The organism is Rhodothermus profundi, from assembly GCF_900142415.1.
Taxonomy (GTDB): Bacteria; Bacteroidota; Rhodothermia; order Rhodothermales; family Rhodothermaceae; genus Rhodothermus; species Rhodothermus profundi.
In genome coordinates this window covers 277,501-332,907 of the sequence record NZ_FRAU01000004.1, presented here as the reverse complement: position 1 = coordinate 332,907, position 55,407 = coordinate 277,501, and the positions used below count along the sequence as shown (strand labels likewise).

The 55,407-nt window shown below is 59.1% G+C and carries 55 protein-coding genes (1 of these 55 only partly in view); 22 read left to right on the top strand and 33 right to left on the bottom strand.

Annotation, left to right across the window (positions count from 1 at the left end; translation table 11 throughout):
- Positions 1-533: hypothetical protein (locus BUA15_RS13725; RefSeq protein ID WP_178139395.1), on the top strand; the 533-nt coding region annotated here is incomplete at its 5' end.
- A gap of 171 nt (positions 534-704) precedes the next feature.
- Complete coding sequence (locus BUA15_RS08030; protein ID WP_072715458.1) at positions 705-1,829, top strand: NHL repeat-containing protein; 1,125 nt, start codon at positions 705-707, stop codon at positions 1,827-1,829.
- A gap of 269 nt (positions 1,830-2,098) precedes the next feature.
- Here the strand turns inward: BUA15_RS08030 and BUA15_RS08020 are convergent, their stop codons facing one another.
- The 8 genes from BUA15_RS08020 to BUA15_RS07980 all read right to left on the bottom strand — a co-directional run bounded on the left by BUA15_RS08020 (position 2,099) and on the right by BUA15_RS07980 (position 9,924).
- Positions 2,099-2,977, bottom strand: a complete 879-nt coding sequence (locus tag BUA15_RS08020) for an ROK family protein (RefSeq protein ID WP_072715457.1) — start codon at positions 2,975-2,977, stop codon at positions 2,099-2,101.
- Between the two features lie 4 nt (positions 2,978-2,981).
- Positions 2,982-4,127 carry an acetoin utilization protein AcuC gene (locus tag BUA15_RS08015; protein WP_072715456.1) on the bottom strand — a complete coding sequence of 382 codons (1,146 nt, stop codon included), beginning with the start codon at positions 4,125-4,127 and terminating at the stop codon, positions 2,982-2,984.
- A 434-nt stretch (positions 4,128-4,561) separates the two neighbouring features.
- Positions 4,562-5,017 carry a DsbA family protein gene (locus tag BUA15_RS13520; protein ID WP_245771979.1) on the bottom strand — a complete coding sequence of 152 codons (456 nt, stop codon included), beginning with the start codon at positions 5,015-5,017 and terminating at the stop codon, positions 4,562-4,564.
- Between the two features lie 165 nt (positions 5,018-5,182).
- Positions 5,183-6,238 carry a hypothetical protein gene (locus BUA15_RS08000; RefSeq protein ID WP_072715453.1) on the bottom strand — a complete coding sequence of 352 codons (1,056 nt, stop codon included), beginning with the start codon at positions 6,236-6,238 and terminating at the stop codon, positions 5,183-5,185.
- 511 nt (positions 6,239-6,749) lie between these two features.
- Positions 6,750-7,175: a hypothetical protein gene (locus tag BUA15_RS07995; RefSeq protein WP_245771975.1), complete on the bottom strand. Its 426-nt coding sequence runs from the start codon at positions 7,173-7,175 to the stop codon at positions 6,750-6,752.
- Between the two features lie 107 nt (positions 7,176-7,282).
- Positions 7,283-7,969 (bottom strand): type 1 glutamine amidotransferase domain-containing protein, encoded by a 687-nt coding sequence (locus tag BUA15_RS07990; protein ID WP_072715480.1) that lies wholly within the window; start codon positions 7,967-7,969, stop codon positions 7,283-7,285.
- A 168-nt stretch (positions 7,970-8,137) separates the two neighbouring features.
- On the bottom strand, positions 8,138-8,368 hold the full coding sequence (locus BUA15_RS07985) for a cold-shock protein (RefSeq protein WP_072715451.1): 231 nt from the start codon (positions 8,366-8,368) through the stop codon (positions 8,138-8,140).
- A gap of 167 nt (positions 8,369-8,535) precedes the next feature.
- Positions 8,536-9,924, bottom strand: a complete 1,389-nt coding sequence (locus tag BUA15_RS07980; RefSeq protein WP_072715450.1) for a TlpA family protein disulfide reductase — start codon at positions 9,922-9,924, stop codon at positions 8,536-8,538.
- A 144-nt stretch (positions 9,925-10,068) separates the two neighbouring features.
- Here BUA15_RS07980 and BUA15_RS07975 point away from each other — a divergent pair, with 144 nt between their 5' ends.
- Genes BUA15_RS07975 through BUA15_RS07960 form a run of 4 tightly spaced genes read left to right on the top strand, consistent with a single transcriptional unit; the run spans position 10,069 to position 14,809 of the window.
- Entirely contained in the window at positions 10,069-11,544 is a 1,476-nt protein-coding gene (locus BUA15_RS07975; RefSeq protein ID WP_423815756.1) for a S10 family peptidase, read from the top strand.
- A gap of 19 nt (positions 11,545-11,563) precedes the next feature.
- Positions 11,564-13,159 carry a trehalase family glycosidase gene (locus BUA15_RS07970; RefSeq protein WP_072715449.1) on the top strand — a complete coding sequence of 532 codons (1,596 nt, stop codon included), beginning with the start codon at positions 11,564-11,566 and terminating at the stop codon, positions 13,157-13,159.
- The gene (locus tag BUA15_RS07965) at positions 13,156-13,773 is read left to right on the top strand and encodes a class I SAM-dependent methyltransferase (protein ID WP_072715448.1); all 618 of its coding nucleotides are present in this window, start codon (positions 13,156-13,158) and stop codon (positions 13,771-13,773) included. Before BUA15_RS07970 ends, BUA15_RS07965 begins: the two co-directional genes overlap by 4 nt.
- 37 nt (positions 13,774-13,810) lie before the next feature.
- Positions 13,811-14,809, top strand: a complete 999-nt coding sequence (locus BUA15_RS07960; protein ID WP_072715447.1) for a zinc-dependent alcohol dehydrogenase family protein — start codon at positions 13,811-13,813, stop codon at positions 14,807-14,809.
- Here the strand turns inward: BUA15_RS07960 and BUA15_RS07955 are convergent.
- The 7 genes from BUA15_RS07955 to BUA15_RS07925 all read right to left on the bottom strand — a co-directional run bounded on the left by BUA15_RS07955 (position 14,806) and on the right by BUA15_RS07925 (position 21,324).
- Positions 14,806-15,636 carry a sulfite exporter TauE/SafE family protein gene (locus BUA15_RS07955; protein WP_072715446.1) on the bottom strand — a complete coding sequence of 277 codons (831 nt, stop codon included), beginning with the start codon at positions 15,634-15,636 and terminating at the stop codon, positions 14,806-14,808. The genes BUA15_RS07960 and BUA15_RS07955 overlap by 4 nt on opposite strands.
- On the bottom strand, positions 15,636-17,297 hold the full coding sequence (locus BUA15_RS07950; RefSeq protein ID WP_072715445.1) for a S41 family peptidase: 1,662 nt from the start codon (positions 17,295-17,297) through the stop codon (positions 15,636-15,638). The genes BUA15_RS07955 and BUA15_RS07950 overlap by 1 nt, the downstream gene beginning before the upstream one ends.
- A 12-nt stretch (positions 17,298-17,309) precedes the next feature.
- Positions 17,310-18,185, bottom strand: a complete 876-nt coding sequence (gene tatC, locus BUA15_RS07945) for a twin-arginine translocase subunit TatC (protein WP_245771974.1) — start codon at positions 18,183-18,185, stop codon at positions 17,310-17,312.
- Between the two features lie 30 nt (positions 18,186-18,215).
- Positions 18,216-18,824 (bottom strand): orotate phosphoribosyltransferase, encoded by a 609-nt coding sequence (locus BUA15_RS07940; protein ID WP_072715443.1) that lies wholly within the window; start codon positions 18,822-18,824, stop codon positions 18,216-18,218.
- A gap of 83 nt (positions 18,825-18,907) precedes the next feature.
- Complete coding sequence (locus BUA15_RS07935) at positions 18,908-20,215, bottom strand: serine hydroxymethyltransferase (protein WP_072715442.1); 1,308 nt, start codon at positions 20,213-20,215, stop codon at positions 18,908-18,910.
- Between the two features lie 94 nt (positions 20,216-20,309).
- On the bottom strand, positions 20,310-20,636 hold the full coding sequence (locus BUA15_RS07930; protein WP_072715441.1) for a DUF4359 domain-containing protein: 327 nt from the start codon (positions 20,634-20,636) through the stop codon (positions 20,310-20,312).
- A gap of 10 nt (positions 20,637-20,646) precedes the next feature.
- Positions 20,647-21,324, bottom strand: a complete 678-nt coding sequence (locus BUA15_RS07925; protein ID WP_072715440.1) for a DUF4159 domain-containing protein — start codon at positions 21,322-21,324, stop codon at positions 20,647-20,649.
- A 139-nt stretch (positions 21,325-21,463) separates the two neighbouring features.
- Here BUA15_RS07925 and BUA15_RS07920 point away from each other — a divergent pair, with 139 nt between their 5' ends.
- Positions 21,464-22,528 (top strand): DUF1028 domain-containing protein, encoded by a 1,065-nt coding sequence (locus BUA15_RS07920; RefSeq protein WP_143149585.1) that lies wholly within the window; start codon positions 21,464-21,466, stop codon positions 22,526-22,528.
- A 7-nt stretch (positions 22,529-22,535) separates the two neighbouring features.
- Here BUA15_RS07920 and BUA15_RS07915 read toward each other — a convergent pair whose 3' ends face one another.
- From BUA15_RS07915 to BUA15_RS07905, 3 genes are all read right to left on the bottom strand, one after another.
- Entirely contained in the window at positions 22,536-23,477 is a 942-nt protein-coding gene (locus BUA15_RS07915) for an L-lactate dehydrogenase (protein ID WP_072715439.1), read from the bottom strand.
- A gap of 135 nt (positions 23,478-23,612) precedes the next feature.
- Positions 23,613-24,833, bottom strand: a complete 1,221-nt coding sequence (locus BUA15_RS07910) for an SGNH/GDSL hydrolase family protein (RefSeq protein WP_072715438.1) — start codon at positions 24,831-24,833, stop codon at positions 23,613-23,615.
- Between the two features lie 23 nt (positions 24,834-24,856).
- On the bottom strand, positions 24,857-26,263 hold the full coding sequence (locus BUA15_RS07905) for an OmpP1/FadL family transporter (protein WP_245771973.1): 1,407 nt from the start codon (positions 26,261-26,263) through the stop codon (positions 24,857-24,859).
- 189 nt (positions 26,264-26,452) lie between these two features.
- On the opposite strand from BUA15_RS07905, the gene BUA15_RS07900 reads away from it, so the two are divergent.
- The 6 genes from BUA15_RS07900 (at position 26,453) to BUA15_RS07875 (ending at position 35,113) form a co-directional block, all read left to right on the top strand.
- Positions 26,453-27,445: a D-alanine--D-alanine ligase family protein gene (locus BUA15_RS07900; RefSeq protein ID WP_245771972.1), complete on the top strand. Its 993-nt coding sequence runs from the start codon at positions 26,453-26,455 to the stop codon at positions 27,443-27,445.
- A gap of 35 nt (positions 27,446-27,480) precedes the next feature.
- Complete coding sequence (locus tag BUA15_RS07895) at positions 27,481-28,668, top strand: KamA family radical SAM protein (RefSeq protein ID WP_072715435.1); 1,188 nt, start codon at positions 27,481-27,483, stop codon at positions 28,666-28,668.
- Between the two features lie 82 nt (positions 28,669-28,750).
- The gene (locus BUA15_RS07890; RefSeq protein WP_072715434.1) at positions 28,751-30,034 is read left to right on the top strand and encodes a hypothetical protein; all 1,284 of its coding nucleotides are present in this window, start codon (positions 28,751-28,753) and stop codon (positions 30,032-30,034) included.
- 85 nt (positions 30,035-30,119) lie between these two features.
- Complete coding sequence (locus BUA15_RS07885) at positions 30,120-31,544, top strand: TrkH family potassium uptake protein (RefSeq protein ID WP_072715433.1); 1,425 nt, start codon at positions 30,120-30,122, stop codon at positions 31,542-31,544.
- Positions 31,541-32,197, top strand: a complete 657-nt coding sequence (locus BUA15_RS07880; protein ID WP_072715432.1) for a potassium channel family protein — start codon at positions 31,541-31,543, stop codon at positions 32,195-32,197. The genes BUA15_RS07885 and BUA15_RS07880 overlap by 4 nt, the downstream gene beginning before the upstream one ends.
- A gap of 39 nt (positions 32,198-32,236) precedes the next feature.
- A complete protein-coding gene (locus BUA15_RS07875; protein ID WP_245771971.1) occupies positions 32,237-35,113 on the top strand; it encodes a hypothetical protein in 2,877 nt (958 codons plus the stop codon).
- Positions 35,114-35,176: 63 nt separating this feature from the next.
- Here BUA15_RS07875 and BUA15_RS07870 read toward each other — a convergent pair whose 3' ends face one another.
- Positions 35,177-36,016 (bottom strand): sigma-70 family RNA polymerase sigma factor, encoded by an 840-nt coding sequence (locus BUA15_RS07870; protein ID WP_014065864.1) that lies wholly within the window; start codon positions 36,014-36,016, stop codon positions 35,177-35,179.
- A gap of 177 nt (positions 36,017-36,193) precedes the next feature.
- On the bottom strand, positions 36,194-37,762 hold the full coding sequence (locus BUA15_RS07865) for a GH3 auxin-responsive promoter family protein (RefSeq protein WP_072715430.1): 1,569 nt from the start codon (positions 37,760-37,762) through the stop codon (positions 36,194-36,196).
- Between the two features lie 104 nt (positions 37,763-37,866).
- Between BUA15_RS07865 and folP the strand changes: the two genes are divergently transcribed.
- Genes folP through BUA15_RS07850 form a run of 3 tightly spaced genes read left to right on the top strand, consistent with a single transcriptional unit; the run spans position 37,867 to position 40,301 of the window.
- The gene (gene folP / locus BUA15_RS07860; RefSeq protein ID WP_084660545.1) at positions 37,867-38,805 is read left to right on the top strand and encodes a dihydropteroate synthase; all 939 of its coding nucleotides are present in this window, start codon (positions 37,867-37,869) and stop codon (positions 38,803-38,805) included.
- A gap of 15 nt (positions 38,806-38,820) precedes the next feature.
- A complete protein-coding gene (gene cdaA, locus BUA15_RS07855) occupies positions 38,821-39,630 on the top strand; it encodes a diadenylate cyclase CdaA (RefSeq protein ID WP_072715429.1) in 810 nt (269 codons plus the stop codon).
- Positions 39,627-40,301, top strand: a complete 675-nt coding sequence (locus tag BUA15_RS07850) for a protein-L-isoaspartate(D-aspartate) O-methyltransferase (RefSeq protein WP_084660544.1) — start codon at positions 39,627-39,629, stop codon at positions 40,299-40,301. Before cdaA ends, BUA15_RS07850 begins: the two co-directional genes overlap by 4 nt.
- Here the strand turns inward: BUA15_RS07850 and BUA15_RS07845 are convergent.
- The 4 genes from BUA15_RS07845 to tenA all read right to left on the bottom strand — a co-directional run bounded on the left by BUA15_RS07845 (position 40,298) and on the right by tenA (position 42,988).
- Positions 40,298-41,191 (bottom strand): shikimate dehydrogenase, encoded by an 894-nt coding sequence (locus BUA15_RS07845; protein WP_072715428.1) that lies wholly within the window; start codon positions 41,189-41,191, stop codon positions 40,298-40,300. The two genes, BUA15_RS07850 and BUA15_RS07845, sit on opposite strands and share 4 nt — an antisense overlap.
- Positions 41,191-41,952 carry a transporter gene (locus BUA15_RS07840; protein ID WP_072715427.1) on the bottom strand — a complete coding sequence of 254 codons (762 nt, stop codon included), beginning with the start codon at positions 41,950-41,952 and terminating at the stop codon, positions 41,191-41,193. The genes BUA15_RS07845 and BUA15_RS07840 overlap by 1 nt, the downstream gene beginning before the upstream one ends.
- A gap of 44 nt (positions 41,953-41,996) precedes the next feature.
- Positions 41,997-42,209, bottom strand: a complete 213-nt coding sequence (locus tag BUA15_RS07835) for a hypothetical protein (RefSeq protein WP_072715426.1) — start codon at positions 42,207-42,209, stop codon at positions 41,997-41,999.
- Between the two features lie 68 nt (positions 42,210-42,277).
- Positions 42,278-42,988, bottom strand: coding sequence for a thiaminase II (gene tenA, locus BUA15_RS07830; RefSeq protein ID WP_072715425.1), 711 nt, complete (start codon positions 42,986-42,988; stop codon positions 42,278-42,280).
- Between the two features lie 92 nt (positions 42,989-43,080).
- Between tenA and pgeF the strand changes: the two genes are divergently transcribed.
- On the top strand, positions 43,081-43,863 hold the full coding sequence (gene pgeF / locus BUA15_RS07825; RefSeq protein WP_072715424.1) for a peptidoglycan editing factor PgeF: 783 nt from the start codon (positions 43,081-43,083) through the stop codon (positions 43,861-43,863).
- Here the strand turns inward: pgeF and BUA15_RS07820 are convergent.
- Together BUA15_RS07820 and BUA15_RS07815 are read right to left on the bottom strand one after the other, a co-directional pair.
- Positions 43,860-44,495, bottom strand: coding sequence for an OmpA/MotB family protein (locus BUA15_RS07820; protein ID WP_072715423.1), 636 nt, complete (start codon positions 44,493-44,495; stop codon positions 43,860-43,862). The two genes, pgeF and BUA15_RS07820, sit on opposite strands and share 4 nt — an antisense overlap.
- Positions 44,482-45,267: an SDR family oxidoreductase gene (locus BUA15_RS07815; protein WP_072715422.1), complete on the bottom strand. Its 786-nt coding sequence runs from the start codon at positions 45,265-45,267 to the stop codon at positions 44,482-44,484. The genes BUA15_RS07820 and BUA15_RS07815 overlap by 14 nt, the downstream gene beginning before the upstream one ends.
- A 93-nt stretch (positions 45,268-45,360) precedes the next feature.
- Between BUA15_RS07815 and BUA15_RS07810 the strand changes: the two genes are divergently transcribed.
- Positions 45,361-47,001, top strand: coding sequence for a choice-of-anchor B family protein (locus tag BUA15_RS07810; protein ID WP_072715421.1), 1,641 nt, complete (start codon positions 45,361-45,363; stop codon positions 46,999-47,001).
- A gap of 2 nt (positions 47,002-47,003) precedes the next feature.
- On the opposite strand, the gene BUA15_RS07805 is transcribed toward BUA15_RS07810, so the two are convergent.
- Entirely contained in the window at positions 47,004-47,885 is an 882-nt protein-coding gene (locus tag BUA15_RS07805; RefSeq protein WP_245771969.1) for a DUF368 domain-containing protein, read from the bottom strand.
- A gap of 27 nt (positions 47,886-47,912) precedes the next feature.
- Positions 47,913-49,310 carry a tetratricopeptide repeat protein gene (locus BUA15_RS07800; RefSeq protein WP_072715419.1) on the bottom strand — a complete coding sequence of 466 codons (1,398 nt, stop codon included), beginning with the start codon at positions 49,308-49,310 and terminating at the stop codon, positions 47,913-47,915.
- Positions 49,311-49,519: 209 nt separating this feature from the next.
- On the opposite strand from BUA15_RS07800, the gene tmk reads away from it, so the two are divergent.
- Both tmk and BUA15_RS07790 read left to right on the top strand, forming a co-directional pair.
- On the top strand, positions 49,520-50,179 hold the full coding sequence (gene tmk / locus BUA15_RS07795; protein WP_072715418.1) for a dTMP kinase: 660 nt from the start codon (positions 49,520-49,522) through the stop codon (positions 50,177-50,179).
- Between the two features lie 26 nt (positions 50,180-50,205).
- Positions 50,206-50,736: a Fur family transcriptional regulator gene (locus BUA15_RS07790; RefSeq protein WP_072715417.1), complete on the top strand. Its 531-nt coding sequence runs from the start codon at positions 50,206-50,208 to the stop codon at positions 50,734-50,736.
- Between the two features lie 3 nt (positions 50,737-50,739).
- On the opposite strand, the gene BUA15_RS07785 is transcribed toward BUA15_RS07790, so the two are convergent.
- Genes BUA15_RS07785 through BUA15_RS13720 form a run of 4 tightly spaced genes read right to left on the bottom strand, consistent with a single transcriptional unit; the run spans position 50,740 to position 53,940 of the window.
- Positions 50,740-51,510, bottom strand: a complete 771-nt coding sequence (locus tag BUA15_RS07785; RefSeq protein ID WP_072715416.1) for a hypothetical protein — start codon at positions 51,508-51,510, stop codon at positions 50,740-50,742.
- Positions 51,511-51,529: 19 nt separating this feature from the next.
- Positions 51,530-53,242, bottom strand: a complete 1,713-nt coding sequence (locus BUA15_RS07780; protein ID WP_072715415.1) for a cytochrome c oxidase subunit I — start codon at positions 53,240-53,242, stop codon at positions 51,530-51,532.
- A gap of 3 nt (positions 53,243-53,245) precedes the next feature.
- Positions 53,246-53,785: a cupredoxin domain-containing protein gene (locus BUA15_RS07775; RefSeq protein ID WP_072715414.1), complete on the bottom strand. Its 540-nt coding sequence runs from the start codon at positions 53,783-53,785 to the stop codon at positions 53,246-53,248.
- Entirely contained in the window at positions 53,782-53,940 is a 159-nt protein-coding gene (locus BUA15_RS13720; protein ID WP_178139394.1) for a hypothetical protein, read from the bottom strand. The genes BUA15_RS07775 and BUA15_RS13720 overlap by 4 nt, the downstream gene beginning before the upstream one ends.
- Positions 53,941-54,249: 309 nt before the next feature.
- On the opposite strand from BUA15_RS13720, the gene BUA15_RS07770 reads away from it, so the two are divergent.
- Together BUA15_RS07770 and pyrR are read left to right on the top strand one after the other, a co-directional pair.
- Complete coding sequence (locus tag BUA15_RS07770; RefSeq protein ID WP_072715413.1) at positions 54,250-54,663, top strand: hypothetical protein; 414 nt, start codon at positions 54,250-54,252, stop codon at positions 54,661-54,663.
- The gene (pyrR, locus tag BUA15_RS07765; protein WP_072715412.1) at positions 54,660-55,181 is read left to right on the top strand and encodes a bifunctional pyr operon transcriptional regulator/uracil phosphoribosyltransferase PyrR; all 522 of its coding nucleotides are present in this window, start codon (positions 54,660-54,662) and stop codon (positions 55,179-55,181) included. The genes BUA15_RS07770 and pyrR overlap by 4 nt, the downstream gene beginning before the upstream one ends.
- A gap of 10 nt (positions 55,182-55,191) precedes the next feature.
- On the opposite strand, the gene BUA15_RS07760 is transcribed toward pyrR, so the two are convergent.
- Positions 55,192-55,407: the 3' portion of a PASTA domain-containing protein gene (locus tag BUA15_RS07760; RefSeq protein WP_072715411.1), read on the bottom strand. It continues 564 nt past the right edge of the window; the window shows 216 of its 780 coding nt (coding positions 565-780); the start codon falls outside the window, past its right edge — the gene reads right to left on this strand; its stop codon occupies positions 55,192-55,194.

Here is a 55,407-nt window from a genome sequence, read left to right as displayed (position 1 = left end):
GCCTGGGCTTGCTGCTTGTCGCGCTAAGCTGGAGCCTCTACGGCTGGCAAACGCAGCGACGCCTGCCGCAGGTGCCCTTCCCGTCCAAGGCGTTCGTGCCCGTCTGGACCCCGACCAAAGCTCCAGTACCAACTGACCGCCCGGGCGAGGTGCTGCTGTTTTTCAGCCCGGACGACTGTGGGCAGACGGTGGCGCGCGCGGTGGCGTTCTGGGTCGAAGGGGCGCGGGCGCTGGGCTATCGGGTGGTGGGGATTCTGGAAGACCGGAGCCGGGAGCTGGCACGCCGCTATGCGGCGGTGATGGGATTTCCGTTCGCGGTGTGGTGGGATTCGGTGGGTTGGTACGGGCGGCATTATGGGGCGTTGGCGTTGCCGCGGGCGCTGGTGCGGCGGGAGGGTCGGGTGGTGGGGGAGCTGGGGCCGGAGGCGTTGCGCACGGTGCGGGGGGTTGAGTCGGTGCGGCTGTTGTTGGCTGCTTATTTCCGCGAAGATCTTTCTGTTCTCAAAAACCAACCAGAAGGAGGTGAGCTATGAGACGCTGGAAGGATCGGCTGGCGACGTTGTTTCTGGTGGTGGCGGTAGGCCTGAGCCTGCTGCCGTGGATTGTGCCGGCAGTTTCTGAAGAAAGGACCTCCGCAGAGTGTCCCAGTTTGGACTATGATTGGATAAGGAAAGAGATCTACTGCAACTGGCTTATTCCCTGTTATGGAAGACCGTTATGCTGCTTTGATTGTGGAATTGCCATTGTTCAATAAAAAGTCAATAATCATTATGTTCAAAGATACATGTAGAATATTTTTAATTTTAATAATAATCTGGATTTATTCACTTACCTCCCTGGGACAATCTATCGAGGATGTAATCCTATGGGTTGACTCGCTCAAACTTGAGGAGACAGAAGAAACATTTACAGGAATTATTGAGGTGAGTTTAGATCCGGAAGGAGGCTTTCTGGTAGCGGATGTTCAGGAGCATCAGGTGCGCCTTTACACGCAAGAAGGTCATCTACGTTTATATTTTGGCGGTCCCGGGGAGGCGCCGGGTAGATTGCGTCATCCTCGGGCGCCGGTCCGCCTTTTATCCGGTAGGATTCTGGTCCCTGATTTTGGAGGGCATCTCTCGTTATTTGATTCCCGTGGAAAGTTTATCCGGCGGTATACCCGGGTTGTCGTATCAGGAACCTATGCGGTGCGGGATGTACCGGGGCCTGAAGTTTTATTAATTGGCATGCGAAAAGCCCAGCGAGGTGCTCAGCCGTTGCTTCATTTTTTCGATCCAGAAAAGGGAAAGATTACCAAAAGCTTTTTTCCTCATCCTATTTCTCCGGGCCAGTATGGTGGCGTAATACATTCATTGGCACATTTAGTTGATGCGGATGTACTGGGTGATCGTATTGTAGCCACTTTTCTTTTGTTGAACCGGCTTTATTTTTTTGATCTAAATGGCCGGTTTATTGAAGCGATTGAAGTGCCCTTACGCCATTTTCGACGAACGATTCCTGAAAAGCCAATAGCCTCGTTGGAAGCATTTACTCAGTTTTTAGAAAGTCACTCGCTTTTGACGCGCGTTTTCTGGTTAAACCGAAAAATCATTCTAATTCTTTATAAGGATTTGTTGGATGTTCAACGCCGAAAGGCCCGCTGGAGTCTGGCAGGAGTCACGCCGAGAGGAAGCGTATTGTTTGAAGTGACGGACGTACCTCGACTGCTGGCGGTTAATCCACAGACAGGGACCTTGTTTTTCACGCATCCGAATTACGAAACAGAGAATCACTGGCTCGTAGGCCGCTTGAAGCCGCATGTACTTCGAGCTGCTGGACTCCGGCCGTAAGTGCATCTCTCGGGAGGGGCATGGCTGCCGGTGGCTGTGGGTGGTGGTCAGCGGAGCCCTCTTGTGCGAGTGCGGCGATTGAGCCCTATGGGGTGCTTGTTTCGATTTCGGGCAGGTGACAGCAGCCGCTGGAGCTTCCGGGCCCGGTGCTGGGGCGAGACGGGGTCTATCATCTTTACATTCGCTTGTCGGACGAGCCGGCTCGTCGGTTGATCGGGCGTTACCGGGTGGTGCTCTGGCAATAATGGGCAGCGGAGAAAAGGGGCCTTTCAGGCGAGCACTTCTTCGGCCAGGGCCAGGGCGCCCAGAACGCCGGCGCGATCGCCAAGAGCAGGCGGCACGATAAACGTTTCGAGATCTGGCAGCGTCACGTATCCGTTGAGGCAGGCAGCCACCTTCTGGCGAAGGCGCGGAAACAGATGGGTCTGGTGCATGACCCCCCCGCCCAGGATGAGTCGCTGCGGAGAGAGCGTCAGGATCAGATTGGTCAGGCCCAGGGCCAGGTAGTGAGCCACCTGATCCCAGGCCGGATGGCTGGGAGGCAGTTCGGGAGCGGGCCGCCCCCAGCGGGCAGCGATGGCCGGACCCGAGGCAAGTCCTTCGAGGCAGTCGCCATGGAACGGGCAGATTCCGGGCCGGTTGTCGTCGGGCAGGCGAGGAATGAGCAGGTGGCCCATTTCAGGATGCTGGTGGCCGTGGTGGCGCCGGCCGTTCACGATAGCCCCGCCGCCGATGCCGGTGCCGATGGTCAGATAGACGAAGGTGTGCAGTCCGCGGCCGGCACCCCATCGATGCTCGCCCAGAGCGGCAGCGTTCACGTCGGTGTCGAAGGCAACCGGCACGTTCAGGGCGCGGCGTAGCGTACCGGCCACGTCGGTGTGTGCCCAGCCTGGTTTGGGCGTTGTAGTGATATAACCATAGGTGGGTGAGGCGGGGTCAGGATCGACGGGGCCGAACGACCCGATGCCCAGCGCAGCGATTGGTTCGGGTTGTTTCTGGAAAAAGTCGATCACGCGGCTGAGCGTTTCGTCCGGCGTTGTGGTCGGGAAGCGGGCCAGGGCGCGGAGGTCGTTCGGGCCGGTTCCCACGGCACAGACGAACTTAGTGCCGCCGGCTTCGATGCCGCCAAGTAGAGGATGTTCGGCCATCGGTTTAAGCGATGCCATACCAGTAACGGGTGACGGTTTCTATGAGGCGCTGGGCGGTTCGCAGGTTTTGCAGGGCAATTTGCGCCCGGCGCGTGGGGGTTACAGAGAGCGGGCGCTTGTGGTCGTGGAGGGTAGGAGTCAGTGGGTGTTCCAGGCGCTGTTCCCAGTCGAGGCGCCAGGACGAGGGAAGCCGCTCAAGGAGCGGACGATCTTGCAGAATCAAATACAGCAGCGTCCAGACGCGCACGGTCGCATCGAAGTCGTAGCCTCCGCCCAGCGTAAACAGCGCGCGGCCGCCGGTGTGTTCGTCGGCCAGTGCTTTGAGTCGGCGGAAGAGCTGTTCGTAGGCGTGGGTGGTGAGCAGGAGGTCCGCCAGGGGATCCTGGAAATGGGCATCGGCGCCGCACTGCACGACCAGCACATCGGGCTGGAACATCGTTAGCGCATGGGGCACGACGCGCTCAAACACCTCCAGATAGCTTTCGTCTTCGGTAAAGGGTTGCAGGGGTAGGTTGAGCGAAAAGCCCTGTCCGCGGCCTTCGCCGATCTCATTGATCGCACCGGTTCCGGGAAACAGGTACTGGCCCGTCTCGTGTAGGCTGATGGTCAGGACAGTGTCTTCATGGTAGTGAATGGCCTGCACGCCGTCGGCGTGATGGACGTCGAGGTCAATGTACGCTATGCGCAGTCCGGCCCGGGTCAGTGCCCGAATGGCAATGGAAAGGTCGTTATAGATGCAAAAGCCTGCGGCGCGGTTCGGGTGCGCGTGATGAAAACCGCCGCCGAGTTGCAGGACCATCCGGGCCTGGCCCTCGGCAATCAGGCGGGCCCCACAGAGCGTTCCGCCCACCTGTAGCCGAGTGGCATAGTCCATATCAAGAAAGATGGGAACGTCAGGAGTGTCCAGGCCAAAGGCCCGGGCGTCGAGCACCGCTTCGCCCTGGCTGGCGGCTTCCACGCGGGCAACGTAGGCTTCGGTATGCACCTGAAGCACCTCGTTGCGGGAAGCTGCGGCGGGCTGGCAGGGCGTAGGTCGGTCGCCCAGCGCCTCAAGCAACGTCCAGAGCATCTCCAGCCGCAGGGGACTGAACGGATGCTCCGGACCAAAGCAGTACTTCAGATAGTCCGGATGGTAAACGATGGAGATCACGGTTTGCGGGAACGTCAGCGAACTTTGACGCTTTTCGCTCGAAGCGTGCCAGCCAGCGAGTGCGTTTTTCGTAAGGAGCTACTGCCCCTCGAACGCCCTCTCTCCTTCCTGAGCCCGAAGGCTCGTTCGGGCCAGCGCAGCAAGCTGGCACCCAAGCTTACAAACATCCTGCCGTTGGACGCAAGGTAACGGTGCGGAAGTCGGCAGAGCGAGAGGAACTGGCGGTCGATCACCAGAAACAGGGGCGCGCTGGAGGCGCTGTTGCATGCCGAGCAGTGGCTGCTGCGCGGGCAGGAAACGAGGTCAACCACGCTCTACCAGCCCTGATAGCATTATTCTGGACCACTTGCGCATTCCGGGCATTTCTCAGAACACCCGGGCAGATCGTGCTGTCGCCTGATGGCAGGGCATACCCTGCGGAGCGCCTGAAGGGTTCAGCGACGCGCTGGACGGTTTTCGCTCTGCAGCGCCTGGTGGACGTAATTTCGGAGTTGGGAAGCCGGAACGCCTACCGGCACGCGGCGCCCGTTCAAAAAGAACGTGGGCGTGCCGGTCACGCCGACTCGCCGTGCCAGCGCAATATCCTGCAATAGCAGAGAGTCTACAGGAGTGTCCCGGCCATACAGGTACGAATTGAAGGCGGCCCGTTCGGATTCCGTGCGATCGTAGAGCAGGCTTTCTATATCCAGTTGCTGAGCGCTAAAGAGGCGGGTGTGCATGAGCTCGAACCACCCCAGCGCGTCGGCGCAGAGGGCAATGCGGGCAGCCGCTGCCGAGCGGTTGAGGTTCAGCGGATAGTGTCGGTAGATAATCTGCAGGTCGGGATACGCCTCCAGCAGGGCCTCCAGTGTCGGGTGTATCTGGCGGCAGTAGGCACACCGGTAATCCAGGAATTCCCCCAGAATGGCTCTGGGCTCAGCCGCGCCTACCCGGTGGTCGCCCTGGAGGAGCGGTTCCCAGAGGGAATCCGGTAACGCGGGCAGCGTTTCAAAGTCTTCAGGGAAGGGAGACGGAGACTGCGTCTCCGGAGAAGATCAGTTGCAGGCGTTCGGCTTTCATGGCTGTTCGGGAAGCGTGTAGACGTAGAGCAAATCTTCTGGAAACATCCGGGCCAGCAGCCTGCCCGTTTGGGGGATGACTTCGATGAGGCGAGCAGATAGAGATACCTCCTCTATACGGTCCGCTTCAAGGAGACCCATCTGAAGGGGTGTCTGGTCGCGGTGGAGGCGCAAAATATGCGATAGCTCCATTCGTTCACGCGTGACCCGCACGACCAACACATGCTGGATGTGAGGCGCCTCTGGCCAGCGCATTGCAACGGCCAGATAAAGCCAGCCTTTTGCATAAGCAGCATCTCCCCAGAGTTGGGCGAGCATGTAAGGCTGTTTGCGCTGTAGTTCCTGCGTGCGCCCCCAGGCCTCTTGAAAAAGCTGGGCTAGGAATGGGGGCTGGTTTAGCGTGAGAATCTCCTGCACCTTGCCCTCGAAAGTGTACCGCTCGATCTGGGGGTGCAAGCGCGGAACGGCAATGATGTCTTGCGACTCCGTTATAAAAACGCCAACGCGGAAATTGAAAAAAGCAGAAGAGGGATGGTCAGGTTCCAGCATGCGTCCGAATCGGCGCACAAGACGTCCGTGGAGATCATACAACCGAAGAGGATCTTCGGAGCTAACAACGGTTTGTACAATTCCGTAAGGTGTAACGTGAACGCAATGCGCACAGCGACTACGAATAAGATAGCGATCAAGGTATACAAAATCGGGCAACAAAAATTTTTTGATAATCCTGCCTGTACCTACAAACAGGGTATCTCCCCATAAATGGAGGAAGGATATACCCATCAATTCTTCTGGACCTTCTCCAGGCTTGCCCAACGTACGTATTAACTGGAACTGGCGGTTTGTCCAGGCAATCTGACTCAGCTCATCGTCACCAATGAAGTATCCATATGTTGGTGCATAGGCAATGGCCAGGACTTTGTCGAGGTAAAAGTGCGGGCCCAGTACGGTAAGCGCTGTGTCTGGGTACAGGTCGATATAAGGGATCTCCTGTGCCCGAGTAGTCTGAAAAGCAGGGAATAGAAGCAGCAGGAAGAATTTCAGGGGCTTCATGGCGCTTTTGCGACGATTCAAAAGGGGGATAGCAGCTTGTCTCTGCTACCCTCCGACTGCGTTTCACCTACTCACGACAAAAGCCATAGGACCAGCCATCCCCGTCATAGCAGCGAACTTCACCATTCCTCTGGCTTGCTTCGCACTGTGCATTTGGCCCATCCGCTTCACAGGAAACTTTGCCGCAATTCCCACAGGTTACCTCCGCTCTGCACTTTATGGCCCAGGCCGGAGACGGGTCCAGTAAGATCAGGCTGCCGGAGAGAATGAGCACCGCGAAAAAAGCATGGAGTACGGGCAGCCGTTGCAGCAGCTTCTTCATGACTCCTCCATGGTTTTTTGAGGGGGAAGGATTTTGAAGAGTCTGACTCTAACCTAAAAAACAAGAAGATCGAGGCAAGAGGTATGGTTTGCAATTTTTGAATGCAGAGATGGCGATACAGCACAGGAGCTTTGCAAAGATGATACAACAGGGCTGAGTTACAGGGAGACTTGCAGCGTACGATGATTGTCACTCCGTGCCGGGCGTGCGGATGACGAGCCGGTCCGGCAGGTCGTTGCGCTGGGGGGCCGGGTTGAGCAGGGGGCCGGTCAGCGGGGTGTCGAGGGCGGTCACGAACGGGGCCAGCGTCGCAAATAGAAATTCCTGCTGGAACTCGAAGAAGTCGTCGTCGAAGCCGGCGCGGTCGCCTTCGTGGCCGATGATGTCGATGAAAAGCAGCCGCGGCCAGTCCGGAAAGCGCTCCTGCGCTTCCCGCAGCAGCGCAAAGAGCGCCTGGGCGGCCTCCTCGAACGTATCGTCCGGTTCCACCACGTGATAGATGGAGACCGTGTTGTCGAAGTTCATCCAGATGCCAGGCTGCCGGGGACGGTTATAGGCAGGTACGAAGGCAGGGCCTTCCATGGCTGGCAGGTCGGTTCGTGCAAGGGGATGCAAAGCGAACGCGAAGGCACGTGGTGAGATTCCTCTTGCCTTGCTTTTAATGAAACAGGCCGGATGTCCCGCGGGACATCCGGCCTGTTACCTGGCAGCAAGCCCAATCGTTAGGCTGGTACGCTCAGGCGGCTGAGCACTTCGACAAGCGCCCGTCCTACCCGTTCAGCCGAAGCGGGATTCTGGCCTGTCACAATGCGATCATCTACCTCCACGTAGGGCGCAAAGTTTTTCACCGACACGTGGATTGCCCCCAGTTCTTTCAGGCGCGTCTCCAGCAGGAAAGGCACAATTTTGTCCAACTGGACGGCCTGTTCCTCTTCGTTCGTAAACGAGTTGATCCGGCGTCCCTCAACAAGCGGTCGACCGTTAGATAGCCGGATGGGAAGCAGGCCAGACGGTCCGTGGCATACAGCGCCGATAGCACCCCCGCGCTCATAAATGCTTGCCGCAATGCGAGCAATAGCCTCGCTTTCCGGAAAGTCCCACATCGTGCCGTGGCCACCTGCGTAGAAAATCGCTATATAGCGGGCCGGATCGATCTGCTCGGGAGCCAGGGTTTCCTCCAGGCGAGCACCGTGAGCTTCCCAGAAAGCTTTGTTGATGGGATCGTCCAGTTGGTTGCTCCTCGGATCCATAGGTGCTTTGCCACCCCGGGGACTGACGAAGTCAATCTCATAACCCGCTTCGTGGAGCACATGAAAAGGATGCGCTACTTCAGACAGGTAGTAGCCCGTCTTATGCCCCGTGTTGCCAAGCTCGCTGTGATTGGTTACGACGAACAGAACACGGCCCATGATGACGTCTCCATTTTTTTGTTTGACCATGCACTTGCCTGCAATGGAGGAAGTGAACAAATGTTCAGTCCGTTTTGTGACGAACTCGCAACACAGTAGCCATTGCTGCAAAACAAAACGCCTGGCCTTCACAGACCAGGCGTTTATGATCACGCGTAAATGGCGTGTTTAGAACAGCTCGGACGACTGCGAGAGGCGTTCGACGTTGGTCGCGCTGAGCCCTTTGGGCGTGCGTTCCACTTCGTAGGAAACCTCTTCGCCTTCGCGCAGGCCTTCGTCCCAGCCCAGACCGGGTACGTTGTTGCGATGTACGAATACGTCCTTGCTGCCGTCGTTGGGTTCAATAAAGCCGTAGCCTTTGTCGATGTTGAACCACTTGACGCGTCCTCGTTGAGCCATGATACCCTGAATGTTGTGTCGCCTCACGTGGGGCTAACCCTGGAACCGTAGCCACTCGAAGAGCACTCGGAAGTGGTCAACCCGCAGGAGGTGACGTCGTGTAAAGTAACGTTAACAACACCCCCAACGGATGGGTAGCCCGGGGGTTCCGGGTAGAGAGAAAAAAATCAGTCCTGGCCGCAGGCGAACCTTGTGCGCTGTTCCAGAAAAGCCTGCACTTCCGGTAGCGTGAGCATGTAGCGTCCGGGCGATGCGGCGGCGACCATAAGGTAGCCTTCCGGGTTGAGCAGGAGCAGGCTGGGAAAGCCGAAAATTTCAAACTGACGCGTAAGGGACGCATCGGGGCGGTCATACAGGACTGGATAATCGATGCCGTGTCGTTGCATGAAGGCGCGGACGGTATCGACCGGCGCACCTCCAGTTACAGCGTCGCTGGAAATGCTGAGCAGGACGATCTGGTCCCCATACTGACGGTGCAGCGCGCGCAGTTTGGGAATTTGCGCGATGCAGGGGGTGCACCAGGTGGCCCAGAAGTCGAGCAAGACCCATTTCCCCTGCCACTGGCTTATGTCCACTTCCTGTTGCTGCTGGAGTTCGAGATAGCGTCCCTGCAGCGTATGGCGGCGTTCAGAAGGAAGAAGGACCGGCAGGGGGGCCCGCGAAAACAGCTGAAAGCGTTGCAGGCCACGTGTCGAATCGGTGTGCAGATACCAGGCGCGGAGCGTGTCGGGCGGCAACTCAGAGGCCGGAAGGCTGCGGGCCAGCAGGTCGAGCACAGCCAGGGCCTGGTCTGTCTGTTTCCGTTGACGGAGATCGTTCCAGAGCGAATGGCCGAGGGCTCGCAAATAACGGGGCTGAGTGAAGCGAGAGGCCTGCGCAGCCAGCTCCAGGAACACCTGGCCAAACTGTTGCTGGCGGCGGAGTGCTTCGAGGGTAAGGAGGGGCAGTCTGCGACTGATCAGACGGCTGGTGCGTTGGAGGCGGGCGTGCAAAAGGGAATCCGAAGAGGCTCGGAGCTGATAGGCCTGGATCAGGTCAGGGAGGCGTTGCAGCCGCTGGTAGAGAGCCTGCCAGGTGAAGTCAGGCAGTGCGCATTCAAACAGGAGTGGACTGGTGATCACTTCAAGGTCTGGAGCATAGGCAATCAGATGCGCTCGTTCCGGATGAGTAGCGGGCGCTGCATCGTCGAAGTTCGCCAGAAATGCAGGGACCATATACCGACGGTAAACATGGCATTCGAGCGGGCGCGGTAGGGGCGTAAACTGCGTTGCCGAGGCGACCAGCAGCAGATAGACATAGGGACTGAGACGGCGAAGGGCTGCTTCCTGGAGCGGGGTGTGGCGCAGCCAGGCGCGTTCGGCCCGTTGCAGGAACGTGTCCAGGCGGGCCAGCGAGGTGAACGGCGTATCGGGAGGGGTTTGCTGCAGGTAGTGGATAAAGAAGAGCTGCTGCCGCAGCGCCCGGCGTGCCCAGAGCGTATCGCCGGGGGTTGCTGAGGCAGCAGAGGTAACCACCAGTAACAACAGGAGCGCGCGCTTCCAGCCGGTGCGCTTCATCGTGGACCAACTGGCAATTGTATGGAGCCTTGATGGGATAACGACAACAGCCCCCAAGATCTTATGTACATTGCGCAAGAAAAACATAGTTTGGATATTAACAGCCGGAAAATGATAACATCATTCACAGGCGTGGCGTTTATGATGCGACGTGCGCTGCTTGTACTGACTGGTCTGTATCTGGCGGGCACAGTGCTGGCCCAATCTCGGCGGCCTCCTCTTGATACTACGGTAGTTACGCGACACACCGTTACGATAAAAGGCCAGCGAATTCCTTATCGCGCTGAGGCGGGCATGCAGCCTGTCTGGGATCGGTGGGGCCGTCCTATTGCCACCATGTTCTATGTGTACTACGAGCGCGAAGACGTGCAAGATCGGTCGCAGCGGCCTTTGATTTTTTCGTTTAATGGTGGGCCTGGCTCCGCTTCGGTCTGGATGCATATTGGCTATACCGGTCCCCGGCGCGTGCGCATTGATCCAGAAGGCTTTCCGGTGCAGCCGTACGGGATTGAGGAAAATCCCCACGCCATTCTGGACGTGGCCGATATTGTTTATGTCGATCCCGTCAATACAGGCTTTTCTCGCATCTTGAGCGATACGGTGGATCGTCGGCAGTTCTTCGGGGTGAACGAAGACATTGCCTATCTGGCTGACTGGATTGCCGCCTGGGTCAGCCGGCATGGCCGCTGGCGCTCGCCCAAGTTTCTGATCGGGGAGAGTTATGGTACCACGCGGGTAGCCGGACTGGCCAGCGCGTTGCAGGAGCGGCACTGGATGTATCTGAACGGCGTCATTCTGGTCTCGCCTACCGGACTGGGCATCGAGCGGGACGGGCCGGTCGGCCAGGCGCTGCTGCTGCCCTACTATGCCGCGGCGGCCTGGTACCACCGGAAACTGACGCCTGAACTCCAGCAGCGCGACCTGGAAGCGCTACTTCCCGAGGTCGAAGCATTTACGGTAGAAACCTACTTGCCGGCGCTGGTGCGGGGCGGTTTTCTGGAGCCGGAGCGCCGTCGCCAGATTGCCCGGCAGGTGGCCACCTATGCAGGCATCTCAGAGCAGGTGGTGTTGCAGTACAACCTGGCCGTCCCCCGCAACGTGTTCTGGAAGGAACTGCTGCGGGATGAGGGATTCACCATCGGCCGGTTGGATTCCCGCTACCGAGGCATCGACCGACAGGCGGCTGGCGAGCGCTTCGACCACGATCCGGCACTTAGCGCCTGGAATCATGCCTTTACGCCGGCCATCAACTACTACCTGCGGGAAGTTCTGGGCTTCCAGACAGATCTGGAGTACTGGATTTTTGGGCCGGTGCGTCCCTGGAATCGGGAGGGCAACGAAACCGGCGAGCAGCTTCGGCGCGCGATGGCGCAAAATCCCTATCTGCACGTGCTCGTTCAGGCTGGCTATTTTGATGGCGGGACCGATTACTTTTCGGCCAAATACACCCTGTGGCAACTGGATCCGAGCGGAAAGCTACGGGATCGTCTCTTTTTCAAAGGCTACCGGAGCGGCCACATGATGTATCTGCGAGAGGAAGACCTGGCCACCGCCAACGATGACCTGCGCGATTTCATCCGGAAGGCCCTGGAGGCCGCCCGCACACCGGCACGGTATTGAACACAACCGCACCTAGCCCATGCATGCGCGAACCTTCTGGCACCTGATCCTGCTGCTCAGTCTGGCTCCGGCTCTTCAGGCACAGGACCAGGCGGCCTGCTATGTGGCGCTGCCTGCGCCCGAGCGCATCGAAGCCGTGCGCCAGTACATTCGCCAGAGCTGGGATCTCCTGACGCGCTCGCACCGCGATCTGCTCGCGGCCGTGCAGGACCCCAAAGTCGAACACGAACCGGGCACGCCCTGGCCGCTCTACATTGCAGCTACCGAAGACCGCGCGTCGGTCTGGCAACGGCTGCAAGCGGCCCTGCCCGACTCCGCGCTTCGCCAGATCGAACTGCGCGTGCTGCCCGAAAACCCGGTAGCACATCTGGACCAGATCCGACCGCACGGTCTGCTTTATCTGCCTGAACCGTATGTGGTGCCAGGAGGACGTTTTAACGAAATGTATGGCTGGGACAGCTACTTCATTGTGAGAGGACTCCTGCGTGATGGGCGAATTGACCTGGCCCGGGCCATGACAGAAAATCACCTCTACCAGGTCCGCCATTATGGCAAAGTGCTCAATGCTAACCGCACCTACTACCTGACGCGTTCGCAGCCTCCGTTTCTGACGGCTATGATCCTGGCCGTGTATGCGCACGTGCAGGATCGTGACTGGCTGGCCGCTACCATTCCAGCCATCGAACGCTACTATGCCTACTGGACAACGCCCCCGCACCTGGCGGGCGAAACAGGCCTCTCGCGCTATTACGATCTGGGAAACGGACCAGCTCCCGAGGTAGTGGCCAGCGAACGGGATGCCCAGGGACGCACGCACTACGACCGCGTTCGCGAATACTACCGCACGCAGGAGATAACTGCCTACGACGTGTCGCGCTACTACGTCGCCGAAGCAGATTCGCTGACCCCGCTCTTTTACAAAGGTGACCGTTCCATGCGGGAGTCGGGCTTTGACCCGTCGAATCGTTTTGGCCCCTTCAGTGTGGACATTATCCACTACGCGCCGGTGGGACTGAACGCGCTCCTGTATCGGATGGAAATGGATGTCGCTCGCATTCACGAAATCCTGGGAGATACCGCAGCCGCTGCACGCTGGCGTGCCCGGGCCGAGACGCGACGCGCTCGGGTTGATCGTTACCTGTGGGATCCTCAGCGAGGACTTTACTTCGACTATAACTTCGAGACCGGCCGCCGGAGCGACTATGTGTTTGCCACCACCTTCTATCCGTTGTGGGTGGGCATGGCCTCACCGGAACAGGCAGCGCGTGTGGCGGCCAACCTGTATCTGCTGGAAGCTCCCGGCGGTTTGCTGACCAGCACGCACATCAGTGGCAGCCAATGGGATGCACCGTATGGCTGGGCTCCACTCTATCTGATCGTGGTTGAGGGACTTCGGCGGTACGGATATGACAAGGCAGCAGATCGACTCTCGGCCAAGTTTATTTCGATGGTCGTAGAAGACTTTGAACGAACCGGCGTCATTCTGGAAAAGTATGACGTTGTGCAACGCCGCTCCGACGTGGCGCTGCAATACGGATACACGTCGAATGAAATCGGCTTTGGCTGGACCAACGCGGTCTTCGCTGAGCTGCTGGCGCAGATGCAGCAAAGATGAAAGACCGGCAGGCACACTGGGAGCATCTTTATGCAACGCAGCCACCTGAGACGGTTGGCTGGTACCGACCCCACCTCGACACCTCCCTGGCCTTCATTCAAGCGTTACGTCTGCCTCTGACCGCGCGTATTCTAGATGTGGGAGGCGGAGCTTCGACGCTGGTAGATGACCTGCTGGCCCGGGGGTTTGAAGCCATCACGGTGCTGGACCTGTCGGCTACGGCGCTGGCACAGGCGCAGGCGCGGCTGGGGCAGCAGGCCGAACGGGTTACCTGGATCGTTGCTGACATTACGAAGGTGTCGCTGCCGGCAGCCGCCTATGATCTCTGGCACGACCGGGCCGTGTTTCATTTTCTAACTACACCAGAAGAGCGCGCGCGTTACTTGAAGCAGTTGCGCGCTGCGCTTCGACCCGGCGGCTTTGTGATCCTGGCAACGTTTGCACCTGAGGCGCCTCCAAGGTGTAGTGGACTGCCGGTCGTACGGTACGATCTGGACACGCTGGTGCGTACGGTAGGGCCGGGCTTCCGACTGGTGCGCCATGGCCGCGAGCACCACGTTACGCCCGGCGGTGTAGAACAGCCCTACTTGTACGTGTGCTTTCAGCGAGAATAAACGGCGTGAGCAGACTATGCAACAGCTTCCTCCAACCATGCGGGCCATGGTACTGGAAGCGCCTGGCCAGCCGCTGGTGATGCGGGAGCTTCCAGTGCCCGCACCGGCGCCCGGTGAAGTGCTGCTGCGCGTAGAAGCCTGCGGGGTCTGTCGCACCGACCTGCACATTGTAGAGGGGGAACTGCCCGGCCCTAAGCTGCCGCTTATTCTGGGGCATCAAATCGTAGGACGAGTAGTACGCCTGGGCGAAGGCGTGACGCGTTTTCAGGAAGGGGACCGTGTGGGAGTGCCCTGGCTGGCCGAGACGTGTGGGCGCTGCCGGTACTGCCGCCGCGGTCAGGAAAATCTGTGTCCCGATGCCCGATTCACTGGCTATACCCGGGATGGTGGCTTTGCCGAGTTCACCACCGCACGGGCCGACTACTGCTATCCCCTGCCAGATGGAATTTACGATGCACCCCATGCGGCCCCGTTGCTCTGTGCCGGACTGATCGGGTACCGTACCTACCGTCTGGCCGGACCCCACGTGGAGCGCCTGGGATTGTACGGATTCGGGGCGGCTGCGCATCTGATCATTCAGGTGGCCGTGGCGCGGGGTCAGCAGGTCTATGCATTTACACGGCCTGGAGATGCAGAGGCCCAGGCATTTGCCCGAAAGCTGGGAGCGGTCTGGGCGGGTGCGTCAACCGAACGCCCGCCGGAGCCGCTCGACGCAGCCCTGATCTTTGCACCGGTCGGGGCGCTGGTGGTCGAAGCCCTGCGCTCTGTGGACCGAGGAGGTGTGGTAGTGTGTGGCGGCATTCACATGAGTGATATCCCGTCGTTTCCGTATCGGCTGCTCTGGGAAGAACGCGTCATTCGCTCGGTGGCCAACCTGACGCGCCAGGATGGGGAGGAATTCCTGAAGCTGGCGCCTACCATTCCGGTGCGCACGGAAGTCACGTGCTTTCCGCTGGAAGCAGCCAACGAGGCGCTGCAACGACTCCGCAAGGGACAGTTGCAGGGAGCGGCTGTGCTGGTAATGGAGGTGCGTTAGAGAAGGGCCTGAAGCGCCTGCAGCAGCAAACGGCCTGCGATGAACAGAGCCAGCAGGGCAAAAGCACGGCGTAGGCCGGTGGTTCGGAGTCGGTGGGCGGTCTGCACCCCGAGGCGGGCGCTGAAGGTAGCCGGCACCGCCAGCAGCAGGCCGTGCAGCACATCGACGTGGCCCAGCGCAGGCACACCGGGTGAGACGGCAGGCATGGAAAGCGCATAGCTCAAAATGCCTCCCAGCGAAATCAGCACAATCGTGGCGCTGGAGGTTCCGACGGCTCGATGCATGGTCAATCCCAGCAGTCGATGATAAAGCGGCACCAGGATGATCCCACCTCCCACGCCGGCGGCTGCGGCCACCGTGCCGGCTACGGTGCCAGCGCCTGCCAGGGCAGGCCAGCGGAGCTGAAAGCGTTCAGTTTCCGCAGCGGTCTGCCGGGGACTGCGTAGCATGCGCAGGGCAACTAGGAACAGCACCATCCCAAAGACCAGCCGAAAAGCCGTACCATTGTACCAGGGCTGGGTGGTGATGTAGCGGGTGGTGAGCATAATGGCCAGGGTGCTGAACAGACCAGCTCCTACGGCCACGGCTGGCACAACAGCCTGCCGCCGATACTGGAACCAGGCGCTGCTCAGCGAGGCAAGCAGCGTGCAGAACAGGCTGGTTCCCAGCGTTAGCGGGGTAACGACAGCAGCAGGCACCCCGATGGCCTGAAAGTAAAAAAAGAGTACCGGGGCAAAGACAATTCCTCCCCCGACGCCGACAAGGCCTGCCAGGAAGCCTCCTAGCAAACCAATGCCCAGGAGAAGTAGCAGGTGAGCAGCTTGCATCAGTTTGGAGAGAGCAGGGCCGCGTAGGTTTGCGCGTCGCGAAGCAGAGCAGCAGCGCGTTGCACGACCGGGTCGTCGGCCAGCAGATACCGCGTGTGCACTTCAGGAGGTAGATAGCGGGCCAGCAGCTCCTGGCGAATCAGGCGACGAAGCGCTTCAGCTTCCCGTTCAAATGCCATTTTCTTGGCCTGCATTAAGGCGGTGTGGACAGTTTCCAGCGCCTCCAACGCCTGCGTGTAATGTGCCGTTTCCAGCTGGGTCTGGAGCGTGGCCAGGGTGTGCTCGGCTGCTATCTGATAGTCGAACTGCTGGGCCTCTAGCCACGCCCGGAACTCCTCCAGGATCTGATCATCCACCTGGACGTCGGGAGTGGGAGGTTCTGGATGCTGGGCGACATAGTGATTGGCAAAGAAGAAGAAAGCAGCTTGGCGGCGCAGTGCCGTCTCCAGCGGACCGGGCGTAGGGGGAGCAACCACCACGTCGGGCTCAATCCCGTGACCATCGCGCACAACGCGTCCACGCCTCGTGTAGAAGATGCGGCGTAGAGAGTCCGGCACCTGGCGGCCCCGGCCGTCGTGTCGGCTGTAGTCAATGGCCTGGATGCTGCGACCGCTGGGTGTGTAATAGGCGGCGGTGGTCAGCTTGAGCGCAGTGTTATAGGGAAGTGGGCGAATAATCTGCACCAGACCTTTGCCGTAGGTGTTCGTTCCTACAATCAAGCCCCGATCCAGGTCCTGGATGGCCCCGGCGACAATCTCGCTGGCCGAAGCGCTGAGTTCGTTGACAAGGATGACCAGCGGCAGATCCGGATACAGGGGAGCTGATGCGTTCCGATAAATCCGCGTGCGGTCGGGCGTGCGGCCGCGCGTTGAAACGATAGGAGCGCCCTGGGGAACGAACAAGCCAGTTACCTCGACGGCTGCTTCCAGCAGGCCGCCGGGATTGTTCCGAAGATCCAGCACCAGACCCCGGAGCGAACCCGCAGCCTTGAGCTGCTCAATGGCACGGCGCACCTCTTCGCCAGCGCCTAGCGTGAAGCGTTCCAGCCGGATGTAGCCCAACCCCTCGGTGGTGTCGTCGTCCAGGAAGCCGACGTACGTAACGTTTTTAAGCTGCACTTCTTCCCGAGTCAACACAAATTGCAGGGGCAACGGCTCCCCTTCGCGTTCAATGGTTAGCGTGACCGTGGTGCCTGGTTGCCCGCGCAGCAGCTGCCGCACCGTTTCCAGCGAAAGCCCGTCGGTGGGCTGGCCGTCGATATGCGTAATGATGTCACCTGTGCGAATGCCTTGACGATAGCCGGCTGCGCCTTCAATAGGTGCCAGCACGGTGAGCCTGCCGTTGCGAATGCCCACGTTCAGACCAACGCCCCCGTAGCGGCCGCGCGTGAGAAGCTCGATCTCGCTCCGGTCGGCTTCGTCGAAAAACGTTGTGTACGGGTCCAGCTCCGCCAGCATTGCATCGATCCCTTTGCGCATGAGCCGGCCGGGATCAATGGGATCGATGTAATCGGTAACCAGCGTTTCGTAGAGGGCTCCGAAGATCCGGAAGTGCTTTTGGAGTGCAAAAAACGTATCACTACGCGGCGCCACCAGCCCGATCCCGATCCCCAGCAACAGGACCAGTAGGAAGGGCATCAGGTGTCGCTGCGGAGCCTTCATGACATTCCTGGGTCAGTACAGGGCACGGCGCAATTCCTCTTCTCGCCGCTGGCTTACAAAGGTCGCTATATGTATCGACAATTCATACAACAATAAAAGCGGAACAGCTACCAGGATCTGAGAGATGGGATCAGGCGGGGTAAACAGCGCGCCCATCAACAGCGCAATAACCAGGGCATACCGACGGCCCTTTCGCAGCGTGTCCCCTGTAAGCAGACCCATTTTGGCCAGGAAATATACCACAACAGGTAATTCAAAGAGCACCCCTACCCCGAAGGCCCACATGGTAATCATGTTAAAATACTTCGTAATGTCAAACTGATTAATGATCTGCTCTGAAATTGTATAGTTGGCGAAGAACTGAAGAGCCAGCGGGGTAATGACCAGGTAGCCGAACAGCACGCCCAGGATAAAAAAGCCGGTGGCAAAGGCCGCGGCAAAGCGCATGCCCTGCTTTTCGTGGGGGTAAAGTCCCGGCTCAATAAATTTCCAGATCTGATAGATGAGCACCGGAGAACCAATAATGACCCCCACGAACAGAATTGTACCGATATGGGCAAAAAATTGTCCGGTAATGGTACGGTTGAGCAGCTCCAGAGGCTTAGCGTCCAGGCCAAAAACCTGGTACATAAAGAAGCTGGGGCGCGTGGGGCCTAGCAGGATATTGTCGATGATCCATTTGCTGAAGAAGCTGCAGAGGATTGTCGAAGCCAGCACACCTGCCAGTCCCTTGATGAGCCGCCAGCGTAACTCTTCGAGATGGTCCAGAAAAGACATTTCGGCCATGTCGGCCGCTGGGGCGGCCTGAGAAGGCGCACCGTCACCCTGGGCTGGGGGCAGCGGAGAAGTGGTGGTGGATGATGAACTACGCGATCCGAACAGTTTCATGGCGATTTCCAGCACAGCAGCGCACCATGCCTACAGCGAGTCCGATGCGCTTCGCGGTCCGTCCCTCAGATTCAGGTCCAGCAGCGAATCTACCCAGAGCCCTTCGGCTTCGAGGCGGGTTCGTCCGCTGCTCCAGGTAAAATTGAACAGGGTGAGCACGCCGCATACCTGAAAGCCGTCGCTGCGCAGGAGGGCAATGGCCCGAGCGGCACTGCGGCCGCTATTGAGAATGTCGTCCACCAGTACCACCGGCTCTTCTCGGCATAGCGGTCCTTCAATGAGCCGATGGCGGCCGTATGGTTTGCGTTGGGCCCGGATAAAGCCGCCGCGCAGTTCAGGAGCTCCCGGGGGCGGAGGCGCCGATAAGATGGCGCAAACAAGGGCATACGCCCCAAAGCCAAAGCCCGCTACTTGTTGAACGCCTCGGGATCGTACCCGGTCAGCTAACACGCGGCCCACTTCACGGAACGTGTCCCCTTCCAGCATAGGGATCCGGGTGTCCAGCAGCCATCCAATCGGCTGGCCCCGTGGATCGGTGATAGGCTCCTGCTCGCGGCGCACAAGCGCCCGGGCATATAACCGACGCCCGAGATCAACCAGGTCGGCGTAAGCCGATGGGCTCAGGGTACGCTCTGCCATGGCAGCCTGAATCAAGGCCCCAGGGGCCTACTTCCTTCAAATTTATCTCTCTGAAAACCCCAAAAGGGTTGGCACGTTCCGCTTCAGGCAACCACAAAGTCATACAGCGGGAACTGCCGGCACAGCGCCTCTACTTCTTGCCGAATGCGACGCCGCAACGCTTCGTCGCCCGGATGCATAAGCACCTGGTCAATCCAGTCTACAACCTGGCGGAATTCTTCTTCCTTAAATCCGCGGGTGGTCATCGCCGGCGTGCCGATCCGGATCCCGCTGGTTACGAACGGACTTTTGTCGTCGTAGGGCACCATGTTTTTGTTCACCGTAATGCCCGCCTCGCCCAGCAGCGTCTCAGCCTCTTTGCCGGTCAGCCCTTTATTGCGCAGGTCGATCAGGATCAGGTGGTTGTCGGTGCCTCCTGAGACCAGGTGATAGCCGCGTTCTAAGAACGCCTCGGCCATAGCCTTGGCATTACGCACGATCTGCTCGGCATAGGTTTTAAATTCTGGCTTGAGCGCCTCGCCGAAGGCGACCGCTTTCGCCGCGATTACATGCATCAAGGGGCCTCCCTGCGTGCCGGGAAAGACGGCTGAGTCGAGCAGTTCGCTCATTTTCTTGATGCGGCCACTTTTCGGCGCAGTAATCCCGAAGGGATTGTCAAAATCGCGGCCGATAAGAATCATTCCGCCGCGGGGCCCGCGAAGCGTCTTGTGCGTGGTCGTGGTGACGATGTGGGCATACGGGAGCGGATCGTTTAGCACACCGGCTGCAATCAATCCGGCTGTGTGCGCCATGTCCATCCACAGGAGCGCGCCTACCTCGTCGGCGATCTCCCGGAAGGCTTTGTAGTCGAAGTCGCGCGGGTAGGCGCTGGCTCCGATGGAGATCAGCTTGGGCCGGATCTTACGGGCTTTGTCGCGCACTTTGTCCATATCGATCCGGCCGGCCAGGGGACCCTCTTTTTCAACCCCGTAGTACTCGGCCTGGTAGAGCATGCCCGAAAAGTTGACCGGGCTTCCATGGGTCAGGTGGCCCCCATGGGCCAGGTTCAATCCGAGAAACGTATCGCCTGGCTTGAGCGTGGCCAGATACACAGCCGCGTTGGCCTGGGCACCTGAGTGAGGCTGCACGTTGACCCACTCGCAGCGAAAGAGCTTGCGGGCGCGCTCCCGGGCCAGCTCCTCGACCACATCTACGTACTCGCAGCCCCCATAGTAGCGTTTACCAGGCAGGCCCTCGGCATACTTGTTGGTCAGAGGCGAGCCCATGGCTTCCAGCACGGCCCGTGAGACAAAGTTTTCGGAAGCGATCAGTTCGAGCCCGTTATTCTGACGCTCCACTTCCTTCTGGATCGCCTGAAAAACTTCGGGATCCTGCACCTGGAGTACCGACATGGCCGTAATGGATTATGAGGTGGAACAATTAATTCCTGGACTCCAAGATACGAAAAAGCCACGGGCTTTCGCAGATTTTCGGCAAAAAGTAATGTTAGCGCCGTGGTCGTTCGATTAAGAAGAACTGCCCTCCGATGCCCAGAAAGCGCCAGTAGTCCTGTTCGCCATCGTCCCCATCAGGGTCAATGGTGTAAATGCTCCAGAAGTAATAATTGTCGCGTCGCGTGGCCTTTCGGGTCAGGAGGGCTGCCAGATCGGATCCCGCCCTGGTAAAGGCCTGGCCGAGGGCCGTATTTCCTAACTCGCGTTGCAGATGCGTAGATGCCTGGGTGCGCACGTATTCTTGAAAGTCCTGTAGGTTGGGATTGTACAGATACAGCACACCGGCTACCGTCAGCAACAGCACCAGTCCGATCCGCATAGCCTTCTCCTCAGGTTGGTGGTTTTAGCCGGGTCAGGGCATAAACGAGAATGTTTGTCCCCATGCGCAGCGCGGCCTCCCGCTTCTCCGGTGGGTCGCCGTGCACGGAAGGCGCTTCCCAGCCATCACTGATGTTAGTCTCGTAGGTGTAGAAGACGACCAACTGTCCATTGTGGAACAGACCAAACCCCTGTGGGGGCTTGCCGTCGTGCTCGTGGATTTTAGGCAGGCCGTTGGGGAAATTGAAATGAATGTGGTAAATGGGATGGCTGAAGGGGAGTTCAACAAACTCTTGCTCTGGAAACACTTTTTTCATTTCGCGGCGGATGTACGGATCGAGTCCGTAGTCGTCATCGATATAGAGAAAGCCGCCGTTTTCCAGATAGCGCCGCAGGCGACGGGCTTCGTCCTCGGTAAGAACAATATTGCCGTGACCGGTCAGAAACAGAAAAGGATAGCTGAAAATACGGTCACTGCTTAATTCGACCACGTCGGCCTGAGGCGCTACATCAATGTTGGTGTGCTCCCGCACATAGCGAAGCAGGTTGGGTAGCGGGGAGATGGCCTGGTACCAGTCGCCCCCTCCTCCATACTTGACTGCTGCGATTCGGAACGTGTAGTCCTCTTGAGCCCGCAACGTCAGGGGCAGCCCCAGCATCAGGCCAAGCGTTAGCAGCACGTGTTTCATGGCAGCGTCCGTTGCGTCAGTACGCAGGGCACGAACGCAACGCTCGGGCAAAGGTTTGATGCTGGATTTTTTGCAACCTGGCACCGATCTTCCCTTCTAAAGAGACAACCTGTTGTTTTTAAAAAGCAAAAATGACGCCATGATGCGGGTGCGCAATGGCCTGCGGTTGCTCGGCGTGCTCCTGGCCGGTCTGGCAATGGTTTTTGTGCCGGTGCATTCGGCCGGCGATCAGACGCCGCTGGTGGCTACGTTTTCGATTGTAGGCTATGATCCGGTAACCGGCGAACTGGGGGTGGCTGTGCAGTCGAAATTCCCGAACGTACGACCCATCGTGCCGTGGGCGCGGGCAGGGGTAGGAGCAGTGGCCACGCAGAGCTACGCCGAGCTGGATTATGCGCTAAAGGGGCTGGAGCTCATGGCCAATGGGGCTACGGCCGAGGAAGCCCTGCGCATTGTGCTGCGCGAAGACGAAGGTCGCCAGCTCCGGCAGGTAGGCATTGTGGATGCCCGTGGTAATGCGGCCAGTTGGACGGGCACCGAATGCTTTCCGTGGGCAGGCGGTCGGGTCGGGCAGCGCGACGGCGAAGCCGTTGCCGCGATGCCCGGCCATGTGGTCACCGGGTATGGCTACACGGCCCAGGGCAACATTCTGGTTTCGGAAGCCACCGTCGTCGCTATGGCACAGGCCTTCGAGCAGACCCCGGGTCCGTTAGCTGAACGGTTACTGGCCGCCCTTAAAGCCGGGCAAGAAGCTGGTGGCGACCGGCGCGGTCAGCAGAGCGCCGCGTTGCTGGTTGTGCGCAAAGGGGCTGGCTACGACGGGCTCGACAATTATATCGACATCTCGGTCTATGATCATCCGCGACCCATTGAGGAGCTGATTCGTCTGTATGAGCTGAACAAGCTATATTTCTCGCTCGGTCGGCCAGAAGATCTGATTCCGGTAACGCCTGAGATCGCCCGCGAACTGCAGCAGATCTGGAAAGATCGGGGCTTTTATGACGGTCCCATCAACGGTGTAGTCGATACGACCTTCCAGCGCATTTTGATCGACTTCATGGGCTGGGAGAATTACGACATGCGCATTCCGGCCGTGGAGGCGGTGGACCTGACGGCCGGCGATACGCTCAAAATCGACCGCGTCATGCTGGAACATATCCGGCAGGTCTATCGCAAAGGGCGCTGGGTGCCACGTCGTCGTTGAGGAACAATTACAACGAGAGCTCGCGCAGCGACTGGTGGAGGATTTCGGCGGAGCGACGCAGGCCTTCTAGCTCGTCGGGCGCTAATTCGGGCAGCACGCGGCCTTCGATGCCCCGCAGTCCGATCACGCAGGGAAGACTCAAACACACGTTATGGATTCCGTATTCGCCATTTAGCCGCACGCTTACGGGAAGCACGCTTTTTTCATCATCCAGAATTGCCTCCACCAGGCGGGCAATGACGACACCGATGGCGGTGTTGGTATAACCTTTTCGGTCGATGATGGCATACGCGGCTGTGCGGGCTTCCTCGAAAAGCTGTTGCATGCGCGTCCGGTCGAATGGACGGCCAAGCACCGTGCGGTTTAATATGCGTTGCCCACCGATGGCCACCTGGCTCCAGATAGCAACCTCCGAATCGCCATGCTCGCCCAGGATGTAGGCGTGGACGGAGCGAGGATCAACGCCGTAGTACTGGCCCAGCAGGGCCCGAAAGCGGGCGGTGTCGAGCAGGGTCCCTGTCCCGATAATGTGCTCGGAAGGCCGCTGGCTGAGCTCCTGAGCCACATAGGTGAGAATGTCCACCGGATTGGTGGCCACAATCAGAATGGCCTCGGGGGCGTGGCGGTCCAGCTCGCCGATAATTTCGCGGAAGACCTCCGCATTCCGATGCAGCAGAGCCAGGCGACTTTCGCCGGGACGCTGCGCAACACCGGCGCTGATGATCACGATCTGCGCGTTGTGCAGGTCGGCGTAAGTGCCAGCCCGTACGGTCATACTCCCCACAAGCGACTGGCCATGCATCAGGTCCATAGCCTCGCCTTCGGCCCGCCGAGCATCCCTGTCGATCAGTATCAGTTCGCTGGCCAGGCCTTTGATGAACAGGGCGTACGCTGCGGCTACTCCGACGTGGCCGGTGCCGACCACCCCGACGACCCGACGTTGAAGCATAGCACCCTCTCCGGTTCAGGTGAGCGTTGCTGCGGCAAGTTACGGCAAAGCGCGCCAGGCAAATGAAACGCTCTGGTTGAAGAATAAAAAACCCCGGCCCGATAAGGCCGGGGCGATGCTGGTGCGATAGGGCTCTTATTGAACGACTGCAAGCTGCTGGGCCGGTGGCGACTGCACCGGTATCTGCAGGTTCGTGCCGTAGACTGCGTTGATGGCCGCAGCAGCTTCCTGGGCGATTAGCTGATGCGCGAGCGAGCTGGGATGCACGCCGTCCAGGCTAAAGTAAGGCCCAAAGGGTTCGCTGGAAGTCAGCCGCGGAAAATGGGGGATCTCCCCGTTCTCTTTGAGCTGCAGCAAGATGGGATTGGGATCCAGGTAAGCCCAGCCCAGCCTTTCGGCCTCCTGCTGAATGAACGCATTGTATTCCTGGACCGTCTGGATAATGGTGGCCGTCTCTTCAGGAGAAAGCAGCCGCGGATCATCCGCACAGTCGAGCGTAACACTCTGTCCCTGTAAGGCTGTGGCCAATAGCTCTCCAAAAGCGTAAGAGAAGGGCACCAGAGCTGTGGCCTCTGTAGTAGCACAGTTGTCAGCTACATTGAAGGTGGGGGGAAAGGCGCCACCTTGTTTGGCTTGAGCGTAGGCAATTCCTGGGGAAAGGTGGGGAATAACCGCTACGTTTGCCACACCAATAAGTAGGCCTCCCTGCACGCCCATTGCCTGAAGCTGGTTGAGCATTTGCCTATAGCGCTGCCGGAAGGCGTCAATAGGTGTAACAAGTGCAGGATCACCTGCAATGGCAGCACCAAGTACGTCGTTGTTACCGATCCAGACCGAGACGAACGTAGGACGTGCTTCGGCGGCAGCTTCAAGCTGGGTGCGGCCACCCAGGAGTAACAATGTTAATGTGTTAGCTGAGGTGCCTTCACCTAGGTTGGTCAGCACATCGATTACCTTGGCTCCTGGTACAGCCACATTATTAATTATGCGTGGTGCAGGTAGCTGCCGGTAGGCGCAGAAGTTGCCAGGTAAGTCGCCTAGCCGTTCGCCTGTGAGCAGATTGATCAGTGGTGGCGGGCATCCAGGATCACGCAGTAGCGGCACATTGAAGGGAGTTCCCATAGCGGCGGCTAACAGTACCGGATAGGCCTGCTGTTGCAGTGTAGCATTGATACCACCGGACTGATAGCCAGCCGTAATGCTGTTACCAATAGCTACATAACGAGCGAACAACTCTCCACCAATAGGTTCTGGTGGCTGCAAAGCTTCGTCGCGGCAGCCAAGGGTAAGCAAAAGTAAGGCTAACAGTCCCTTGGGTAAGGCTTGAAACGGTGCAATTCCAAGCGGATAGTTCATGATCCTTATAGGATGGTCTATGTTTAAAGCGAAACGCTAACCGTAAGCGAGACCACATGGGCACTAAGCTGATAGAGGCCACTGTTAAGTGCTGGTGAAGGCTCCGTACCTGGTGGCGGATCGATGACGCGGCCGCGGCGGTCATCCTGCCGAACGTACTGGTAGGCCAGATCCAGCATTACGCCGCGGCCCAGCCGCCAGCCTGTACCCAGCGTGATCAGGTTGCGGCTGGCTTCAGGAAGCAACGGCGTGACGGTTTTTGAAGGAGCCGCCCCCTGGGCAAAGGTATATCCCAGCCGCATTTCCAGAATGGAATTGGCCTGGAGAAGCAGACCGGTCCGGAACGTATGGGTATTCCGATAATCCTGGATGCGCACGATAGGATTGCCACCTCCTACCGGTTCAATGATAAACTGGTCAAAGGTAGCCCATCCGGTCCACTGATAGTCGAACAGCAGCGTGATGCCCGGGAAGGTCTTCCAACTGAAGCCTGCCACAAACTGAGCCGGCATGGTGAGCTCGGTCTCAATATCCCGATTCGCCAGGGGACCCTGATCGTCAAACAGGTTCAGGCGGGATAGTACCGCGTCAAGTGGCGCTCCGGCTGGAATGGTTTGACCGTTCAGGGTGATCTCCGTCGGAATGATGATACCGGTTGAAAGGGGAGTAAAGCGGATCATACCCGAGTACCTCACCCGAATCGGAGTCAGGTACCGGATTCCGATCCGAAACTGATCCGTTACCTGAACCAGCAGGCCTACGTGTCCGCCCAATCCATAGGAGTTGTTACTTTCCATTTTAACGTTGGCAAAGGGCGTTCCCGGAGGAATGCCCAGAGCAGCAAAGGGAACGCCCGGCAGCGCCTCTACCGGTGCCAGATCCAGTTGATGCCAGAGTGACACCGTGCTGACCGCCAGCACGGGGCCTGCTCCTACCAGGACTGGCTCGACAAGCCGAAAGGCCAGCGTGGGCTGCAGATAGGTCGTTTGTACGCGGGTCTGGTAGCTGACAAAGCTGCCCTCAAAGGTGCGTGGCCACCGGACTTCCAGGCCGTAAGGCATATACGCGCCAAAGCCGATGGTAAGGTTGGAAGTGGCTCGAAAAGCGGCAAACAAATGCGGGACCGTTACGGGACGCTCTTCCAGGCGCGTTTCTTGCCGGGTATAATCATCCGTAAAGCTGCCCTGAACCAGGTATGCTGTACCTCCAGCGGCCACAGCCCACTGGTTGACCAGTGCTATGCCGGCAGGATTAAGCGCCATGGCGGATCCATCAGCACAGGGCAGCGCCACACCGGTGCCGCCGCGACCAAGCGTACAGGCGCCGGGAGGACTCAGCAGAAATCCCTGCCCCAGAACGGATGGGCTCAGTAGCAGACTGGAAAGTAACGCCAGAAAACACAGTCCATTAAACGGAAATCTGTACCGCATGGCGATGCGCATGGTGCTTTTAGATAAGTGAACGTTTGTTTAATACTCAGGATAAAAAAGTTCTGGCTTAGAATTCAAGGGGGATAGCATGAACGGTGCGATTTTGGCTGTCATTGGTCGGGAGCCAAAAGTCAATCGAGGCGTAGTGTGGCGTCTTTGAGTACCCAGACGATGCGTGTAAACGGTCTTATGCGAATTGGTATCGTCTACGATCTGTTTGACGATTATCCCTGGGAAGTGGGCGAGCCCCCGGACGCCGATGCCGAAAATGAGCCACCTGAGACCGTTGATGTGCTGGCGGCAGCGATCCGTCGGCTGGGCCATAAGCCGGTCCGCATTGGCACGGCTTACGACTTGCTGATCGAGCTGCCGGATTTGCGCATTGACTGTGGCATTAGCATCGCCGAGGGTGCGCGCGGGCGCAACCGGGAAGCGTATGCGCCGATGCTTTTTGAAATGGGCGGCATTCCCTACCTTGGCTCCGATCCGCTGACGCTGTCCCTGAGTCTTGACAAAGCCTGGACCAAGGATCTGGTGGCCGCAGCCGGAGTGCCTACGCCCCCATACCGCACCTATGCCGGTCCGGAGGCGATCGATCCCCACGATCTGCCCGGGCCGTTTCCGTTGTTTGTAAAGCCACGCTACGAGGGCTCTTCCAAGGGCATCACGGCAGCTTCTAAGGTCTATTCGCTGGAAGCACTTCGCGCACAGGTCGCCCACCTGACGGCTGCCTACCGACAGGAGGTTATCGTGGAACCCTTTATCGAAGGGAGCGAGTTCACCGTAGCAGTCATTGGTAATAATCCTCCCGAGGCGCTGCCTGTGTTGCAGCGGGCCGTAGAGGCAACCACTGGGATTGGCCTGCATGCGCTGGAGCATCGGGGGATGGCGCCGGCAGCCGACCTGGAACCAGCACCTTACGTGCCGCTGACCACAGAACTGGAACACTGCCTGCAACAACTGGCCGTGCGCGCTTATGAAAAATTACAATGCCGCGACTTTGCGCGCCTGGACTTTCGCGTGGATCGGCAGGGTAACCCGTGGTTTCTGGAAATTAATCCGCTTCCGACGTTTGCGCCGGATGGGACGTTTGCTATCCTGGCGGAATTGATGCAGCAATCCTACGTAGACTTTCTGGCCGAGATTGTGCAACGTGGACTTCGGCGTTTAGGTCTGGCCTGAGGGAAATATCCTTGGAAACGAGGGGATGAACGCACATGGCCTGTCCTCCCTTTGATGCGACGCATCCGCAATGGCGCGACTGGCGGTGGCAAATGCGCCATCGAATCCATTCGGCCGAGGAGCTGGCCCAATGGATTCGGCTCACCGATGACGAACGACGGGCAATAGAGGCTACCCGGGGCGTCTTTCGCTGGAACATTACCCCGTACTATGCCCGCCTCATGGATCCTGAAGATCCCAACTGTCCGATTCGCCGCCAGGTGGTGCCCCGGCTAGAGGAGCTGGCGCCCGATCTGATCGGCGTTATGGATCCGCTTGAGGAAGTGGCCCATTCGCCCGTCAAAAATTTGATCCATAATTATCAGGACCGGGTGGCTTTCTGCGTTACCAGCGAATGTGCGATCTACTGCCGCTACTGCCTCCGCAAGCGCATGGTCGGCGATGCGGCCTTTATGATGCGCAGGGCAGAGCTGCAGGCGGCGATCGATTACATTGCGGCCCACCCGGAAATTCGAGACGTGCTGCTGACAGGCGGCGATCCGCTCACGCTGAGCGAAACGCACCTGGCCTGGATCCTCGATCGACTGCGGGCTATTCCGCACGTTGAGATTATCCGCATCGGCACCCGCATGCCCGTCAAACTCCCCTATCGCATTACGCCGGAGCTATGCCAGCTCCTGGAGCGCTACCATCCTCTGTGGATCAACACCCATTTTAACCATCCGAAAGAGCTGACTCCCGACGCCGCGGAGGCGATCGATCGTCTGTTGCGGGCTGGCATTCCGGTGGGCAATCAGACGGTGCTGCTGCGCGGCATCAATGATCAGGTTGAGACGATGAAAGCGCTTTGTGAGGGCCTGGTCCGCATGCGTGTGCGCCCCTATTATCTCTATCAGGCACAGCTTATCGGAGGCACGGCCCACTTTCGCACACCTATCGAAAAAGGTATGGCCATCATACGAGCACTGCAGGGGCGCACGACGGGTTTTGCTATCCCCAAATATGTGCTTGATACGCCCTATGGTAAGGTGCCGCTTGACGGCACCTATGTGCGGGGACGGGCCGGCGACTATGTCATTGTTGAAACGCCGCGCGGGGTGCTCTGGGCCGAGCCCAACCCGATTCCGGAAGAGGAAGAGCTGCCGTTCCAATTACCCGAAATTCCTTGGCCCGAGGAAGTCGATACGATCAAACTGGAAAAGCCTTTGTGCACAGCACGCTGAAAAGAAATGGCAGAAATAAGTTGCAGCATTTATAGAGACTGACGTATTTTCCTCTATGCTGCTGGCAACCGGGCGAATATCTATGATGCAGGCCATGCTCTGGCTGCTTTCTCTTATCGAGTTGCTGCTGGGATTTACGTTATCGCAGCCGTGGCTTTACGTGGCTGGAGCAGGCCTGTTGCTGATTTTGCTGCTGGTCGCACTGGTAGGCTGGCTGCGCCGCCGGCGACGTGAAAAGCAATCGCTCTTTATTCCGCCCCCGCCTGCTTCGCCAGAAGAAGAGCTAAAATCACTGGGTATTCTGGAGATTCGCGCGCGGCCTCGGAGCCGCTCGCCAGCTGCAGAGCCTGCTGAAAAATCGTCCCCTGCTTCAGCGGTGTCCGCTTCAGAGGGATCTCCACCAGTCGATGTTCCCGAGCCCTCTACCCCCAGAGAGGAGCAGCCGTCGAAACCCTCGCAGACTCCTGAAGCGGCAGCAGAGCAAGATCCCGTACTGACTCCCTGTCTGGAAGCGCTGCGGGCTGCGCTGGAAGCCCAGACGGTGGCTCTGTTGGTCCAGGAAGACGTATCGCTGGAATATCGGGTGCTGGGCATCAGCAGCGTCGTATCGGGAGTATCTGCCGGGCAGACGTTCACCGCACCGGTGCCCTTACTGGCGCCCAGCATGGTGGATCGGCCGGTCACGGTACGTGAAGTCTGTGATGAACTCTATGAAGCGCTTGGGTACTATACAGACGTTCCTCCGCAGGTAGCGGAACTGGCGCTTGCTCCCATTCCCTTCACGCGCGAAGGAGCCCTCTATTTTCTGGTGGCTGATGCACCGGAGTCCGGGCGGTTTGACCGGCTGTCGGCTTCAACATTGTTGGTTGAATTTGGTCGGTTGCTGGCTACGGTGCTCGAACTGCAGCAATCGCGCCGGGAAGCCGAAGCCCGGGCTTACCGTCCACGACGGGAGATCATTGCCGAAGAAATGACGCGGGCCCGCCGTCTCGGGGAACCGCTGGCATTGGCGCTGGTACACCTGAACCGTGCCGATGCAATTGCTACGGAAGGCCCCGTAGCACTGGCCGCTGCCGAACAGGCGCTGAAAGCGGCGCTCCAGGAGAGTGCGCCCGACCAACGCATTGAGCGTTTTGGCGAACTGACCTATGGCGTATTCTACCGAGCTCCCGTACCCGAAGTGGAGGCCTGGGCAGCTCGCCTGCAGGCGCAACTGGCCAAGGCGGGCGGCTGGTTGGAAGGAGGCGTGAGTATAGGCGTCGCCGTGCTCCAGGAACGCCATCAGACGCCCGAGCAGTTTCGCGCCGACGCCACCGAAGCGCTCCGTGAAGCCTATGAGAGTGGTACCTGTACCATTCTAGAGTAGAATGCGCCATGGCCCGGCTAATGGTGCCACCTGTCGAGTGGTCCTATCGCCTCCGCTATGGGCTTGATCTGGCCAACAGGCGTCCATGCTGGCTCTGAAAGGGTTGATCGCGCGTTTTCCGGCACGCTCCGTGCGGAAGCCCTCACACGAGCGCTTCTGGCGTCGCCTGTCGCCTCCCCAATTGTTCGTTGGCTCGTTTCTATTGCTTATCCTGCTGGGAACGCTGGGGCTTAAAACGCTCCCCGGGTTGTATACGGGACCCTCACTCTCCTGGCTTGATGCGCTGTTTACGGCCACCAGTGCAGTCTGCGTAACAGGACTGATCGTCGTGGACACAGCTACCTATTTCACGGTCTGGGGCCAGGCGTTTCTGTTGTTGCTCATTCAGTTGGGTGGACTGGGCATCATTACCTTTACCACGGTCCTGATCGTTGCCCTGGGACGACGGCTTTCACTGCGGCAGCAAGCCCTGGCTGCCAGTGTCGTGGAGGCTGCTCCGCACGTCAACTACCGACAGTTGGCCCGTGACGTCGTACGCTTCACGTTTTTGATTGAAGGAATAGGGGCGCTGCTTCTCTACCTGGGCTTTTGGCCAGAGCTGGGCGGGCGGGAAGCGCTCTGGCCGGCCCTCTTTCATGCTATCAGCGCCTTTTGCAATGCGGGCTTCTCGACGTTTTCCAGCTCGCTTGTCGAGTTCCGCGCCAATCCTGTCGTGCTGTCGGTCGTTATGCTACTGATTGTCATTGGCGGACTGGGCTTTCTAACGCTCGAAGAGCTCTATCTCTGGCGGCGGTCGATCCGAGCACGGCGGCGCTTTCGGCTTTCCCTGCACTCGCGTCTGGTGCTGACCACGACAGCGTTATTGCTCGGGATTGGGTGGATTCTGTTCGCGTTTTTTGAATGGAAGGGAACCCTTGCGGAGCTGCCTATTGGCGCCCGGCTACTCAACAGCCTGTTTATGAGCGTAACGGCCCGGACGGCCGGCTTCAACACCATCGACTATGGACAGGCTACAGAGCAGACAAGCTTTCTGACCATCTTGCTTATGTTCGTGGGAGGGTCGCCTGGCTCTACCGCAGGCGGCATCAAGACCACGACTCTGGCCCTGCTTGTGCTGCTGGCCATCTCTCGGATGCGCGGGCAGGAAATTCCGAGCTGCTGGAGCCGCTCAGTTCCCCATGAGGTCGTGCAACGAGCCGTTGGATTGTTTGTGGTGGCAGTTGCCGCGCTGATGCTCGGCAGCTTTGTGCTAACCGCTACAGAAATTGAACATGGCGTGACTGCCCCGGGTAGCTTCTTAAAATACCTGTTTGAAGCCTACAGCGCTTTTGGAACGGTGGGCCTGTCGATGGGGGTGACGCCGTCCCTTTCGACTACAGGACGCTGGATAATCATTCTGCTCATGTTTGTCGGGCGAGTGGGACCGCTGACCTTTGCGGCGGCGTTGACCCTCCGGCGACACCGCACGCCCCAGTTTCGCTACGCCTACGAAGACGTGGTGGTCGGATGAAACGTTTTGTCGTGATTGGACTCGGCAACTTCGGCGCCAGCGTGGCCGAAGCGCTATACGCCGAAGGTAATGAAGTGCTGGCCATCGACCTGGATGAACGGGCCGTTGATCGCATTGCACCGCATGTAACGCGGGCAGTAGTCTGTGACGGCCGCGACTTAGAAACGCTCGAACGCCTGGGCGTCCGTGAAGTAGACGTCGGCATTATCTCAACAGGCGACGACATTACAGCCAGTGTGCTTTCAACGCTTGTGTTGCGTGATTTAGGCGTGGGGGAAATCTACGTGAAGGTTATTTCACGCGACCATGCCCGCGTTATGAACCGACTGGGGGTAACCGAGACGATTTTTCCGGAACGGGAGTCGGCGTTAAATCTGGCCAGCCGCCTTTCGGGCCGAGCCCTGCTCAACTATTTCCGCATCGGCGCCGGGTTTGGCATTCAGGAAATGGCGGTGCCTGATGAATGGGAAGGGAAAACGTTGCGGCAGCTTGAACTGCGCCAGCGCTACGGCCTGTCGGTCGTAGCCGTGCGCGACGTGCTGAGCGATCAGATTCACATTCCACCGGATCCGGACGTTCCGTTGCGCGACACCGATACGCTGTTTGTAGCCGGCAAAGAAGAAGACCTGGAACAGGTGGCCCGTCTGAAATAAAAGCAAAAGGAGGGGCACCAGATGGGCCGTTGCATCAGCATGGGGCTGCTTTTCGGGCTGCTGGTCGGAGGGGCGCAGGCGCAATGCTTTGATCTGCTGGGAGGGGGACCCGGAGGGCGCCGCTGGTACGTAATTGAAACTCCGCACTTTCGCCTTGTCTATCCCGCGTCGCTTGATACCCTTGCAACACAAGTGGCTGCCGTTGCCGAAGCGAGCCACGCAGCGCTGGCAGCCTGGTTCGGACGTGCCCTTCAGGGAAAACCTCGCCTCTACCTTTCCGATGCGGACGACATTGCCAACGGGCTAGCGGTTCCTCTGGGGGATGGCTACAGTTGTATCTGGCTGTATGGCAATGAACCGGAGGCGTGGACAGGAACTACACCGTGGCTGAAACGGGTGGTGCCGCACGAGCTGGCCCATCTGTTTCACTATCAGGCTGTGCGCAGCCAGCCCGCCTGGCTGAATTTACTGCTCGGCCGCCCGCTCCCACGTTTCTGGACGGAAGGACTGGCCCAGTACACGACAGAGAGCTGGGATGCGCAGCGAGGCGAGCGCTGGCTGCGCATCGCCGTGCTGGACGATGCCCTTTCATATGAAGATGGCCGTTCGCGCTGGAATGGTCGGTTGCTTTACGCGGTGGGACATGCGCAAACGCGCTGGTTGGCCTGGCAACAGGGCGACACAACGCTACGGCGCATCCTGGCGCATCGCGTCCGCCGGTTGGGGGTGCCGGTCCATGACTTTTATGCCGCGTTTCGCGCGGTTACGGGCACGTCCTACCATACGTTCTATGAACGCTGGCGGCGGCACGTCAACGTACTCTACAACACGATGGCCGGCCAGATGGAAACGCCTGATTCGCTTCGGGGCGACACGTTGGCCGTGCCGGTCGCTTATGTGGACGACCTGGCGCCCAGCCCCGACACTACACGCTGGGCCGTGCTGGGCCTCCCGTCGATGACGCGTCCTGTGCGCACGCTTTATGTAGGACGACCCGGACGCTGGAGGACCGTGGCCGAGGGGGATATCCGTCCACCCGTCGCCTGGAGTCCAGACGGACGCTGGGTGGCCTTTGCCCGCCGGGCGCGCGGTCCGACCGGTGGACTTGTGTACGATCTGTGGCTGGCATCGGCCGACGGACGCGTGCAGCGACGTTTGACCCGGGGCCGCCGCGCCTTTTCGCCCACGTTTGCTCCAGATGGCCGGCGCCTGGCATTCATAACCGTCAGCAAAGGGTACGCCCGGCTAGAAATGCTGGATCTACAAACAGGAACACTGCAACTGTTGTGGACCTCCCGGGCACCCGTGCATATTGGGATGGTCCGCTGGAGCCCGGATGGCCAGGCGCTGGTCTTTGATCGTTTTGTTGAAGGCGTGCGTCGCGATCTCGTGCTGTGGAGGGTGGAAGAGGATAGCCTGATTGTATTGACCAGCGGTCGGTATGACGACCGGGCGCCGGTCTGGAGTCCTGATGGGCAACGCCTGGCCTTCACGTCGCTGCGGGATGGGGTACCGAATGTGTTTGTAGTGGATCGCGCGACGAGACGGGTGGCTCGGGTAACGCGACTGGTAGCAGGAGCGCGCGTGCTTGCCTGGCTACCGCCTGCGCCTGGTTTCCCAGAGGGACGGTTGGTTGTGGCCGTTACGCTGTCAAAGTATGGCGAAAGCGTGCGGCTGATAGATGCTCGGCGACGCGCCATTGAACGGAAGGTAGTGGTCCCGGAGCCTTACCAGGCGTGGAGGCGTCAGGTAGCCCGACCGCGGCGAATGCTCGACTCGCTGCCCACGTCTCCAATATTGATGTCTGCGCCGAAGCCTTATCGCCCCTGGGCCAACCTGACGCATGTCGCTTCGTTGGCTGTACCCTACTACTTGAAACCGTTCGGAGGAGGGATCGGGGGATTTACGCTCTGGCTGGAGCCGCTGGGATATCACACGATTGCGGCAGGGGGAATGCTATCCTTAACCAGGCTGCGGTATAGCTGGGGGTGGATAAGCTATCTGACGCGCCGTTTCTGGGGAATGGTAGGAGGCACGCTCTTTCGCTGGATTAGTCCTTCTGTCCGCTATGACCACGCTACCCTGATTGAGGCGCAGACAGGAGGAGTGCTGGGCATCGTGCGCAATCTGCCGGCCCCACCCTACGGAAGACGCCGCCTTAGTGCATATCTGCGCTACTGGGACCGCCGGCCTGTCTGGCCTCGCCACCCGGAACGCCTGCAGGGCCCTTTACCTCCACCGGAAACGGGTCGGCAGTTGGACGTAGTGTTTAAAGTGCGCTTGTGGCATCGGCGACCCTACCGCTACCATGCTGTTCATCCGCTCGATGGAGCAGGTGTGCGTTTTCGAATCCTGGGATCTGTGCCGGTGCTCGGGGCCACCCTGCGCTTTGTACGCCTGGACGTAGCTGCCTATCGCATCTGGCCTGTGATAGGATCCCACCGGCTGCTGACCTATGGTCGGGTGCAGGCGCAGCGTGGGCATAGTCTGCCCCAGGACTATCTGGGGCTGGCCCGGTCCGATGCTCTGCACTTGCTACTGCCTGACGTCGAGCCGGAGATTTTCGCCCCGTCTCTTCGGGAACGGGTGCGGGGGTATCGACGACTGGCTGCTGGCCGCCTGGTGCTTTTCGGATCGGTGGAATACCGCCTGCCGCTGCACTGGGACCTGCAAACTGAGCTGCTGGGCCTGCTGCGGCTTGGGACAACAGCTCTGGCCGTCTTTGCGGATGGGGCGGTTGTGCGAGGGGGCATGGATACAGATCGGCTGGGAGTCGGCGTAGAAATGAAAAGCGACCTGCACCTGGGCCCTTTTGTGCTGACGCACGCGCTGGGATGGGCTTATCCCCTGTCCCCTGACGAACCCGGGGCCCGGCGGGAGCTGTACTACCGCATTCGGGCTACGGTCCCCTTCTAATACAGATACAGAAAGAGGCGTCCCGGTCTGGGCGCCTCCCGATGTCTAATGCCTGCGCGGCCCTTAGCCCACGTGGATTTGCAGTTCTTCGCGGCGATGTTTCTGACGGAGTTTGCGGAGTGCCTTTTCCTTGATCTGGCGCACGCGCTCGCGCGTCAGACCAAAACGCTGCCCGATTTCTTCCAGCGTTAGCGGATGCTCTCGGCCGATGCCGAAGTAGAGGCGGATAATTTCAGCTTCGCGTGGATGTAACGTGGAAAGCGCCCGCTCAATGTCAATCTTGAGCGACTCTTCCATGAGGCCTTCGTCCGGAGCCGTATCCTCTTCGTTGGGCAGAACGTCGAGCAGGCTGTTGTCATCGTCGTCGGTGAAGGGCGCGTCCATGGAGAGCGCGCGGCCCGTATGCTGGAGTGCCTCCCGGATTTTTTCAACGTCGATGTTGAGCTCTTCGGCCAGTTCTTCGGCGCTGGGGGCGCGCTCGTGTTCCTGCGCCAGCCGGGCACTTACCTTACGGATTTTAGAGATGGTACCGATTCGGTTCAACGGCAGGCGCACCACGCGACTCTGCTCGGCCAGAGCCTGCAAAATAGCCTGGCGGATCCACCAGACGGCATAAGAGATAAATTTGAACCCGCGCGTCTCGTCAAAGCGCTGGGCCGCCTTGATGAGGCCATAGTTGCCTTCATTGATCAGGTCGGCCAGGCTCAGGCCCTGTCCCTGGTACTTCTTGGCGACAGAGACCACGAACCGCAGGTTGGCACGCGTTAGCTTGTGCAACGCTTCTTCGTCGCCCTGCTTGATGCGCCGTGCCAGTTCGACCTCCTCCTCAGGCGTCAATAACGGGATTTTCCCGATCTCCTGGAGGTACTGATCCAGCATGCGTTGCTGGCGCGGGACGTACATAGCCCTTCTCCTGGGTTTGGTGACAGGTCTCTACGAGTGGCCGGTTGGTGGAAGGCTGTATGCATAACGGCAGGCGCCCCTCCGCCTCCATGACAGCAGCCCCTTCACGCTGGCACCAGCCGCTTGTTCCCAATCCATTGTGATCGGACCGTTTGCCTTCAGGCAAAGCGCCTATCCTTATGCAGAAGAATCCGGCGAGGTTTCCGTAGAAGACACAAAATCCGCACATTGCGCCAGAAGCGCATCCGCTAAGCGCCGATCCGAACGCATGCGCGGAATTTTGCTCTGCCCGCTGAGCCGCGCTCGATGCCGTCGCATCCATTCGAGAAAGGCACCCGGTGGCAGCGCAACAATTTCGGGCCGGTCGAAAGCGCGGGCCTCCCGACGAATCTGGTAATGCCGGTTGACGCGTTGCAGGTGAGCGTCGATGACCATTGCAAAAGCCGACAGATCTGCGGGAGGGTGCGCAAACTCAATGAGCCACTGGTGCGTGGGCGGGCGCGTTCGAGTCGCGGGACGGGGAGCAATATGGTAGTCGTGCACTCGCGCGCCGGTGCGTCGGCAGGCTTCTTCAAGCGCAGCGCGGGCTTCGTCTCCGAAGACGGCTTCGCCGTAAAGGTCAAGCATCTCGCTGGTGCGACCTGCAACCACCAGCTTGGGCGGGTTGGTCTGGGTAAAACGCACCACATCCCGCATCGCATAGCTCCAGAGTCCGCTGCACGTGGTCACGTAGAGCGCATAGCGCACGCCAGGCTCAATGGTTGCAATGGTGTAGCGGGGGGGATTGGGGTGGTCGCGGGCCTCCAGCGGGACAAATTCATAAAAGATTCCGTTGTCCAGATGCAATAGCATCGCCGGATCATCGCGCGTGGACTGAAAGGCAAAAAAGCCTTCCGAAGCGCCGTAGGTTTCGATGAAGTCTGGCGCAGGCTGCCCGATCATTTCTTCAAGCAAGGTGCGGTAAGAGCTGAGGGCGACTCCTCCCGAAATAAACACCTGCAGATTAGGCCATATGTCACGAACGGTTGTGGCCAGATGCCCTTGCCGCCGCGCTTCCTCGAGCAGCAAGTTAAACAGCACCAGCCCCCAGGTCGGCGCCATAACCACCAGACGAATGTCTTGATGCAGCGTATGCTGCGCAATGGCCCGCAATTTTGCCTCCCAGTTCGGCAGCATGAGAATTCGGTCCGGTACTGCCTGATAGAAAAGGCGCACATACCAGGGCGCATGGCGCGCGACCAGCCCGCTGATTTCACCCGCCCAGGTGCCTGGATAGCGCGGATCTTCGTCGGCACGTCCTGGCAGCGTCAGGTGACGGCCTTTGAGAAAGGACCAGCGGCCAGACTGCAGCAAATAGTGCAACCCTACTTCGATGCTAAACCGGCGATCGGCGCGGAGCATTTCTCGGCTGACCGGGATGAGCGTACCTTCCGAGGCAGTGCCACTGGAGACGGCAAAATGACGGATGCGTCCGGGCCAGCAGATGTCTGGCACGCCACGCCGCATGCGCTCCACATCTGCGCGAAAGTCCTCATAGGTGTGCAGAGGCACGCGCGTTTGATAGGCCCGCACGACGTCCCGGGCGCGCGCCAGCTCAGCAAAGCCATAACGACGGCCCCATTCCGTATGGGCAGCCCGCTGCAGCAAGCGGCGCAGCAGACGGGCCTGCGTGCCGGCTGGATCCTGTATAAAACGGCGATGGCGATAAAAGAACGGCAACCATTGCAGGAGAGAAGCAACGATCATAGAAGCTCCCGGTCGGAACGTCCGACGGACTTTTCGCGAAAAAAATCGCGCGAGGCGCGCTACGCCGTACTATATTCCGTGTTCCCCAAGCTGCAGAGCGATCTATGTGGCATGCCGAATCGTTCGACAGAAACCGCTTCGTGCTGAACTGCCGGGGACGGTTGCTGGATTGCCGTCCGGGACTGCCCGGAGGGGCCCAGGTTATGGGCATTCTGAACGTTACGCCCGACTCGTTCTGGGACGGAGGCCGATATCAGACAGTAGATGCTGCCCTGCGCCGGGCAGAAACTATGTTAAAAGAAGGGGCTGCAATCATCGACGTAGGAGGGGAATCAACACGGCCCCGCGGCCGCACGTACGGCCGCGGAGCAGCGCCCGTCTCGCCTGACGAAGAACGGCGGCGCGTCTTGCCGGTGATCGAAGCCATTGCGCAGCGGTTTCCTGAAGCAATCATTTCGGTCGATACCTACAAGCCAGAGGTAGCCCGCGATGCCCTGGAAGCCGGAGCTCATGTTATTAACGATCAGACGGGATTGCGGCTCTATCCGGAAATGGCGGAAGTAGCGGCGCGTTTCGACGCTCCCCTTATCCTGATGCACTCAGTAGGGCGCCCGGGTGAAATGCCCCACGAACTACACTACGACGACGTAGTAGGAGCTGTCCGTGATTCGCTGGCCGCATCGATAAGCCGAGCGCATGCTGCCGGGGTGCGTCAGGTAGTAATTGATCCGGGGTTCGGCTTTGGAAAAACCGCGGCCGAAAATTTGCAGTTGGTTAATAATATCGATGTACTGCTACGCCTGGGCTACCCGGTGCTGGTTGGAATTTCCCGCAAAAGTACCATTGGGCAGGTGCTGGGCGCACCGGAGAAACCCGTGCCGCCCGCAGAACGGCTCTACGGTACCCTGGGGGCAACGGCCGTCGCCGTGCTGCGCGGAGCAACGTTGGTGCGGACGCACGACGTAAAACCCACCGTCGAGATGCTACGCCTGCTGGCTGCCACGCTGGCTCAGCCGCGCCCTGAATCGCTGCATGCTGTTTGAAAATTCCCAAACGCCGTGACGCTTGTTCACTGGATCATCCCGATTCGTCTGGTCGATCTGCTAGAGATCGGCCTGGTGGCATATGTGCTCTACAAGCTGTATCAGCTCATGCGCGGCACCCTGGCCGTGCAGATCTTCCTGGGCGTCATGGCGATCTACCTCCTGCAGGTTATTGTAACGGCGCTTGACATGACCATGCTGCGCCGCTTTTTTGGCGCGCTCAGCGAAGTGGCGGTGCTCGCCGTGATTATTTTGTTTCAACCTGAAATTCGGCGGCTGCTCGTCATGGTGGCGCAGACGCCCTTCCTGCGGCGCTTCGTCTCCGCCCCCGTTCGAGAAGAAGTGATTCATGAAGTCTGTGCTGCCGTAGCTGAAATGAGCCGGCTACGTATTGGCGCACTCATTGTGTTTGAGCGTTCGACCGGACTGCGCCACTATATCGAAACAGGTACGATCCTGAACGCCCGGATTTCTCGCGAGCTGCTACTAACCATCTTTTATGACAAAAATCCCCTGCATGACGGTGCCGTGATTATCCGAAATCAGGTGATTGCTGCAGCTCGCTGCATCTTGCCCGTTTCGACCAGTATGAAGTTAAGCCCCCACCTGGGACTGCGGCACCGGGCAGCAGTAGGAATTACCGAGCAAACCGATGCGTTTGTCGTTGTGGTTTCGGAAGAGACGGGAACAATCTCCGTGGCGCAACAAGGCGAGCTGATTTCTAATCTGACGGCTGCCGAGCTACGCACGCTTTTAATCGAAGCGTTGGAGGCGCGTCCGGCCGTCGAAGTTGAAGAGGAAACGTCGATGGAGTTGCCGTCATGATGGAGGATGATCCGCTGTACCGACGGCGGCGTCTTCGGCTGGTGGAGACGCTGCGCGAGAAAGGAATTCAAGATGAACGGGTGCTGGAGGCTATTGCGCGCGTGCCCCGCCATCTGTTTGTAGAACCAGCATTACGGTTGCGGGCCTATGACGATGTAGCGCTACCTATCGGCCTGAAACAGACCATCTCGCAGCCCTTCACCGTGGCCTATCAGACGCAACTGCTGGAGGTGCAGCCGGGAGACCGCGTGCTGGAAATCGGAACAGGTAGTGGATATCAGGCCGCCATTCTGTGCGCCTTAGGGGCTCGCGTGTTTACCATCGAACGGCATCGGCCGTTGCTGGAACGGGCCCTGGCGCGTTTAGAAGCACTGGGCTATCGGGTGGTAGCGCGTCATGGAGACGGCTCGCAGGGCTGGCCTGCCTTTGCGCCGTTCGACGGGATTGTCGTGACGGCCGGGGCAACCGAAATTCCACCTGCCCTGTGCGCGCAACTACGCATGCCTGAAGGAAATCGCCCGGGAGGGCGCCTGGTCATTCCGGTCGGTAACGCCCATCAGCAACGCATGACCCGCGTGCGCTGCACCGGACCGGGTACCTATGAGACCGAAACCATGCACGTCTTTCGCTTTGTCCCTTTGATACGCGAAAACGACGAGACCAATAGCTAGCGCTGAAGCAGAGGCCGCAGGGCGGTCTGGACCGCCTCGCGAGGGAAGAGGCGGCCGGTCCATTGCTGGTAGGCTGCGGCTGCTTGTCCGATCAGCATGGCCAGTCCGTCGATGGTAGTTGCACCCCGCCTGGCCGCCGCACGCAACAGACGGGTCTGGATAGGATTGTATACCAGATCATAAACGATCTGCTCGGGCGCGAAATCTTCTGCATGGGGCCAGGGTGAGGCTTCAACCTGAGGATGCATGCCCACCGGCGTGGCATTGACGATGAGGCGCGCCGTGCGAATAAACGGGGCAGCTTTGTCCCAGGGCACAACCTGCAATGCCTGATTCGAATCGTAAGCAGCGAAATCGGTTGCCAGGGCGTCCCCTCGCGCAGGCGTGCGGGCTGCAATGGTCAGGCGCGTTGGCCGAAACGCGGTGAGCAAGGCGTACACCACAGCTCGGGCAGCGCCGCCAGCACCCAGCACCACCATTTCCGCCGCCGTCAGCCGTGGGGTCAGCGGACGCAGAGGCTCCAGAAAGCCTTCCACATCGGTATTGTCGCCGATCAGCTCCACGGCGCCCTGCGCATCAGGGCGACAGATAATCGTGTTGACAGCTCCTATCGCCTCAGCCCGCGCCGTGCACTGATCCAGCAGCGCCCGCACCCGCTCTTTGTGGGGAATGGTTACATTGGCACCGGCAAAGCCAAGCGCGCGCAGGCCAGCTATGGCCTCCGGAAGGGCGTCCTGAGGGACGCGGCAGGCCAGGTAGACATAATCCAGGCCCTGGATTCGAAATCCTGTGTTGTGAATGAGCGGTGAGAAGGAGTGGGCGACCGGATCGCCCAGCAGAACAACCAGACGCGTAGTGGCGCGAATCGCAACTTCTGTAGCCAGCTCCATCAGAATCGAAAGCGTTGGACAAGACCAGCTCCAATAAAATAGGTGCGCCGCGCATGGAGGCCAACGCCGCCGTTTACGTCAAGCTGGAGATCCGGCATGAGCAGCAACGTTAATCCTCCTTCAAGATAATGCGGGTCGCGTCCCGGTCCGAACATCCAGGCATACCCGAAATAAGCACCTGCTGGCAGCGCCTCCGACAGCGCAACGTTCAGTGTGGCCGTAATGAGCCCTTCATCAAAACGTTTGCGGTTGGACCAGTAGCTCGTGAACGTACCATTGGCCGAAAAGCTGAACGAGGTATGCAGGGGCCAGTCAAATGCCAGCGTCACAGAAGGCTGAGCAGCAGGGGCGCGAAAAGGTGAGGCGCCTCGGGGCAGACGCAGTTCAAAGAGCAACCCGACCTCCGGATGGTCTGTCTGACGCGCTCGGTAGATGCCCAGCTTGAATCCCAGTAGAGGATCCGAAAAACCCTGCTGCTTTTCCTCAGGACCACGGGCGACCAGATAGGCGGGTACGTGCAGGCGAAACTCTACAGAAGGGGCCAGCCCATAGCGCCAGAGCGTAGGACCGTAGAGATAGGTGCGGGCAAAAGAAATGCGGTCGAAGCTCATACCGGTTTCAAGCTGAAAGACACCAGGAGCAATGACGCCCGCCCCCACCCCTATGCCAGGACGGTCGGTGGTCAGCGGCGGAACCTCCTGAGCATAGAGGGAACCGACAAGTAGCCACAGAAACAGCAATCCTGCGCTACAACATTTCATAACTCTTCTCGAAAACAGGTTAGAAGAGGGTAGGCCCAGGCGTTTCAGGAAGAGGTCATGCGGGCACCAGATTCCGCCTGTCGATAGCCGATCCAACCCGTGCCGCCAAAGATTATGGCGTAGAGCACCGGATCAAACTCCCGCCCTACGATCCATTCAAAAAGCAGATTGGTCAGACCGGCCCCAATGCCTCCACAGATTAGAAAAACTAAGGTGTATACCACCCAGTTACGCAATAGCTGCCCAAAGCCTATCATGGTGCGGACGTGCCCAAGTGGCTACTTTTCCCAAGCATACAAAAAGGAATCCGTCGATGCAAGGCCTGTCAGAAACGTTGCATCAGCCCCATGTCCCAGAAAGCTATCTCCAGGCGGGTCGCCTGGCGAAACGTTTCGACCAGGTCAGGAAACCGGGCTTCGGTTAGCCGGCGGGCTGCCAGGCGATCCAGTTGCAGGATGGCATGGCGGGCTACCTGCTGGTAGGCCTCGCCTGCATACATTTCGATCCAGTCCCGGTAAGGATTCTGGGCGAGTGATTCCGCAAATTGGGCATGAAGCGCTCGACCAATTTCGGCATACCCTACAATGCAGGGAGCCAGGGCCACCTGCAGATCCAGCACATCGCCTGAAAAGCCGCGTTCCAGAACGTAGCGGGTATAGGCCAGGTTAGCCTGGGCTTCCGGCGCATCTTCCAGATCCGCTTCGCTTATCCCCCAGCGGGCGCAGTAGCGCACGTGGAGCCGCATCTCTTCATTGAGCAGCGCCGAGATCGTATCGGCTGCGTGGCGCATGTCCTCCAGCGTGTCCGCTTTGACAAGCGCCAAGGCCCAGGCTCGTGCAAAATGAATCAGAAACCGGTAGTCCTGCACCAGGTAGTGCCGAAAAGCCGCTTCCGGCAGGGTCCCTTTGCCCAGTTGTTCTACAAAAGGATGTTGCGTGTAGGCCAGCCAGTCTTCAGCTACGGCCTGGCGCAGCCGAGCAAACAAACTGGCGGGCGGTGCCAGCGGAAAGTCGGGCAGCGTAACCGGCGACGACATAGGTCTTCTGAATTTCTGATCTTTATGCGTGATGCTTATACCACACTGACACGAAACGGGCACCCTGTTGGCTGAAACGAGTCCGTAACATTATGTCGCAGGCAACGTCTTCGGTTGCATCGCAAACTGCGGAAGCTGTTCGTTGGCTTCAGCCGGCTTTCACAGCCGATTTTCCTGAGCTCCTCGCAGGGTTTAGCCTGCGCCACGGGGGAGTCAGTGCACCGCCGTTTGCTACGCTAAACCTTGGGATGAGCACGGGAGATCGGCCAGCGCATGTGCAGGAAAACCGACGTCGGTTGGCCGATGCGGTGGGGTTTGAAGTGGAGCGGTTGGCGCTGGCTGGCCAGGTACATGGGGCAAAGGTGTGCGTCGCGTCGAAACCTGGATTGTATCCGGGCTGCGATGCCCTGGTAACCACCGAACGCAATCTCGTGTTAGGGATTACAGCGGCCGATTGTGCGGCGGTGCTGCTTTACGATCCTGTGCACCAGGTAGTGGGAGCCTGCCATGCGGGGTGGCGCGGCGTGATAAGCGGAGTGGTTACGGCAACGGTTGCTGCGATGCAGCGCCTGGGAGCCCGTCTGGAAACGCTCTGGGCATACATAAGTCCGTGCATTGGTCTGGTGCATTTTGAAGTCGGCGAAGAGGTGGCCGCTCGTTTCGAGCCAGCGGTCGTGTATCGGCAGCCAGAATGGACTCGTCCTCACGTCGATTTAAAGCAGGCGATTGTGCGGCGTTTGCTACAGGCAGGGATTCCTGCAGCTCACCTTGACGTGGCGCCCTACGACACGGCCGGTTGCACGGCCGATTTCTTTTCCTATCGCGCCGAGGGGGGACGAACAGGCCGCATGCTGGGGTTTATCGGACAGCGCTAGGGAATTTTGCGCAAGGGAGGCATAGCCCGAATGACCACGCGACGGTTAAGCCGACGGCCTTCGGCCGTGTCGTTGGGACCAATGGGATGCGTGGGGCCATAGGAGACCACCTCCAGGCGTTCAGGATTGAGACCATGGACGTCAATGAAATAACGAGCAACCGCGGCTGCCCGCGCAGCGGCCAGCTCCCAGTTGCTGGGGAAGCGATCCTTTAACCGTGCCCCGATGGGGACGTTGTCTGTGTAGCCTTCAATGCGGATCCGATGCTCCGGAAATTGGTGAAGTCGCCTGGCCAGCGCATCCAGCCGTTGACGTCCCCGGTCGGTTAACACAGCACTGGCCGGCGCAAACAGATCGTCAGCCAGCTCCACGGCGAGGCGCAACCCTCCATCCCGACAGACGGCCAGTTCATAGCGCAGCCGATCGATCGTCTCGTAGAGACTGCGGAGGTCCTGCGCATACTGCCCCGAGTCGATATAATCATAGAAGGCCAGAGAATCTCGCAAGACCGCCAGGGAGTCCTCCAGTTGGGCAATGCGGGCCGCCTGTTGCTCTACCAGTAGGCGCTGCGTGGCGCAGCCGGTTAGCACCAGGGCATAAAGTAACAGGATGCCGTAGCTATGACGCTTCATGCGTGCGTCGCGCAATCATGGTGGCCGAGGATTGGTCGGTGGGTATCAAAATAATTTCCGCGATATTGACATGCGCAGGACGTGTAGCGCACCAGACAACGGCCTCGGCCACGTCGGCTGGCGTTAACGGACGCGTGCCCTCATAGACGCGGGCAGCCCGTTCAGCATCGCCTCCAAAGCGGACCAGGCTGAACTCCGTCTCTCCCACCATACCCGGGTCAACGGTTGAAACGCGAATAGGCGTGCCGTGCAGGTCCATCTTGAGTCCCCGGGTAATGGCGCCCACCGCGTGCTTGGTGGCGCAGTAAACTGTTCCCCCGGGATACACTTCATGCCCGGCTATGGACCCGATATTGATAATGTGCCCACGCCCTCGGGCCAGCATGCCGGGAACCACCGCCCGCGTGACATAGAGCAGTCCTTTGACGTTGGTGTCAACCATCTGATTTATGTCGTCGAGCTGGTTGGCATAGACTGGGTCAAGCGCGCGGGCAAGCCCGGCATTGTTTACCAGCACCTCAATAGCCTGCCAGGTCTCTGGAAGGTTATCGATGGCCTGCTGAACGGCTGCCGCATCCCGCACGTCCAAAGCAAAGACATGGACCTCGACGTTATAGTTGTGCTGCAGATGCTCAGCCAACTGCTTCAGACGGTCTAGCCGACGAGCGCAGAGCAACAGCCGCGCGCCCAGCCGCGCAAACGCTTCGGCGCAGGCCGATCCGATCCCAGAAGAAGCGCCTGTGATAAAGACGATGCGGTTTCGTAACTCCATGACGTAACATTTGCAGGTTAACTCCTGCTAAAAGCTAAGAAGCATAGCGGTTTTTCTGAGGGAAATGTGTGCAAATTCCGTAATTTACCTCCCATGAGGGCTCGACAGGTCATATGGTTACTCTGGCTGCTGCCCGGAGTAGCGTTAGCGCAGCCGGCGCAGCGCACGCTCCTTCCCGTTACGGGGCAGGCTGTGCAATGCCTGAATGGACAGGCCGCTGGCTTTTCCTGCAACCAGGTTACATTGCTATCCTTCTTGCCGCTGGCGTCTATCGACGATGATTTTTCCCAGGACGATACCACGGTGGTCAGGGCCAATGACATCTGGGGATGGGTCGATCCGGAAACAGATCGCCGCTATGCCCTGGTCGGACTAAGCAACGGCGTGTCAGTAGTAGACGTAACCGACCCTGTGCAGCCGCGCCTGGTCGCCTTCCTGCCGGAACCAGAGCGTGGCCATGCGCACAAGGCGCGTCCGGCCCGTGCAGCGCACGAAGGCGCCAGTCTCTGGCGCGATATCAAAACCTATGGCCCTTATGCGCTCGTGGTCAGCGACAACAACCCGGGGCACGGCCTTCAAATATTTGATTTGCGAAAGCTGAAATCGATTTCGCAGATACCGGTGGTATTGGAGCCGGTTGCGCACTACCATGGTTTCGGTAAAGCCCACAATATAGTTGTAAATGAAGAGACCGGTTTTGCTTATGCCGTAGGAGTGCGTGAGCATCCCGATTCGCTGGCGCGGTGTGATTTTGGGTACCACGCCATAGATCTTGCAAATCCACTACGGCCGCGATTTGCCGGATGTTTTAAATCATCGCTGGGTGGCTACGTGGGACCGGGCTATACGCACGATGCGCAGTGCGTAATTTACCGGGGACCCGACCCGGACTACCAGGGGCGCGAAATCTGCATCGGGACCGACGAAACTGGCATCGCCATTCTGGACGTCACCGACAAAACCAACGTGCAGGAAATTGCTGCCTTTTCGTATCCGGATGTTGGATATGCCCACCAGGGGTGGCTCGACGAAACGCACCGTTACTTTTATGCAGGGGATGAGTTGGACGAGGTGCGAGCCTGGCGGGCGTATCAGGAAGACCCGCGATCGACACCACCGCGCACGCGAATGCTTATCTTTGACCTGGCAGATCTGGACAGCCCACGGTTGGCCGCTGAATACTGGGGCCCCACCGCGGCTATTGATCATAACCTGTTTGTGCGCGACCGCTTGCTCTTTCAGGCCAACTATACAGCAGGACTACGCGTGCTGGATATTTCGGATCGGGAGCAGCCGGTTGAAATTGGCTTTTTTGACACGTATCGGTGGAGCGATGCCGTCAGGTTTGCAGGGGCCTGGGGCGTATATCCTTTTTTGCCGGACGGAGTGGTGTTGGTGAGTAGCATAGGAGAAGGATTGTTTGTGCTCCGTCTGGAAAGCGTACCCACAGCACGGCAACTCCCCGGCAAGGCACCGCGCACTGGCTTCTCAGCGCCCGCGCCGCATCCCTGGCGGTCCACCACGCAGCTAAGGCTATATGTCGATCGGCCACAATGGGTACAGGTGCAGTTGCTGGATCTGCTCGGACGGACCGTGCAAACGGTGTTGCAGGGCTATGTGGGCGCTGGATCCGTGTTGCTTACCCTGCGCGGCGAGGTAGCTCCCGGGCTATATCTGCTCCGCGCTGAAGGCGAAACGTTCACCGCTGTGCAGCCCCTGGTGCGAATGCGGTGAGCTTAGCGAGGGACCGAGCGAGGACGGCGGTGTTCCCACCAGGTTAATGCACCGACAAACAGCAGGCCGCCTGCGGCCAGCAGCAGCACACTGATTACCGGATCGGACGCATCGGGCAGCTTCAAACGGCGCGTTTCGTCTATCCAGGGCCAGAGCGCTCGAAGTGAACCTGCCATCAGGCCGACCAGCACCGCCATCGTGGCGTCGTGATGGTGACGAATCAGGTAATGCAGCAGCCGCGAAAATAACCCCAGGCCAGCCGCGGCACCCAGCGCAAAGACCAGCAGGTAAGGCACCTGGTGCTCAGCCAGCGCGCGCAGCGTGGGTTCGTAAAAGCCAAGGACCAAGAGCAGAAAGGCCCCGCTGACGCCAGGCAGAATCATGGCACAAATAGCCACGGCGGCTGCCCCAAAGACCTGCCAGAGGGCAGGATCCAGCACGGTCCGAGGAGGAATGCCGACCAGTAGAAAGGCCACAATGGCACCGCCAAGTGCCAGCAGCCCCTCACGGAACGTACGTTGCCGCAGACGCAGCCAGGGCAACAGCAGCGAGCCAGCAATCAAACCGAAAAACAGCCCCCGCATCTGCGTCGGGTACGTGTCCAACAGGTGCAAAATAAGCCGCGCTGCGCTGAAAATCGCCGTGGCAATACCCAGCCCCAGTGGAAGTAGAAAAAGCCAGGGAACGCGCCGAAAATGCTGCCAGGCGTCAGATAGACGACCACGAATGCCCAGCAGTACTGCCTGAAAGACCTGGTGGACGGCCGCTACGAGCTGCTCATAGATGCCCACGACCAACGCCATCGTTCCGCCACTGACCCCGGGGATGACATCGGCCATGCCCATCAACAGCCCGGCCAGGAAGGAGCGAAAAGCAATACGCATAGGCGAGCGCATGCAGCCGGGCCCGTTTTAGCCATCCAGACCGAGCTGTCGCCGAATGGCGGCGTCCCGATAAAACTCGGGAAGTTCGTCCTTGGCCGAAGGGTCCAACCGGAGCGCCATCTTCAAGGAACGAATGCCTTCCTCCGACCGCCCGAGAGCCAGCAGTGCCCGCGCCTGCCGGATGTACGCCCGAGCATCCGGGTTAAGCTGCAGGGCCTGGCGATAGGAGGCCAGCGCTTCTTCGACGTAACCGGCTTCAAGCAGCGTTTCCGCATAGTCAAGCCAGGCGTCTCGGTTTTGCGGGTCGAGTTCAATTACCCGCCGATAGGATTGGAGGGCCTCCTGCAAGCGCCGTGCGTTGTATTCACAATCAGCCTTGGCGTACCAGAATTCACTGGTTTTCGGCCGAAGCGCAACAGCACGCTCCATGCAGGCAATGGCTTCATCAAAGCGCTCCAGAGCGTCGTAGCAGCATCCCAGGCCGTACCAGGCTTCCGCGTAGGCAGGATCCTCCTCCAGGGCAAGCTGAAAGTACTGGATGGCTGTTTCGTATTCCTGCAACTCTTCGTAAGCCAGAGCAATGTTGTAATAGGTTGCTGGATCTCCTCCCTCAATTTCCAGCACCTTTTCGTAGCTTTCGATTGCGCCTCGCAGATCGCCCAGGTTGGTCAGAGCATTCCCCCGATTGTAGTAAGCGGAGCCAAAGTCGCTCTGGATCGCAATGGCATAGTCGTACGACTCAACCGCCTCGCGGTAGCGTCCCATGCGGTTGAGCACAATGCCCCGGTTGTACCAGGCATCGGCCGAATAGGGGTCCAGTTCCAGGTGGCGATCATAGCAGGCCAGGCTACGTTCATCATCGCCCAGCCGGTCGTAGCAATACCCCAGTTCATACCAGACTTCTGGATGATCTGGATTCAGCCGAGCAGCCTGCTCCAGGGCTTCGACCGCCTCGTTCAGGCGATCCATGCGTTCCAGCGTAATGCCCCGATTGTAATAGATCTCATCGTTCAAGGGATCGATCTGCAGGGCCCGGTCATAGGCGTCCAGCGCCTCCTCGAAGCGTCCCAGATTGTCGAGCGTAATGCCCAGGTTAACGAGCGTTTCAGTATCGGTGGGATTGAGGGTTAATGCGCGTTCGTAGGCTTCGAGCGCTTCTTCGTGCCGTCCCAGATGGCTGAGCAAAATACCTCGGCGCATCCAGGCGTCTGAAGCGGCGGGATGCAGCGTTAGCAGACGATCAATTACCCCCAGCGCCTCCTCAAAGCGCCCCCGCTCATAGTAATACGTAGCGATTTCCTCCAGCGTATCCGAATCGAAGTAGGCTGATGCCCCGTGTGCTTCGTAGGCGGCTACTAACTGTTCGATGTGGCTGGGGTCCAGCTCGTCATCCGCGTCGTCGAAGCCAAAATCGAAGAAGCTCATAGGCGCCGAAGGCTTTGGAGAGATTTCCGGGTTCCTGGCGGAATAACTTCCCGGCTAGCCTATTAAAGCAGACCGTCCGAAAATGTTCACGCGCGGCGCTCCACCGCTCTCAGTTTAATAGCCGTTGACACAATTTGCAAGAACTTTGTGTTGGCCTGCTGTAGTCTTTAATATCGTCTAAAAAGTGGCAAAAGCTTAGCCGTTCCTCTATGCTAATCAGTTTCGAAGGTATTGACGGGTGTGGGAAGAGCACCCAGGCCCAATTGCTTGCCCGGCGGCTGGAGCAGGCTGGCTATCGCATCCTGTTGGTTCGTGAGCCAGGAGGCACGGACCTGTCTGAGCGCATCCGTCAGCTCCTGCTTGATCCAGCGCTGGAGATTGATCCTTTTGCCGAGCTGTTGCTGTTTTCGGCAGCGCGTCGCCAGCTGGTCATGCAGCAAATCCGACCTGCGCTGCAAGCCGGCTGCCTTGTGTTGTGCGACCGATTTTATGACTCAACAACCGCTTACCAGGGTGGAGGGCGTGGGGTGGCAGACCTGGATTGGCTGCGAGATTTCAACCGGCGCGTAACGGATGGGTTGGTCCCCGATCGCACCTACTGGCTGGACGTGCCGCTTGCCGTGGCCTGGGCGCGCCGCAAGCAAGACAAGCCTGACCGTATGGAACAGGCCGATCCAGCGTTTTTCGAACGCGTGCGGGCTACGTATGCGAAACTGGCTGCCGAAGAACCTGCCCGCATTTTACGACTGGATGCCACTGCGCCTATTGAAGCGCTGCATGAGAGGATCTGGACCGACGTGCAACGCCTGTTGCAGCAGCTCGGAACTCGCCCAACAGGCAGCGGTTCTTCTAACAATCACAACGGTTGAGCGTCTGAACCTGAAACGAGCGGATCGTGTCGGTTTCTACCCAACAGCTCGAAGAGGTCAAGAACATCTTTCGGGCATTTTTGAAACAACGCGGGCAGCGGCAAACCCCCGAGCGATTTGCCGTGCTCGAAGAAATTTATTCCACCAACGACCATGTCGATGCCGACGAACTCTACTTGCGTCTCCAGCAAAAGGGGGCTCGGGTAAGCCGAGCGACCGTTTACAATACGCTGGAATTGCTACTCGAGTGTGATCTTGTGGTCAAGCATCAATTCGGCACCAATCAGGCCAAGTACGAGCGGGCGTATAGCTACTGGCAGCACGACCATCTCATCTGTCTCGACTGTGGGGAACTGTTTGAATTCTGCGATCCGCGCATCCAGAGCATTCAGGAAATGGTGGCAGATATCTACCAGTTTGACATTCGCCACCATGCGCTGAACTTCTACGGACATTGCCGACGCGAAAACTGCCCCAATCGTCCGGCTGCCAGCCGCGAAGCGCTTGCTACAGCCAGGAAGTCGGAAGCAGGAGCCGGCGCCAGAGAGTCTGCCTGAGCTTTAGAGAAACGCGGTCGTCCGAACAAACTCGCGAAGCTGCTGCCCGCGCCGGTCGTAGAGCGTTACGCGAAATTCCCGCTGTCCCAGCACTTCGGTCAGGTCCTGTTCCGAGAGGGTGAAGGTCGTCTCTTGCGCGTTAAGCTGAAGCAGGCGCCGCGGTCCTGAGGTTACCTCAATGCGTGTGACGGTGGCAGGCACATAGGTCAGCGTGCAGGTGATCTGATGGCGCGCGCGCCGGCAGGTTAGCTCCGGCGGGTGGGCAGCTAGCTCTGCCGCAGCTTGCGTTGAGGTGCCGTGCAGACGGCCCCGAACGTCCAGTACCACAAAGTCCGGTGGATTTAGACTCAGAAGCACTACCGTGGTGAAAAATACCGTCAGCAGGGTTGCGGTGAAATGCCCGCCCAACCAGTGCAGTGCTCGATGCCGACGCTGACGGCGCAACCAGGGAAGCAGGTGCGGCACAAACACCAGGTGCGTCAGCGGTCCAAACCAGAACAGCAGGGCGCCGTAGACGATCAGCAGATTCGGCCAGTACACGTCCGGCAGATACGCATGCAACAAATTGCCAATTGCCCAGCAGAAGAACCCAAAGAAAAACAAGGCGCCACTTTTAAGCAGTCGCCAGCTCGGACTGCTGGCGTAGTAGAGACTCTTGATAAAACGCCAGAGCCGCTGCCCCCGGCTGAGTCCCCGCCATCCTGCCGGCAGGAGGGTCGGGGACTCAGCCGCCCCGTTAACGCGCGGCATCAGATCGACATTATGGGAAGCCATGTTTGCCTGCTTCGATTGCTTAGCCAATCGCCCACAGGCGCCCCAGCAGGTACCAGTTCACCGCGTAGATGATGGCAAACACTGCAAGGAAGATGAGCGTCAGCGTGAGCGTCCCCTGCATAGAGTACTGATAAATCGGCTTGTCGTCGCTGCCGCCTGAGATCAGTGGCGGCATAACCAGGGCGGGATTATCGATCCGCTTTCCGAAAAGCAGCGATCCTACGGCTACGACCAGAAAACTGCCGCCGGCAATGATTGCCAGTAAAGCTGCCACGCCGAAAATGGCAAACAGGGGGGCAGCCGCTTCAAAGCTAAAGTCTGTGCCCGGAAAGCTCATCACCGACGGATGCCGGCGCGGGACCCCGTAGAGCACACCCAGGTAGAGCATCATGATTGTGGCCAGCCCCATGGCCACCGCATAGAAGTAGGGTTGAATCCGGGCCAGCGGTTTGAACACCAGGTCCCGGTTAAACAGGACCGGGAGGGCAAAGTAGACCAGGGCCATAAACGTCAGCGTAGTACCCAGGACTACGGTGCCATGGAAGTGCCCCGGCACGCCCAGCGTGTTGTGCCACGTCAGGTTAAGCTGGGTCTGCCCCATGACGACGCCCGAAATGCCGCCGATAAACCCAAACATAATGATGCCCAGCACGGTGGCCGAAAAGACAGGGTTGCCCCAGGGGGCCGACCAGAGCCAGCCAAAAAGTCCCTGGCGTCCAAAGCCGCGTTTCCGGCGACCTGCTTCTAAGCCGGCTGGAATGGCAAAGGCATGGATCATGCTGGCCAGTACGGCGCCGTAGACAGCATAGGAGGTGTTCCAGTGCTTCCAGCTCATATGAACACCCGGATCGGCCAGCAGATGGTGGGCGGCTCCCATGTTGATGAAGAACAGATACAGGATAAAGGCCGTCCGCGAAAGCTTTTCGCTAACAACCTCGGCGCCTCCCACCACATGCGTCAGGAAATACCAGACCGTGATCATGGCCGCCAGGTTGATTTGCTGGCTTCCATGACCAATAATCCAGTACATTTGCCGGTACCAGGCTGCGTCGATGTGTTCAATCACGCCGATGCGCCAGAGGAAGGTGGGAATGTATGTAATCAGTCCCCCGAGCAAGGCCTCCAGAGCGATGATTGATGTAATAAAAGCGCCAAAACTGACCAGCGGTAGGGAACGGTTGGGGTGCGCTTGTTTCTCCTGCCAGATTGTGATAAAGAAGGGCAGGGCGGCGATGATAACCCCCACGATAAATAGATTGACGCCCAGATAAAACAGGGGAGACGAAGGTAGCGGCGCATAGGATGTCAGCAGGGGAGCACTGTCAGGCGCTTCTGTGGTGGCGATGGCATGGTTGATCATCAGGGCCGCTCCCAGCATGACGATGTAGCCGATGCCGGCCAGTTTGGGTGCCGGAAGCGGTCGGCCCAGCACCAGCGGTCCCCCGATGTAGAGGATGGCCACCTCCATGAAGACCATCCAGAAGATCAGCAAATTCCAGGCATGAATGCTGAGCCATTTGTAGAAGGCAGGAGGATCGGCTAACCCGATCACTTCCCACCGGGTGAGCGCGACAAAGATCGCCGAAATGCCGCCGATTAACAGCGCGATTACAGCCGTTAGCGCGAACAGCTTCACGTAGCGCTCGACGTCCCGGTGAATGCGCAGGCCGGTGACCGAGCACGTCCGGAAGCCGTCGGCATCATAGGTTCCGGAAAGTAGCAGGCCAGCCATAGCTCATTCCTCCACGATGAAAATGCCGTGCATGGTGCGATGCCCGATGCCGCAGAACTCGTTGCAGATCACGTGATAGACGCCCGGTTCATCGAACCGCATGGGGATCACCCATTCGTAGCCGGGCAAAAGCTGCAGGGTGATCTGCTTGCTGAGCGCATGCTCCGGACGGATAGAAAATCCGTGCTGCACGTCGTAGCTGGTCAAATGCAGCCGGTAGGTTTTGCCGGCTTTTAAAATGACGGGCAGACCGTCAAAGCCGTACCGCATAGCCGCGATATACACATCCTCTCCAGCAGGGCGCAGGCCCTGCGTGGTGGTCGTGCTGGCCTCGCGGTAGGCGGCGAGTTTGGCCCGATAGGCGGCCGGCTCAATGCGATAGGTGGGACCGTGTTGGTTCTGAGCGCCAAAGAAACTCCAACCGACCATCCACCCGAAGAGGATCAGGCCCCACGCGACGCTGAGCCAGACCCAGACCTTTTCGTGGCGACTGGCAGGGATGGCCCACCAGTTTCCTTCCAGGGGTTTTAGTGGCGAGCTCATGGCGTTGTCCCTCCTGCCGGGATGGTGAGCAGATCAATCACGCCCCAGACGATGTAGGAAAGCACGAAGAACACAATGGCAGCCCCGGCCAGCAGCCAGGGGTTGTCGTAAATTTGCTGCTGCCAGGGGATGGGGTGTTGTTGATGCGTCTCCATGGCTGTTGCAGGTCTGCACCAGAGGCTACCTGACTATAAGATAAATCGTATTTAATACTAATCAATCCTAATTTGGTAAACAACAGATTTTTCATCTTTCGACAAAGGTGTGGGTGTCTTTGAGGGGGCAGTGGACATGTGGCGGCCTGTTTTGTTAAGAGTTTTGAGGTTTTTGCAGCTATGTTTATAGCCGGGGCGGTATTGTTTTTGGAGGTAAAAAGGAAAAGCATCAAAGTTCGCTGTTTTTCCTTTGACTTGTTGGTTAGGATGCTGTTTCTTTAAAGAGATTCAGGAGGTGTGTTGGGTTTTATGCGTTGCCTCTGGTTAAGCGGACTGATTATAGGGTGGTTGCTGGGAGCGTGGGGGTTCCCGGTAGGGGTTGAGCTGGCTTTTTTCAAAGTAACGGCGGAAGGGAACGATCTGGTTGTAACGTGGCAGGCCAACCGGGAGGAGGGGGTGCAGCGGTACGAGTTGCGGCGGCGCACGCCTGCCAGTAAGGGGCGGTACGTATTGATTGCCCAGATCGCGCCGCAGGGTGTCGGCAAGCCCTATCGTTATGTGGATCGGCAGGTCTACAAGCAAGCGGCTGATGAGGTGGCCTATCAGCTCTGGGTTATTTACGGGAATGGTACGGCTCAGCTATTGGCTGAGCAGGCGGTTAACTATACACCCACAGCGGTTCGGCGCACCTGGGGGAGCATTAAGGCGATGTTTCAGCGATGAATCGCGTCCGCATTTTGACCTCGGATCAGGTCGCTCGCATTTTAGACCGCATGGCTTTTGAAGTGTTGGAGCGCAACCGTGGGGGAGAAGGGCTGGTTGTTTTAGGCATTTTGCAGAAGGGAGTAGCGGTGGCAGAAGCGCTGAGCGCGCGGCTGGCGCAGATTGAACACCGTTCGTTTCCGGTGAGTGCGTTAGACGTGCGGCCTTACCGGGACGATCGTTCCTTGGAAGCCGCGGTTGCGGACCACTCTTCCCTGCAGGTCGATACGATCACCGATCGGCCGGTATTGTTGGTAGATGACGTGCTGTTTACCGGGCGGACGGTTCGGGCGGCTTTGGATGCCCTATTGCGATGGGGGCGTCCTCGGAGCGTCCAGCTAGCGGTGTTGATAGATCGCGGGCATCGGGAGTTTCCGATTCGGGCCGATTATGTAGGACGGGTGGTTCCGACGAAGTATCAGGAGCGGATTGTTGTCGTTCCTGACGAAGGGTTAGCAGTGTACGTAGAGGAAGTCTAGCGGCAGCTTTTTATAGCGTATCGGGGGGAGCGACAAAGAGGCGAATCTCGAAGCCTTCGCGGACCTGAGTGCCGGGTTCTCGGCTCTGACGGACAACAATGCGCGACGTGTCGCCAGCCGCTTCGGTAGATTCGCGGGGTTCGACTACGACGGAGCGCAGCCGGTGGGCCAGCAGGATGCGTTGGGCTTCGGCTACCGTTCGGCCAGTCACATCGGGCACGGTTAC

Coding starts and splice junctions, on each gene's coding strand:
- BUA15_RS07955 (WP_072715446.1), bottom strand. CDS start 15,636: ATGCAAGCTGCTCACCTGCTACTTCTCCTGGGCATTGGTTTGCTAGGA.
- BUA15_RS07835 (WP_072715426.1), bottom strand. CDS start 42,209: ATGATAGGCTTTGGGCAGCTATTGCGTAACTGGGTGGTATACACCTTA.
- BUA15_RS07930 (WP_072715441.1), bottom strand. CDS start 20,636: ATGCGGATCGGACTGGTGCTGTTGCTGACGGTAGCCGGTGTGCTGTAT.
- BUA15_RS07910 (WP_072715438.1), bottom strand. CDS start 24,833: ATGAACTATCCGCTTGGAATTGCACCGTTTCAAGCCTTACCCAAGGGA.
- BUA15_RS07985 (WP_072715451.1), bottom strand. CDS start 8,368: ATGGCTCAACGAGGACGCGTCAAGTGGTTCAACATCGACAAAGGCTAC.
- BUA15_RS07965 (WP_072715448.1), top strand. CDS start 13,156: ATGAAAGACCGGCAGGCACACTGGGAGCATCTTTATGCAACGCAGCCA.
- BUA15_RS07780 (WP_072715415.1), bottom strand. CDS start 53,242: ATGGCTGGCCTGCTACTTTCCGGAACCTATGATGCCGACGGCTTCCGG.
- BUA15_RS07840 (WP_072715427.1), bottom strand. CDS start 41,952: ATGAAATGTTGTAGCGCAGGATTGCTGTTTCTGTGGCTACTTGTCGGT.
- BUA15_RS07940 (WP_072715443.1), bottom strand. CDS start 18,824: ATGGCAGAGCGTACCCTGAGCCCATCGGCTTACGCCGACCTGGTTGAT.
- BUA15_RS07900 (WP_245771972.1), top strand. CDS start 26,453: ATGCGAATTGGTATCGTCTACGATCTGTTTGACGATTATCCCTGGGAA.
- BUA15_RS08020 (WP_072715457.1), bottom strand. CDS start 2,977: ATGGCCGAACATCCTCTACTTGGCGGCATCGAAGCCGGCGGCACTAAG.
- BUA15_RS08000 (WP_072715453.1), bottom strand. CDS start 6,238: ATGAAGCCCCTGAAATTCTTCCTGCTGCTTCTATTCCCTGCTTTTCAG.
- BUA15_RS07865 (WP_072715430.1), bottom strand. CDS start 37,762: ATGATCGTTGCTTCTCTCCTGCAATGGTTGCCGTTCTTTTATCGCCAT.
- BUA15_RS07980 (WP_072715450.1), bottom strand. CDS start 9,924: ATGAAGCGCACCGGCTGGAAGCGCGCGCTCCTGTTGTTACTGGTGGTT.
- BUA15_RS07770 (WP_072715413.1), top strand. CDS start 54,250: ATGCGTTGCCTCTGGTTAAGCGGACTGATTATAGGGTGGTTGCTGGGA.
- tenA (WP_072715425.1), bottom strand. CDS start 42,988: ATGTCGTCGCCGGTTACGCTGCCCGACTTTCCGCTGGCACCGCCCGCC.
- pyrR (WP_072715412.1), top strand. CDS start 54,660: ATGAATCGCGTCCGCATTTTGACCTCGGATCAGGTCGCTCGCATTTTA.
- BUA15_RS07775 (WP_072715414.1), bottom strand. CDS start 53,785: ATGAGCTCGCCACTAAAACCCCTGGAAGGAAACTGGTGGGCCATCCCT.
- folP (WP_084660545.1), top strand. CDS start 37,867: ATGTGGCATGCCGAATCGTTCGACAGAAACCGCTTCGTGCTGAACTGC.
- BUA15_RS07810 (WP_072715421.1), top strand. CDS start 45,361: ATGAGGGCTCGACAGGTCATATGGTTACTCTGGCTGCTGCCCGGAGTA.
- BUA15_RS07820 (WP_072715423.1), bottom strand. CDS start 44,495: ATGAAGCGTCATAGCTACGGCATCCTGTTACTTTATGCCCTGGTGCTA.
- BUA15_RS07805 (WP_245771969.1), bottom strand. CDS start 47,885: ATGCGTATTGCTTTTCGCTCCTTCCTGGCCGGGCTGTTGATGGGCATG.
- BUA15_RS07975 (WP_423815756.1), top strand. CDS start 10,069: ATGCGACGTGCGCTGCTTGTACTGACTGGTCTGTATCTGGCGGGCACA.
- BUA15_RS07845 (WP_072715428.1), bottom strand. CDS start 41,191: ATGGAGCTGGCTACAGAAGTTGCGATTCGCGCCACTACGCGTCTGGTT.
- BUA15_RS13720 (WP_178139394.1), bottom strand. CDS start 53,940: ATGGAGACGCATCAACAACACCCCATCCCCTGGCAGCAGCAAATTTAC.
- BUA15_RS07890 (WP_072715434.1), top strand. CDS start 28,751: ATGATGCAGGCCATGCTCTGGCTGCTTTCTCTTATCGAGTTGCTGCTG.
- BUA15_RS07970 (WP_072715449.1), top strand. CDS start 11,564: ATGCATGCGCGAACCTTCTGGCACCTGATCCTGCTGCTCAGTCTGGCT.
- BUA15_RS07905 (WP_245771973.1), bottom strand. CDS start 26,263: ATGCGGTACAGATTTCCGTTTAATGGACTGTGTTTTCTGGCGTTACTT.
- BUA15_RS07800 (WP_072715419.1), bottom strand. CDS start 49,310: ATGAGCTTCTTCGATTTTGGCTTCGACGACGCGGATGACGAGCTGGAC.
- tatC (WP_245771974.1), bottom strand. CDS start 18,185: ATGAAACTGTTCGGATCGCGTAGTTCATCATCCACCACCACTTCTCCG.
- BUA15_RS07895 (WP_072715435.1), top strand. CDS start 27,481: ATGGCCTGTCCTCCCTTTGATGCGACGCATCCGCAATGGCGCGACTGG.
- BUA15_RS07885 (WP_072715433.1), top strand. CDS start 30,120: ATGCTGGCTCTGAAAGGGTTGATCGCGCGTTTTCCGGCACGCTCCGTG.
- BUA15_RS07875 (WP_245771971.1), top strand. CDS start 32,237: ATGGGGCTGCTTTTCGGGCTGCTGGTCGGAGGGGCGCAGGCGCAATGC.
- BUA15_RS08030 (WP_072715458.1), top strand. CDS start 705: ATGGAAGACCGTTATGCTGCTTTGATTGTGGAATTGCCATTGTTCAAT.
- BUA15_RS07870 (WP_014065864.1), bottom strand. CDS start 36,016: ATGTACGTCCCGCGCCAGCAACGCATGCTGGATCAGTACCTCCAGGAG.
- BUA15_RS07935 (WP_072715442.1), bottom strand. CDS start 20,215: ATGTCGGTACTCCAGGTGCAGGATCCCGAAGTTTTTCAGGCGATCCAG.
- BUA15_RS07880 (WP_072715432.1), top strand. CDS start 31,541: ATGAAACGTTTTGTCGTGATTGGACTCGGCAACTTCGGCGCCAGCGTG.
- BUA15_RS07990 (WP_072715480.1), bottom strand. CDS start 7,969: ATGGGCCGTGTTCTGTTCGTCGTAACCAATCACAGCGAGCTTGGCAAC.
- BUA15_RS07785 (WP_072715416.1), bottom strand. CDS start 51,510: ATGGCTTCCCATAATGTCGATCTGATGCCGCGCGTTAACGGGGCGGCT.
- pgeF (WP_072715424.1), top strand. CDS start 43,081: ATGTCGCAGGCAACGTCTTCGGTTGCATCGCAAACTGCGGAAGCTGTT.
- BUA15_RS07850 (WP_084660544.1), top strand. CDS start 39,627: ATGATGGAGGATGATCCGCTGTACCGACGGCGGCGTCTTCGGCTGGTG.
- BUA15_RS07925 (WP_072715440.1), bottom strand. CDS start 21,324: ATGAAACACGTGCTGCTAACGCTTGGCCTGATGCTGGGGCTGCCCCTG.
- BUA15_RS07960 (WP_072715447.1), top strand. CDS start 13,811: ATGCGGGCCATGGTACTGGAAGCGCCTGGCCAGCCGCTGGTGATGCGG.
- tmk (WP_072715418.1), top strand. CDS start 49,520: ATGCTAATCAGTTTCGAAGGTATTGACGGGTGTGGGAAGAGCACCCAG.
- BUA15_RS07915 (WP_072715439.1), bottom strand. CDS start 23,477: ATGCTTCAACGTCGGGTCGTCGGGGTGGTCGGCACCGGCCACGTCGGA.
- BUA15_RS07815 (WP_072715422.1), bottom strand. CDS start 45,267: ATGGAGTTACGAAACCGCATCGTCTTTATCACAGGCGCTTCTTCTGGG.
- BUA15_RS07950 (WP_072715445.1), bottom strand. CDS start 17,297: ATGAAGGCTCCGCAGCGACACCTGATGCCCTTCCTACTGGTCCTGTTG.
- BUA15_RS07920 (WP_143149585.1), top strand. CDS start 21,464: ATGATGCGGGTGCGCAATGGCCTGCGGTTGCTCGGCGTGCTCCTGGCC.